General features: G+C 59.9%; 55 protein-coding genes, 2 tRNA genes, 1 pseudogene and 1 riboswitch (1 of these 59 only partly in view). Of the genes and pseudogenes, 34 read left to right on the top strand and 24 right to left on the bottom strand.

Annotated features, from left to right (window positions below; all coding sequences use genetic code 11):
* The 3 genes from AB4Z52_RS10285 to AB4Z52_RS10275 all read right to left on the bottom strand — a co-directional run.
* Positions 1-15: the 5' end (the start) of an acetyl-CoA C-acetyltransferase gene (locus tag AB4Z52_RS10285; RefSeq protein ID WP_442217801.1), read on the bottom strand. The gene continues 1,194 nt to the left of window position 1, outside the view; the window shows 15 of its 1,209 coding nt (coding positions 1-15); it begins with the start codon at positions 13-15; the stop codon falls past the left edge of the window.
* Between the two features lie 206 nt (positions 16-221).
* Positions 222-2,018 carry an acyl-CoA dehydrogenase C-terminal domain-containing protein gene (locus AB4Z52_RS10280; RefSeq protein WP_442217800.1) on the bottom strand — a complete coding sequence of 599 codons (1,797 nt, stop codon included), beginning with the start codon at positions 2,016-2,018 and terminating at the stop codon, positions 222-224.
* A gap of 169 nt (positions 2,019-2,187) precedes the next feature.
* Positions 2,188-3,600 (bottom strand): pyridoxal phosphate-dependent decarboxylase family protein, encoded by a 1,413-nt coding sequence (locus tag AB4Z52_RS10275; protein ID WP_442217799.1) that lies wholly within the window; start codon positions 3,598-3,600, stop codon positions 2,188-2,190.
* A 429-nt stretch (positions 3,601-4,029) separates the two neighbouring features.
* Between AB4Z52_RS10275 and AB4Z52_RS10270 the strand changes: the two genes are divergently transcribed.
* From AB4Z52_RS10270 to AB4Z52_RS10260, 3 genes are all read left to right on the top strand, one after another.
* Entirely contained in the window at positions 4,030-7,848 is a 3,819-nt protein-coding gene (locus tag AB4Z52_RS10270) for a peptidoglycan-binding protein (protein ID WP_442217798.1), read from the top strand.
* A gap of 294 nt (positions 7,849-8,142) precedes the next feature.
* Positions 8,143-9,066, top strand: a complete 924-nt coding sequence (locus AB4Z52_RS10265) for a sulfite exporter TauE/SafE family protein (RefSeq protein WP_442217797.1) — start codon at positions 8,143-8,145, stop codon at positions 9,064-9,066.
* A gap of 32 nt (positions 9,067-9,098) precedes the next feature.
* Positions 9,099-9,866, top strand: coding sequence for a TIGR02186 family protein (locus AB4Z52_RS10260; protein ID WP_442217867.1), 768 nt, complete (start codon positions 9,099-9,101; stop codon positions 9,864-9,866).
* A gap of 14 nt (positions 9,867-9,880) precedes the next feature.
* On the opposite strand, the gene AB4Z52_RS10255 is transcribed toward AB4Z52_RS10260, so the two are convergent.
* Entirely contained in the window at positions 9,881-10,384 is a 504-nt protein-coding gene (locus AB4Z52_RS10255; protein ID WP_442217796.1) for a winged helix-turn-helix transcriptional regulator, read from the bottom strand.
* Between the two features lie 114 nt (positions 10,385-10,498).
* On the opposite strand from AB4Z52_RS10255, the gene AB4Z52_RS10250 reads away from it, so the two are divergent.
* A complete protein-coding gene (locus tag AB4Z52_RS10250) occupies positions 10,499-11,059 on the top strand; it encodes a dihydrofolate reductase family protein (RefSeq protein ID WP_442217795.1) in 561 nt (186 codons plus the stop codon).
* Here AB4Z52_RS10250 and pdeM read toward each other — a convergent pair.
* Together pdeM and AB4Z52_RS10240 are read right to left on the bottom strand one after the other, a co-directional pair.
* On the bottom strand, positions 11,056-11,781 hold the full coding sequence (gene pdeM, locus AB4Z52_RS10245; RefSeq protein ID WP_442217866.1) for a ligase-associated DNA damage response endonuclease PdeM: 726 nt from the start codon (positions 11,779-11,781) through the stop codon (positions 11,056-11,058). The two genes, AB4Z52_RS10250 and pdeM, sit on opposite strands and share 4 nt — an antisense overlap.
* Positions 11,782-11,810: 29 nt before the next feature.
* On the bottom strand, positions 11,811-14,321 hold the full coding sequence (locus AB4Z52_RS10240) for a ligase-associated DNA damage response DEXH box helicase (RefSeq protein ID WP_442217794.1): 2,511 nt from the start codon (positions 14,319-14,321) through the stop codon (positions 11,811-11,813).
* A 96-nt stretch (positions 14,322-14,417) separates the two neighbouring features.
* On the opposite strand from AB4Z52_RS10240, the gene AB4Z52_RS10235 reads away from it, so the two are divergent.
* Complete coding sequence (locus AB4Z52_RS10235; protein ID WP_442217793.1) at positions 14,418-14,918, top strand: RrF2 family transcriptional regulator; 501 nt, start codon at positions 14,418-14,420, stop codon at positions 14,916-14,918.
* 25 nt (positions 14,919-14,943) lie between these two features.
* Positions 14,944-15,405: a carboxymuconolactone decarboxylase family protein gene (locus AB4Z52_RS10230; protein ID WP_442217792.1), complete on the top strand. Its 462-nt coding sequence runs from the start codon at positions 14,944-14,946 to the stop codon at positions 15,403-15,405.
* Positions 15,406-15,517: 112 nt separating this feature from the next.
* Here the strand turns inward: AB4Z52_RS10230 and AB4Z52_RS10225 are convergent, their stop codons facing one another.
* Together AB4Z52_RS10225 and AB4Z52_RS10220 are read right to left on the bottom strand one after the other, a co-directional pair.
* A complete protein-coding gene (locus AB4Z52_RS10225; RefSeq protein WP_442217791.1) occupies positions 15,518-15,706 on the bottom strand; it encodes a hypothetical protein in 189 nt (62 codons plus the stop codon).
* A 330-nt stretch (positions 15,707-16,036) separates the two neighbouring features.
* Positions 16,037-17,074, bottom strand: coding sequence for a glutamine synthetase beta-grasp domain-containing protein (locus AB4Z52_RS10220; RefSeq protein WP_442217790.1), 1,038 nt, complete (start codon positions 17,072-17,074; stop codon positions 16,037-16,039).
* A 471-nt stretch (positions 17,075-17,545) separates the two neighbouring features.
* On the opposite strand from AB4Z52_RS10220, the gene AB4Z52_RS10215 reads away from it, so the two are divergent.
* The gene (locus AB4Z52_RS10215; protein WP_442217789.1) at positions 17,546-17,728 is read left to right on the top strand and encodes a DUF2735 domain-containing protein; all 183 of its coding nucleotides are present in this window, start codon (positions 17,546-17,548) and stop codon (positions 17,726-17,728) included.
* Positions 17,729-17,737: 9 nt separating this feature from the next.
* Here the strand turns inward: AB4Z52_RS10215 and AB4Z52_RS10210 are convergent, their stop codons facing one another.
* Together AB4Z52_RS10210 and AB4Z52_RS10205 are read right to left on the bottom strand one after the other, a co-directional pair.
* On the bottom strand, positions 17,738-18,373 hold the full coding sequence (locus tag AB4Z52_RS10210; RefSeq protein WP_442217788.1) for a YitT family protein: 636 nt from the start codon (positions 18,371-18,373) through the stop codon (positions 17,738-17,740).
* 107 nt (positions 18,374-18,480) lie between these two features.
* Positions 18,481-19,425 carry a methyltransferase gene (locus AB4Z52_RS10205; RefSeq protein ID WP_442217787.1) on the bottom strand — a complete coding sequence of 315 codons (945 nt, stop codon included), beginning with the start codon at positions 19,423-19,425 and terminating at the stop codon, positions 18,481-18,483.
* A 144-nt stretch (positions 19,426-19,569) separates the two neighbouring features.
* Between AB4Z52_RS10205 and AB4Z52_RS10200 the strand changes: the two genes are divergently transcribed.
* From AB4Z52_RS10200 to AB4Z52_RS10190, 3 genes are read left to right on the top strand one after another with little or no spacing between them, the layout of a single operon-like run.
* Entirely contained in the window at positions 19,570-19,836 is a 267-nt protein-coding gene (locus AB4Z52_RS10200) for a DUF6460 domain-containing protein (RefSeq protein WP_442217786.1), read from the top strand.
* 2 nt (positions 19,837-19,838) lie between these two features.
* Positions 19,839-20,342 (top strand): CAP domain-containing protein, encoded by a 504-nt coding sequence (locus tag AB4Z52_RS10195; RefSeq protein ID WP_442217785.1) that lies wholly within the window; start codon positions 19,839-19,841, stop codon positions 20,340-20,342.
* 34 nt (positions 20,343-20,376) lie between these two features.
* Entirely contained in the window at positions 20,377-21,726 is a 1,350-nt protein-coding gene (locus tag AB4Z52_RS10190; protein ID WP_442217784.1) for an MATE family efflux transporter, read from the top strand.
* Here AB4Z52_RS10190 and AB4Z52_RS10185 read toward each other — a convergent pair.
* Positions 21,702-22,790: a quinone-dependent dihydroorotate dehydrogenase gene (locus tag AB4Z52_RS10185; RefSeq protein ID WP_442217783.1), complete on the bottom strand. Its 1,089-nt coding sequence runs from the start codon at positions 22,788-22,790 to the stop codon at positions 21,702-21,704. The two genes, AB4Z52_RS10190 and AB4Z52_RS10185, sit on opposite strands and share 25 nt — an antisense overlap.
* Positions 22,787-23,143 (bottom strand): DUF952 domain-containing protein, encoded by a 357-nt coding sequence (locus tag AB4Z52_RS10180; protein WP_442217865.1) that lies wholly within the window; start codon positions 23,141-23,143, stop codon positions 22,787-22,789. The genes AB4Z52_RS10185 and AB4Z52_RS10180 overlap by 4 nt, the downstream gene beginning before the upstream one ends.
* A gap of 107 nt (positions 23,144-23,250) precedes the next feature.
* Here AB4Z52_RS10180 and AB4Z52_RS10175 point away from each other — a divergent pair, with 107 nt between their 5' ends.
* From AB4Z52_RS10175 to AB4Z52_RS10155, 5 genes are all read left to right on the top strand, one after another.
* Positions 23,251-23,682 (top strand): hypothetical protein, encoded by a 432-nt coding sequence (locus AB4Z52_RS10175; protein ID WP_442217782.1) that lies wholly within the window; start codon positions 23,251-23,253, stop codon positions 23,680-23,682.
* Positions 23,683-23,730: 48 nt separating this feature from the next.
* Entirely contained in the window at positions 23,731-24,378 is a 648-nt protein-coding gene (locus AB4Z52_RS10170) for a response regulator (RefSeq protein ID WP_442217781.1), read from the top strand.
* A 125-nt stretch (positions 24,379-24,503) separates the two neighbouring features.
* On the top strand, positions 24,504-25,169 hold the full coding sequence (locus AB4Z52_RS10165; RefSeq protein WP_442217780.1) for a S24 family peptidase: 666 nt from the start codon (positions 24,504-24,506) through the stop codon (positions 25,167-25,169).
* A 14-nt stretch (positions 25,170-25,183) separates the two neighbouring features.
* Positions 25,184-25,924: a thermonuclease family protein gene (locus AB4Z52_RS10160; RefSeq protein WP_442217779.1), complete on the top strand. Its 741-nt coding sequence runs from the start codon at positions 25,184-25,186 to the stop codon at positions 25,922-25,924.
* Between the two features lie 91 nt (positions 25,925-26,015).
* Positions 26,016-26,429: a tellurite resistance TerB family protein gene (locus AB4Z52_RS10155; protein WP_442217778.1), complete on the top strand. Its 414-nt coding sequence runs from the start codon at positions 26,016-26,018 to the stop codon at positions 26,427-26,429.
* Positions 26,430-26,436: 7 nt separating this feature from the next.
* On the opposite strand, the gene AB4Z52_RS10150 is transcribed toward AB4Z52_RS10155, so the two are convergent.
* Positions 26,437-27,315: a transporter substrate-binding domain-containing protein gene (locus AB4Z52_RS10150; RefSeq protein ID WP_442217777.1), complete on the bottom strand. Its 879-nt coding sequence runs from the start codon at positions 27,313-27,315 to the stop codon at positions 26,437-26,439.
* Positions 27,316-27,491: 176 nt separating this feature from the next.
* Between AB4Z52_RS10150 and AB4Z52_RS10145 the strand changes: the two genes are divergently transcribed.
* From AB4Z52_RS10145 to AB4Z52_RS10125, 5 genes are all read left to right on the top strand, one after another.
* Positions 27,492-27,824: a hypothetical protein gene (locus AB4Z52_RS10145; RefSeq protein WP_442217776.1), complete on the top strand. Its 333-nt coding sequence runs from the start codon at positions 27,492-27,494 to the stop codon at positions 27,822-27,824.
* Between the two features lie 289 nt (positions 27,825-28,113).
* Positions 28,114-28,350, top strand: a complete 237-nt coding sequence (locus AB4Z52_RS10140) for a hypothetical protein (protein WP_442217775.1) — start codon at positions 28,114-28,116, stop codon at positions 28,348-28,350.
* Between the two features lie 83 nt (positions 28,351-28,433).
* Positions 28,434-28,856 carry a hypothetical protein gene (locus AB4Z52_RS10135; RefSeq protein ID WP_442217774.1) on the top strand — a complete coding sequence of 141 codons (423 nt, stop codon included), beginning with the start codon at positions 28,434-28,436 and terminating at the stop codon, positions 28,854-28,856.
* A 280-nt stretch (positions 28,857-29,136) separates the two neighbouring features.
* On the top strand, positions 29,137-30,069 hold the full coding sequence (locus tag AB4Z52_RS10130) for a ribose-phosphate pyrophosphokinase (protein ID WP_442217773.1): 933 nt from the start codon (positions 29,137-29,139) through the stop codon (positions 30,067-30,069).
* A 443-nt stretch (positions 30,070-30,512) separates the two neighbouring features.
* A complete protein-coding gene (locus tag AB4Z52_RS10125; protein WP_442217772.1) occupies positions 30,513-30,908 on the top strand; it encodes an Ohr family peroxiredoxin in 396 nt (131 codons plus the stop codon).
* A 144-nt stretch (positions 30,909-31,052) separates the two neighbouring features.
* On the opposite strand, the gene AB4Z52_RS10120 is transcribed toward AB4Z52_RS10125, so the two are convergent.
* Both AB4Z52_RS10120 and AB4Z52_RS10115 read right to left on the bottom strand, forming a co-directional pair.
* Positions 31,053-31,126, bottom strand: a tRNA-Gly gene (locus AB4Z52_RS10120).
* 57 nt (positions 31,127-31,183) lie between these two features.
* A complete protein-coding gene (locus AB4Z52_RS10115) occupies positions 31,184-32,275 on the bottom strand; it encodes a 2'-deoxycytidine 5'-triphosphate deaminase (protein WP_442217771.1) in 1,092 nt (363 codons plus the stop codon).
* 75 nt (positions 32,276-32,350) lie between these two features.
* Positions 32,351-32,429, top strand: a riboswitch (SAM riboswitch).
* A gap of 46 nt (positions 32,430-32,475) precedes the next feature.
* Between AB4Z52_RS10115 and AB4Z52_RS10110 the strand changes: the two genes are divergently transcribed.
* Together AB4Z52_RS10110 and apaG are read left to right on the top strand one after the other, a co-directional pair.
* Complete coding sequence (locus tag AB4Z52_RS10110) at positions 32,476-33,660, top strand: O-succinylhomoserine sulfhydrylase (RefSeq protein WP_442217770.1); 1,185 nt, start codon at positions 32,476-32,478, stop codon at positions 33,658-33,660.
* Positions 33,661-33,907: 247 nt separating this feature from the next.
* Positions 33,908-34,300, top strand: a complete 393-nt coding sequence (gene apaG, locus AB4Z52_RS10105; protein ID WP_442217769.1) for a Co2+/Mg2+ efflux protein ApaG — start codon at positions 33,908-33,910, stop codon at positions 34,298-34,300.
* Positions 34,301-34,315: 15 nt separating this feature from the next.
* On the opposite strand, the gene AB4Z52_RS10100 is transcribed toward apaG, so the two are convergent.
* The 3 genes from AB4Z52_RS10100 to AB4Z52_RS10090 all read right to left on the bottom strand — a co-directional run bounded on the left by AB4Z52_RS10100 (position 34,316) and on the right by AB4Z52_RS10090 (position 37,574).
* Positions 34,316-35,308 carry an Hsp33 family molecular chaperone gene (locus AB4Z52_RS10100; RefSeq protein ID WP_442217768.1) on the bottom strand — a complete coding sequence of 331 codons (993 nt, stop codon included), beginning with the start codon at positions 35,306-35,308 and terminating at the stop codon, positions 34,316-34,318.
* Positions 35,309-35,383: 75 nt separating this feature from the next.
* Positions 35,384-36,301 (bottom strand): ornithine carbamoyltransferase, encoded by a 918-nt coding sequence (gene argF, locus AB4Z52_RS10095; protein ID WP_442217767.1) that lies wholly within the window; start codon positions 36,299-36,301, stop codon positions 35,384-35,386.
* Positions 36,302-36,374: 73 nt separating this feature from the next.
* Positions 36,375-37,574 carry an aspartate aminotransferase family protein gene (locus AB4Z52_RS10090; protein ID WP_442217766.1) on the bottom strand — a complete coding sequence of 400 codons (1,200 nt, stop codon included), beginning with the start codon at positions 37,572-37,574 and terminating at the stop codon, positions 36,375-36,377.
* Between the two features lie 421 nt (positions 37,575-37,995).
* Between AB4Z52_RS10090 and AB4Z52_RS10085 the strand changes: the two genes are divergently transcribed.
* Positions 37,996-38,523, top strand: coding sequence for a GcrA family cell cycle regulator (locus tag AB4Z52_RS10085; RefSeq protein ID WP_442217765.1), 528 nt, complete (start codon positions 37,996-37,998; stop codon positions 38,521-38,523).
* Between the two features lie 71 nt (positions 38,524-38,594).
* On the opposite strand, the gene phoB is transcribed toward AB4Z52_RS10085, so the two are convergent.
* The 3 genes from phoB to phoR form a co-directional block, all read right to left on the bottom strand.
* Complete coding sequence (gene phoB / locus AB4Z52_RS10080; protein ID WP_442217764.1) at positions 38,595-39,278, bottom strand: phosphate regulon transcriptional regulator PhoB; 684 nt, start codon at positions 39,276-39,278, stop codon at positions 38,595-38,597.
* Between the two features lie 31 nt (positions 39,279-39,309).
* Complete coding sequence (gene phoU, locus AB4Z52_RS10075; protein WP_442217763.1) at positions 39,310-40,023, bottom strand: phosphate signaling complex protein PhoU; 714 nt, start codon at positions 40,021-40,023, stop codon at positions 39,310-39,312.
* Between the two features lie 261 nt (positions 40,024-40,284).
* Positions 40,285-41,598 carry a phosphate regulon sensor histidine kinase PhoR gene (gene phoR / locus AB4Z52_RS10070; protein ID WP_442217762.1) on the bottom strand — a complete coding sequence of 438 codons (1,314 nt, stop codon included), beginning with the start codon at positions 41,596-41,598 and terminating at the stop codon, positions 40,285-40,287.
* Between the two features lie 193 nt (positions 41,599-41,791).
* Here phoR and ppk2 point away from each other — a divergent pair, with 193 nt between their 5' ends.
* Complete coding sequence (gene ppk2, locus AB4Z52_RS10065; protein WP_442217761.1) at positions 41,792-42,673, top strand: polyphosphate kinase 2; 882 nt, start codon at positions 41,792-41,794, stop codon at positions 42,671-42,673.
* A gap of 45 nt (positions 42,674-42,718) precedes the next feature.
* Here ppk2 and AB4Z52_RS10060 read toward each other — a convergent pair whose 3' ends face one another.
* Positions 42,719-43,942 (bottom strand): hypothetical protein, encoded by a 1,224-nt coding sequence (locus tag AB4Z52_RS10060; RefSeq protein WP_442217760.1) that lies wholly within the window; start codon positions 43,940-43,942, stop codon positions 42,719-42,721.
* Positions 43,943-44,245: 303 nt separating this feature from the next.
* On the opposite strand from AB4Z52_RS10060, the gene AB4Z52_RS10055 reads away from it, so the two are divergent.
* The 5 genes from AB4Z52_RS10055 to AB4Z52_RS10035 all read left to right on the top strand — a co-directional run bounded on the left by AB4Z52_RS10055 (position 44,246) and on the right by AB4Z52_RS10035 (position 47,480).
* Positions 44,246-45,205, top strand: coding sequence for an NAD(P)H-dependent flavin oxidoreductase (locus tag AB4Z52_RS10055; RefSeq protein WP_442217759.1), 960 nt, complete (start codon positions 44,246-44,248; stop codon positions 45,203-45,205).
* Between the two features lie 129 nt (positions 45,206-45,334).
* Positions 45,335-45,410, top strand: a tRNA-Thr gene (locus AB4Z52_RS10050).
* Positions 45,411-46,023: 613 nt separating this feature from the next.
* On the top strand, positions 46,024-46,494 hold the full coding sequence (locus AB4Z52_RS10045) for a BA14K family protein (protein WP_442217758.1): 471 nt from the start codon (positions 46,024-46,026) through the stop codon (positions 46,492-46,494).
* Positions 46,495-46,937: 443 nt separating this feature from the next.
* On the top strand, positions 46,938-47,072 hold the full coding sequence (locus AB4Z52_RS10040; RefSeq protein ID WP_442217757.1) for a hypothetical protein: 135 nt from the start codon (positions 46,938-46,940) through the stop codon (positions 47,070-47,072).
* Complete coding sequence (locus tag AB4Z52_RS10035; protein ID WP_442217756.1) at positions 47,073-47,480, top strand: hypothetical protein; 408 nt, start codon at positions 47,073-47,075, stop codon at positions 47,478-47,480.
* Positions 47,481-47,957: 477 nt separating this feature from the next.
* Here AB4Z52_RS10035 and AB4Z52_RS10030 read toward each other — a convergent pair whose 3' ends face one another.
* Positions 47,958-48,215, bottom strand: a complete 258-nt coding sequence (locus AB4Z52_RS10030; RefSeq protein ID WP_442217755.1) for a BON domain-containing protein — start codon at positions 48,213-48,215, stop codon at positions 47,958-47,960.
* Positions 48,216-49,036: 821 nt separating this feature from the next.
* Entirely contained in the window at positions 49,037-50,230 is a 1,194-nt protein-coding gene (locus AB4Z52_RS10025) for a LysR family transcriptional regulator (protein ID WP_442217864.1), read from the bottom strand.
* A gap of 510 nt (positions 50,231-50,740) precedes the next feature.
* Between AB4Z52_RS10025 and osmF the strand changes: the two are divergent.
* From osmF to AB4Z52_RS10000, 5 genes and pseudogenes are all read left to right on the top strand, one after another.
* A pseudogene (gene osmF / locus AB4Z52_RS10020) lies at positions 50,741-51,586 on the top strand (glycine betaine ABC transporter substrate-binding protein OsmF); the annotation flags it as partial.
* Between the two features lie 75 nt (positions 51,587-51,661).
* Entirely contained in the window at positions 51,662-52,828 is a 1,167-nt protein-coding gene (locus AB4Z52_RS10015; protein ID WP_442217754.1) for an ABC transporter permease, read from the top strand.
* 17 nt (positions 52,829-52,845) lie between these two features.
* Positions 52,846-53,784, top strand: a complete 939-nt coding sequence (locus AB4Z52_RS10010; protein ID WP_442217863.1) for an ABC transporter ATP-binding protein — start codon at positions 52,846-52,848, stop codon at positions 53,782-53,784.
* Positions 53,781-54,533, top strand: coding sequence for an ABC transporter permease (locus AB4Z52_RS10005; protein WP_442217753.1), 753 nt, complete (start codon positions 53,781-53,783; stop codon positions 54,531-54,533). Before AB4Z52_RS10010 ends, AB4Z52_RS10005 begins: the two co-directional genes overlap by 4 nt.
* 145 nt (positions 54,534-54,678) lie before the next feature.
* A complete protein-coding gene (locus AB4Z52_RS10000) occupies positions 54,679-55,074 on the top strand; it encodes a VOC family protein (RefSeq protein ID WP_442217752.1) in 396 nt (131 codons plus the stop codon).
* Positions 55,075-55,080 lie beyond the last annotated feature (6 nt).

The raw sequence follows: 55,080 nt of genomic DNA, 5'->3' as shown, positions 1-55,080 counted from the left end.
GAAAACCTCGGTCATAGTCTGGTCTCCCTGTCGGCGGTGTCGCACCGCTCAATTCTCACCGCCCTGTAGGACGTTTCATTACTTTCAGCGCTGCTGTCACGCTGACGAGCGCGGCATTCGCGGAATACACCCTCCCTTGGGGAGGGTCGGCGCAGCGACGGGGTGGGGTTTTGGTCTGTCTTGAAGAAAGACCCCTCCCCACAAAGAGGAGGGAGCTCCAACTAAAACGCGTCCGCGGCCAGTTCCATCATCGCATCAGCGCCAACCTCGATCCTCGTCTTGCGCAGCGCCGTTTCCGGCATGATGCGCTCCATATAGAACTTTGCCGTGACAAGCTTATTCCTGAGGAAATCTTTGCGGGCCCCGTCTCCGGCCGCAAGTCCATCCTTTGCCGCTTTTGCCATCCTGGCCCACATATAGCCGAGGACGACGAGGCCCAACAGGTGCATGTAATCGGTCGAGCCGGCACCGGCATTGTCGGGTTTTGCCATGGCGTTCTGCATGAACCACATGGTCGAGGCCTGGGCATCGTTCAAGCCTTTTTTCAGGTGTTTGGTGAAAAAGCCCAAGGTCTCGTCGGCGCGGTTTTCCTCGCAGAAATCGCCGATCTCCTTGAAAAGTGCCATGACAGCGCGACCGCCGTTCAGCCCCAGCTTGCGTCCGACGAGATCGAGCGCCTGAATGCCGTTTGCGCCTTCGTAGATCATGGTGATGCGGGCATCGCGGACGTACTGGCTCATGCCATGCTCTTCGATGTAGCCGTGGCCGCCGAAGACCTGCTGGGCCATAACGGCGTGTTCAAAGCCCTTGTCGGACATGACGCCCTTCAGGATCGGCGTTACCAGGCCGAGGATGTCGTCGGCGGTTTGCCGCTCGCGCTCGTCTGCAGCCCGGTGCGCGATATCGGATTTCAGCGCGGTCCAGAGCATGAAGGCGCGACCGGCCTCGTTGAAAGAACGGATGGTCATCAGCGTACGGCGGATGTCGGGATGAACGATGATCGGATCGGCCTTCTTATCCGGGGCCTTGGCGCCGGTGAGCGAGCGACCCTGGAGGCGATCGCGGGCATAAGCGGCGGCGTTTTGATAGGAAATCTCGGCGACTGCTATGCCCTGAAGCCCGACACTGAGGCGGGCCTCGTTCATCATCACGAACATGGCATTGAGCCCACGGTTCTCCGCACCGATCAGAAAGCCCGTGGCGTCATCGTAGTTCAGCACACAGGTAGCATTGGCGTGGATGCCCATCTTGTGCTCGATCGCGCCACAGGTAACGCCATTGCGCGCGCCCAGCGACCCGTCTTCCTTGATGAGGAACTTCGGAACGATGAACAGCGAGAGGCCCTTGGTTCCTTCCGGCGCACCCTCAATCCGTGCAAGCACCAGATGGATGATATTATCGGTCAGATCATGCTCGCCAGCGGAGATGAAGATCTTCTGCCCGGAGAGCCTGTAGCTGCCATCCGCCTGCGCAATCGCCTTGGTGCGCAGCAGGCCGAGGTCGGTGCCGCAATGCGGCTCGGTCAGGTTCATCGTGCCAGACCACGTCCCTTCGACCATCCTGGGCAGGTAAGTCGCCTTCTGCTCCCCGGAGCCGTGGACGATGATCGCGGCAATCGCGCCCTGGGTCAGGCCCGAATACATCATCAGCGACATGTTGGCCGCCGATGTATATTCGCCGACGGCGACGTGCAGTGTATAGGGCAGTCCCTGCCCGCCAAATTGCTCGGGCACCGCAAGACCAATCCAGCCGCCATCGCGATAGGCTCTATAGCCGTCCTTGAATCCCTTCGGGGTCGTTACCGAGGCATCGGCGTGGCGCACGCAGCCTTCCTGATCTCCGGAATAATTGAGCGGCAGGAGGATCTCTTCGGCAAGCTTGGCCGCCTCGCCGAGGATCGCCTCGATCATATCGGGTGTCGCGTCCGCAAAACCGGGAAGATTGTTGTAACGCTCGAGGCCGAGCACATCGTTGAGGACGAAGAGCGTGTCATTCACCGGTGCCTTATAGACTGCCATCGTTCAAATTCCTCCAAAACGCGGGCGACCGGATAACTCGATCCGGCTCGGAGCGGAGTTATATAAAATATTGACGTGCGCGTAAACGTCAATATTGCATGATGTGGATAAAATTGGGTCTGCGTTGCGCGCGCGGCGGACTTGGCGACCGGCGCCGCGCGGCCCTCTTTTACATGGCGTGGCGTGAACAAACGGTCCGATAGGTCTCGATGATTGCCAGCGCCGCGCGTTCTGCCTGGCCTGGGTCGGTCTGGAAATTGCTGACCGAGAGCCGCATGATCTGGTCGCCACGCCAGATCGCGCCGCCAGCAAAGAGTGCGCCTTCCTCCTGCAAGGCGCGGATCGTCTGCTGCGTTAGCGCATCCGCCACCGATTTTTCAGTACCGGCGCCGAAACGGATAATGACCTGATTAAGCGCGACCTCGTTCAAGACTGCGATGCCCGGCTCGCGGACAAGTCTCTCCGCGATCAGGGTGGCAGCAGAGCAGGCCTGGTCGACAAGGGCGATTACGCCGTCTTGTCCCAGATGCTTAAGCATCGCCCAAGTCGCAAAACCTCTCGCGCGCCGCGAGAGCTCCGGAACATAGTGGGAAGGATCGCGCTCGCCCTGCGAAACTGGAGGTAAATAGCTGGCAACGATCGTCATCGCCCGGCGATGTGCCACTTCATCGCGGACGATCGCATAGCCGCTATCATAGGGGGTCTGGAGCCATTTATGGCCGTCGGTCGCCCAGCTGTCGGCAAGCTCAACCCCCGCCGTTTGCCGGCCCATGCGCGGCGAGGCCTGCGCCCACAGGCCGAAGGCCCCATCGACATGAACCCACGCCCCTGATCGTTTTGCCAAGGGGACGAGGGTCGCAAAGTCATCGCATGCGCCGGTGTTGATCTGACCTGCCTGCAATATGACGATCATCGGCGCTTCAGCGGATGCCAAAGCGCGCGCAAACCCATCACGTGAGATTCGTCCCGCTCGATCGGTCTCGACCCGTACGACACGATCATGTCCGAAGCCGAGGAACTGCAAGGCGGAAAACACCGTCGTATGGGCATCGTCTCCGATCAGGACCGAGATCGGAGGCGCGCCGAAGAGGCCCCGCGCGTCTGCGTCCCAGCCTTTCTCGCGCAGGACCGCCCCGCGTGCGGCCGCGAGGCAAGTAAAATTGGCGACCGTCGCGCCGGTGACGAAACCAACCGAACTTTCCGGCGGCAAATGCAGGAGTTCGAGCAACCATCGGGCGGCCACAGCTTCCACAGCCGCCGCCGAAGGTGCTGCGGCGTGATTGCCAGCATTCTGGCCCCAGGCCGACGTCAACATGTCTGCAGCAACGCCCATCGGATGCGAGCCGCCCATGACCCAGGCGAAGAAGCGAGGGCTTGTGGTCATATGCAATCCCGGTTCCGCCTTCGCCACCAGCTCATCGAGAACCTGCTCCATTCTCGCCCCGTGAAGGGGCAAGTCTTCCTCGAAAGCCGACAGCGATCCGGCGTAATCGCGAGAAGGTCGCTGCGGGCGTTCGTCTACCGTCTCGCGAAAACCAGCGGCATGGCCAGCAGCCCTGGAAAACAATGCTCTGATGTCCACCTTTCCTTCCCCCTCTCCAAACTATCGCCATCTTTGCGCCCAGGCAGCGCAAGTCCAGCTCCCCAAATCTACGATTTTTCGCCAGCCGAGCAAAATCGCGGCGTCCGGCTTTTGCTAGCCCATTGGCCGCCATTGATAATTTGGATTTCTCCGCCGCAATACAGAACAAAAGGTTAAAAAATATTTCCGGAAATTAACCGCTTGTTTACCACGTTTCGTGAATTGTGCGGGATGAGCGGTGGTGATCCGCGTTGCCAAGGCCAAGTGCCACGTTTAGGGCAACGCAACTATGGTCATGAAGCTCGATGGAAGTCTAATAAACTCAGGCTTTCGAGTTGTTCGCGACGGTTCCGGCCTTGGTGGCGGCAGAGCAGTCGGAGCGAGACTGGAAAAGGCCCGCACGGGTTCAAACGTCGAAGCGAGCAGAAGATGAGCGGATCGCGATCAATTCCTCCCACAAGCGACAGGAGCTCCCTGGATGCCTTGAGCCGGACGATCGAGGGCCTGGAGGCCCGGATCGAAGGGCTGATGGGATCATCGGCCAGCGCGCGGGACCCGCGCCAGCGGCCGATATCCTCCACACTGCCACCTCTACCGGAGCGAACCACGATACCGGAGCGCGCTCCAATCGACAGAAGCCGCCACGAGCAGCCGTTGGATCCCGCACGTTCGCAACCGGACGCCCGCCCCGATCCCCTTGCGGAAATCCGCCAGCGCCAGCGCGCCCTCGAGGCCAGCCGCGAGCGTGGCTATGCGCGTCGCGAGGAAGGCGCCACACAGGAAAGGTCGCCTCTTGCGAGGTCGAGCGACGCGTCGGCAGCTATGCCGGCTTATCGCGCCCCTGCTCCGACAAGCGATGCCATGACCGAGATTGCTCAAGCGCTGATCAGCCTTCGACATGACCTGAAGCAGGACATTGCCGAGGGCGTCGCCCACGAAATGAGCGCTGTGCGGGCAGAGATCCGCAACATCAAGACGAATGCCGAAGATCGCAACTTCGCGGAAGACGTTCGCGAGGATATGGCGCGCCTGGCCGACAGCATTAACCAGCTCGGCGCCCACACCGCGCGACCGGGGACGTCTGATCTCAAAGTGGAGTTCGAGGAACTGCGGTCGCTGATGGATGGGCTTGCCCGCGAGCAGACCGTGCGCGGCATGGAAAGTCGCTGGGATGGCCTCGAGGAACGGCTGCACGCGATCGATACCACGGACCTGCAGGAAGAACTCGTCTCGCTGGCCTACCGTCTCGACGACATGAAGCGCCAACTCGGCGGCATGGGCGAAAGCCCAGTCGTGCAAGCGCTCGAAGGAAAGCTGATCGCGATCGCCACCGCGATGGAGCAGTTCAGCGATCTGATCCAGCCGCATGACCGGGCTATGATCGAACAGTTTTCATCGCTCGACACGCGACTGGACGAGATCAGCCGCGCTATCGTTGCAAACGGCCGCACAGCAGCAGGCACTGCCGACCCCATGCTGGCACAACGTCTGGAAGGGCGGCTTAGCGGCCTTGCCGAGCAGATCGACCTCATGAGCAGCGAGGCACAGCGCCGCCAGCAGCCGACGGAAGATCTTGCAAGCCGGATCGAGGCGTTGACCCAGCGCATCGAGGAAATGTCACACGCCGAGGCCGCCGCCAAGCTGGAGGAGCGCCTCGAGCAGCTTTCTCTCCTTATGGAGCGGTCGCAGAAGGTTGCAACACCGCAACCCGAGCTGACCGGCTATCTCTCCGATATCTCCCGCAAGATCGACGCGCTCGACCAAGGCTCGGTCAACGATGTCCTGGCGGAGCGGCTGGAATATCTTGCCCGTCGGATCGACGAGATCGACTTCCATCCGCCGGCATCTGTCGCCGCGCCGACAATCGATGACGGTGCGATGAAGCGTATAGAGGGCCGGCTGGCCGACATTGCCGCCAGGCTTCAGGAAAGCACGGCGGCTCCGCCGACCGACACGCAGGCGATGCGCAATCTCGAAGACCAGATTTCCCATCTGTCATTGTTGATGAGCGAGCCTCGCGGCGGTATCGACACCTTTCCGGTCGAATTCGATCGCCGCATGAGCGCGATCGAGGACTATATGACGACCAATGACGAATATGTCATCGAGGCTGCCCGTCAGGCCGCCGAAGCCGTGGTGCAGGCCTATTCGCGCAACGGCGCGATGAGCGGTACCGCAGGCGAAGGCGAACTCTCGGCATTGACGGCGCTTGCAAGCGACCTGCGCCATCTGGAAGACATCAGCCGCAGCAGTGACGAGCGCACTCATCGGACTTTCGAAGCGCTGCACGATACGCTGGTACAGATCGCCAACAGGCTGGACCACATGGAGGTGCGCGGGCCCGCACCGCGCATGCCGGCAGCCGAATACAAGGTCGAACCGCTCGAATATGCCGATGCGCCGGCGCCACGTAGTGCGACGGCACAGGCCAAGCCCGCACCTGTGATCCGCACGTCCCCCCTCGTCGAGGCACCACGAGCTGACGAACCGGAGATCACCGGCGAGCCGCTTGACGCGGCGGCAAAGGCAGAGATCAAGGCAACCGTCAGCAAGGAAGTCGGCAAGACCAGCCTGTTTGCAAGCCTGGGCAAGCGCTTCCGCCAGACGCGCAAGGTCGAGGCCCCAGTGCCGGTCGGCCGGTCCGTCATCGATCCTGCGCCGTCGATCGATCCCGTCGACGTCATGCCGCACGAGGAAGACAACCAACCGCTGGAGCCAGGCTCCGGCGCACCCGATATCAAGAAGATCCTCGAACGTGTCCGGGCTAGCCAGACGGCAGCTCGCAGCGGCACTCCGAAGCCTCAGAGCGACAACGAACGCGCCGACTATATCGCCGCCGCCCGCCGCGCTGCCCAGGCTGCGGCGCTTGAGGTCGACCAGACCCAGCGGGTTCCGTCGGCTCCTCGAGATCACGGAAAAACGGGCGCCAGCACCTTTTCGCGCTTCCGCCGGCCGATCCTGCTTGCCGTCGGCGCAGCCCTTCTGGCGATTATGGCCTATCCGCTGGTCCACACCCTGACCCACGGCCAGAAGGCACCGCCACCGGCCGACGTGTCGATGAGCAGCCCGACTACCGACAATCAGCCCTCCGTCGTGCCTTCGACCGAGCAAAAATCGACGCCTGTCGTAGCCGCTGAAGCCAAGGAACCGGCGCCAGCAGATGCGGCAACCGAGCCGTTATCGGCGCCTGCAGCTACACCGACGACCGGCAGCGAGCTGTTGGCGGCGGCAGCGCCTTCCAGCGACGCTTCTACGGCCGGAAAACTGACGCCCGTCGCAACACCGGGCTCGTCTTCGGATGCCCCAGCCCTTGCCCAGACCGACGTTGCCGCCACAAGCGGCACGACGGTTGCGCCGGAAACGCCGGCGCCGCCTCAGGCACGGGGGATTGCGGTTCCCGATACGATTCAGCCGCCTTCGCTTGCCGACGCAGCGCGCAAGGGCGATGCGCTGGCGCTTTTCCAGATCGGCGCGATGTTCACCGATGGGCACGGCGTGCCGACCGACCTGAAGCAGGCGGCAAGCTGGTACCAGATGGCAGCCGACAAGGGGCTCGCACCGGCGCAATATCGTCTTGCGAGCATGTATGAGAAGGGCAACGGGGTCGACCGCGACCTTACAAAGGCCAAGCAGTACTACCAGCAGGCTTCCGACCAGGGCAATGCCAGCGCCATGCACAATCTGGCGGTCCTTTTTGCCTCCGGCGCCGTCGGTCCGCAGGATTATCCGACAGCAGCGAACTGGTTCATCAAGGCTGCCGACTTCGGGGTCTCGGACAGCCAGTTCAACCTGGCCATTCTTTATGCCCGCGGTAACGGCGTGAAGCAGGATCTCGGCGAATCCTACAAATGGTTCGCAATTGCGGCTAAGAGCGGCGACAAGGACGCGGCGCAGAAGCGCGACGACGTCGCAAAATCGATGAAGCCGGACCAGCTCGCCACCGCCCGCACCCAGGTCGACCTCTGGAAGCCGCAGCCGCTCGATCCAAAGGCCAACAGCGTTGACATTCCCGACGAATGGGGCGGCAAGAGCGTTCATACCGGCTCGATCGACATGAAGAAGGCGATCCGCAACATCCAGGCCATACTCAACAATAACGGCTTCGACGCAGGCCCACCCGACGGCAGCATGGGTGCAAAGACAGTGACTGCCCTCAAGAGTTTCCAGAAGTCGGTCGGTCTCGAGCCGGACGGCAAGGTTAGCGACCAGGTCGTCAAGCAGTTGCTGGCGCGCAACAAGCAGGGCTGAGGGCCGATACTCCAATTCCAGGCAAGGCCCGGCGCGGAGATATCCCGCCGGGCCTTTTTCTGATTGGTGAGCCCTATATCCGCCTTGCGAGTGGCCTATGCATCACAGGTCGGCAAAAACGGCGAATAATCCAACGACGCAATTGACTTGGCCGGCGGCAGGCCGAAGTCTCCTAAAGGCTCTGGCAATGATTTGGCTTTATGGTGCCGGGCGACAAGGGGAACTATTCAAAGCGCCAAGCCGGCCTGACAAGCAATCCGGCCGGATCGCAAACGCGCATAACTGGGGCCAGCTGTGACGATTTACCTGCCGATAGCCGAACTGTCGGTAAACATCCTGATTATTCTCGGCATGGGCGCGGCCGTCGGCTTCCTCTCGGGCATGTTCGGCGTGGGCGGCGGCTTCCTGATCACCCCGCTGCTGATCTTCTACAACATCCCTCCGATCGTCGCGGTCGCAACCGGCTCCAACCAGGTCGTTGCCTCCTCCGTATCAGGAGCCATCTCGCATTTCCGGCGCGGTTCGCTCGACCTGAAGCTCGGTTCGATATTGCTTGCCGGGGGCCTTGCCGGCGCCACGCTTGGTCTTTGGATATTCGTGCTTCTGCGCCGCGTCGGCCAGGTCGACCTCATCATCTCGCTGCTCTATGTCGTGCTGCTTGGCACAGTCGGAACGCTGATGCTGTGGGAGAGCGTGATTGCGCTGCGCCGTGTTGCGCGAAAGACCCCGCTTTCCGCCAACAGGCCAAGCCACCACAATTGGGTGCAAGGCCTGCCCTTGAAGATGCGCTTCAAGAAATCGAAGCTCTATCTCAGCGTCATCCCGGTGCTTGGGCTTGGCTTCCTCGTCGGCGTATTGACGCCGATGGGTATCGGTGGCGGTTTCATCCTGGTGCCGGCAATGATCTACCTGCTGAGGATCCCGACCAATGTCGTGGTCGGAACATCACTGTTCCAGGTCATTTTCGTCACGGCCTATACGACGATTGTGCAGGCCGCGACCAACTATTCCGTCGATATCGTACTTGCCTTCGTGCTGATGGTCGCAGGCGTGATCGGCGCGCAATATGGCGTGAGGGTCGGGCAAAAGCTGCGCGGCGAACAGCTGCGCGCACTGCTGGGCCTGCTGGTGCTGGCCGTCGGGCTGCGCCTTGCCGTGGCGCTTGTGGTCACGCCGACGGATGTGTATTCGATCGTCATGGAGGGTGTCGGCCGGTGAAGCTCCCAGCCCTCCTCCTTTTCGCCGGCCTCATGCTGACGCCCCTTGTGGCAGAGGCGCAGGTCCTGCTCGACCAGCCCGAGACCGCATCTCGCGAAACGATGGAAATCGGCACGTCGACGAGTGAAATCGCCATCGCCTCCGATTTTGCCGGAGCGGACCTGACAATCTTCGGCGCCCTGTCCAACACGGACGAGCTGCTGCTGGCGATCGGCCAATACGACATCGTCGTGGTGCTGGAGGGCCCACGCGAGAATGCGACCGTGCGTCGCAAGGAGCGTGTCTTCGGGATATGGGTGAACACCCGCTCGATGACCTTCGAGCGCGTGCCGGAAGCCTATTCGGTGTCAAGCACACGGGCGATCGATAACATCACCGCCCCGCTCGAGCTCAACGATCGCGGCATCGGCATGGACCATATCCCCCTGACCCCGATCGGTTCCGTCGGCAACGCGGCCAATCTAACCGAGTTTCGCCAGGCCTTTCGACGGCTACAGGAAGCGAACGGGCTCTACGAGCGCGATCCGAGCGGCGTGCGCTTCGTCAGCTCCAGCCTGTTCAAGGCATCGCTGCGACTGCCGGCCGACGTGCCGAACGGCGTTCACACCGTGCGCGCCTATCTGTTCAAGAGCGGCAAGTTCGTAACGGAGAAATCCCTGCCGCTGCGGGTCATCAAGACCGGCATCGAGCAGACGATCACCGATGCCGCGCACGAACGGCCGATCGAATACGGCATCTTCTCCGTGTTGCTCGCCGTCTTTACCGGCTGGACCGCAAGCTACGTCTTCCGCAAGAGCTGATCATCTCTTCTTCCTCACGCGCTCTTCTTGGGCTCGACGACCTGAAGATAGGCCTCCGTCAGCCGGCCCAGGACCGACGGCGTGCCAGGCGGCAGGATCTTGCCGAGATGCTTTTCGCGCAATTCGTCCATGAAATCGTCCCAGAGCGTCTGGCCGCCCTCCTCCAGCAGCTGCGCGCGGATGCTCAGATCTTGCGATGCCTCAAGATACTTGCGACCCCAGGCGCCCATATGGGCAAAGAGCGGAACAAGCTCGATCGCCATTTCTGTCAGGCTGTAGATCGCCTTCTGTTTGTGCGAAGCGTCGCTTGTACGCGTCAGCAGCCCGCGTTCGACCAGGCGCTTGAGACGGTCGGCCAGGATGTTGGAAGCAATGCCCTCCTTCGAATTTTGAAGAAGCTCGCGAAAATGCCGCTGATTTCCAAACATGATGTCGCGAATGACAATCAGGCTCCAGCGATCTCCCAGCACTTCCAGCGTCAGATTGATCGGGCAACCGGATCGGTGAATGTCGTTCATCATGGTCTCCAAAAACTGGTTGCATTTTGCCATCAGTCTGGCTGACTTTCAACTACTTGCATTTTACAACCAGTTTTATCGGTGTGAATATGGGATCAAATGGAGGGAGTGCAAATGAGAAAGCTTATTGTCTGGAACCTGATGACTCTCGATGGCTATTTCGAAGGGGCACAGCCGTGGGAGATCGATTTCCACATGCTCGCCTGGGGAGATGAGCTGGAACACTATGCGACAGAACTTGGAAAAGAGGGCGACATGCTCGTCTTCGGCCGCAAGACCTATGAAGGCATGGCGGCCTACTGGCCGACGGCAACCGAGACGCCCGAGATCGCCGCCTACATGAACGGCATTTCGAAGATCGTCGCTAGTAGGTCGATGAAGCAGGCCGACTGGAACAACACGCGCGTCGTCAGCGATGCCGTTTCGGAATTGAAGGCGCTCAAGGAGCAGCCGGGCAGGACGATCTTCATCTTCGGCAGCGCCGACCTCGCAGACATACTTGCCAAGGCAGGATTGATCGACGAGTACCGTCTTTGCATCGCGCCGGTCATTCTCGGCGGCGGCAACCCGCATTTCAAGCCGGCAGCAAAGCAGGTGCCGTTGAAGCTGCTCGAAGCCAAGACGTTGAAGACCGGCGCGGTGATCTTGCGCTATGAGCCGGTAGCGGCGGCTTAAGCGCTCAGACTGCCATACCGCACGGAATAGATGCGATCGCGACCGAGCAGGTGGGCGACGAGGGTGCTCCGGTCGAAGAGGCCGGCCATCGCCCTGTGCTTGAGGTCGAGGCCGCCACTCATGAGGCCGAAGGCGGGCATCAGCAGCCGGGTGCCATCGGTGGCAAAGCATGGGCGGCGGATGGATTTCTCTCGGCGGCGGACGGTCGCCGAGGGGTGAAGATGTCCGGCGATCTCGCCTGCCTGCGGCCCGCTGCGCGGCTCGTGGCGAAAGGTCAGCCCGTTATAGGTTATTTCGTCGGCCGAGCGGCCCGGAAGATCGACGATACCATCAGGATCATGGTTGCCGTTGATCCAGATCCATTCCCGGCCGCGCGCCATCGTGACGATGAGCGTGCGAAAGGCATCCGGCAGATGCGCAGAGCCGACGCGGTCGTGAAAATTGTCGCCGAGCGAGATAACCAGCTTCGGGTCGTAGCGCGCAACGACGGCCGCAAGCACTGTCAGCGTCGCCAGCGTGTCGTAGGGCGGCAGCATCATGCCGCGCCGGGCGAATGCCGCGCCTTTTTCCAAATGCAGATCGGAAACCACGAGAATACCGGTATCAGGCAGGTAGAGCGAGCCGAACGGATCGCAGACTGCGGCAATGCCGTGAACAAGAGTTTCGACCCCGGCGGCAGGGACGAGGCCATTCATCTCTCGCACAAGCGCCAGCCGGTTCATCAGGTCTGCCGTCCCTTCCTCGCTCGTCATCAGCTCAGTGCCTCGCGGATCAGATCGTCCGCGGCTTCCGCCAACAGTGTATCATGGGCCTCGCCAGGTACCGCTTCGCGGCCGATTTCCAGCATCACCGGCACAGCGAGCGGCGAAATATGCCCGAGCGGCCGGTGGGTAATGTGACCCTTGATTCGCCTTAACATATCGCCAAGCCGGCCGATGTCCAAAAGCCCTGACGCCGCGTCCTGGCGCGTCGCCTGCAACAGGATATGGTCTGGCTCGTGGCTGCGCAGCACGTCATAGATCAGATCGGCCGACACCGTCACCTGCCGGCCGGACTTTTCTTTGCCCGGATGGCGGCGCTCGATCAAGCCTGCAATGACGGCGCAATTGCGGAACGTGCGTTTCAACAGGAAGGATTCGCCGAGCCAGGCTTCGAGGTCGTCTCCGAGCATGTCCTCGTCGAAGAGGTCGGAGAGGCTGAGACGACCGTTCTCGATCATCAGGCCCATGTCCTCAAGGCCCCAGATCCCCAGCGAATAATCCGTCGCAACGAAGCCGAGCGGCTTTGCCCCTGCCCGCTCCAGCCGGCGGGTCAGCAACATGCCGAGCGTCTGATGCGCGAGCCGCCCTTCGAAGGGATATACAACCATGTAGGCCTTGCTGCCGCGCGGGAATGTCTCGATCAGGAGTTCGTCGCGCCTCGGCACCATCGACTTCTCCTTCTGCAGCTCCAGCCAGTCCCGCACCTGATTCGGCAGACGATGCCATCGGCCTGGATCGGCGAGCATGGAGCGCACCTGGTCGGCAAGATATGTGGACAGCGGAAACTTGCCGCCGGCATAGGAGGGGATTTTCGGGTCATTCGAATAGGCCTGGCTTGCCAGACATTCGTTTTCGCGGATCCCTTCGAAACGCAGAACCTTGCCCGAGAAGATGAACGTGTCGCCCGGCGAAAGTTGTTCGGTGAAATACTCCTCGACCTTGCCAAGCGCCGCGCCGCCCCGGCCGATCCTGCCGCCGGGGCCGCGCTTCACCATGCGAATATTCAGCATCGGGGCTTCGACGATGGTACCGAGGTTCAAGCGATACTGCTGCGCGACCGCGGGATTGGAGACACGCCAGCGGCCTTCCGCGGTCTTGCGGATGCGGGCATAGCGCTCATAGATGCGCAGCGCATAGCCGCCCGTGGCGACGAAATCGACGATGCGCTCGAACGTCTCCCAGGAAAGATCGGCGTAAGGGGACGCGCTGACAATCTCGTCATAGAGCTGCAGCGGATCGAACGGCTCGGCGCAGGCCATGCCGAGCACATGCTGGGCGAGCACATCCAGCGTGCCGACGCCGACGGGCGGCGTATCCTGCGCGCCGATATAGTTGGCATCGAGTGCCGCCTGGCATTCCATCACCTCGAAGCGATTGGCGGGGACAAGGATTGCCTTGGACGGTTCGTCCATCCGGTGATTGGCACGGCCGATCCGCTGGGCCAGCCGGGAGGCACCCTTCGGCGCGCCGACATGGACGACGAGATCGACATCGCCCCAGTCGATGCCGAGATCGAGGGTGGACGTTGCGACGACCGCACGCAGCCTGTTTGCCGCCATCGCCGCCTCGACCTTGCGGCGCTGGCCGACATCAAGAGACCCGTGGTGGAGCGCGATGGGCAGATTGTCGTCGTTGACGTTCCAGAGTTCCTGGAAAAGCATTTCCGCCTGGCTGCGTGTATTGACGAAAAGCAGCGTCGTGCGGTGAACGAGCAGCTGCTTGTAGATGTCGGGAATGGCGTATCTGGCGGAATGACCGGCCCATGGGATGTGGTTTTCGGTCTGAAGGATGGCAATCTCAGGCTTGGCGCCGCCCTCCACGGTGACGAGGCCGGCATGGGCGTCACTGTCCGCGGATTGGGCGACCAGCCATTTCTGCAGCTCCATCGGCTCGGCAACCGTCGCAGAAAGACCGATCGTCTGGAGACGCGGCGCAAGGCGGCGTAGCCGGGCCAAACCAAGCGACAACATGTGGCCGCGCTTTGAGCTGACCAGCGAATGCAGCTCGTCGAGCACGATATACCTGAGATTCTTGAAGAAGCGCTCCGCTTCCTTGTTGGCGAGCAGCAACGCCACCTGCTCCGGCGTTGTCAAAAGGATATCGGGTGGCGAGAGCTTCTGGCGTTGGCGTTTGGCGTTCGGCGTATCGCCCGTCCGGCTTTCGACCGTCACTGGTAGGCCCATTTCAGTGACCGGTTTGATGAGGTTTCGCTCGATATCGACGGCAAGCGCCTTCAGGGGCGAGACGTAGAGCGTGTGGATGCCGGTAAAGGCGGAGCCGGGCGGAACCTTTCCGCGACGAGTGAGATCCGTCAACGACGGCAGAAAGCCGGCGAGCGTCTTGCCGGCACCGGTGGGCGCAATCAGCAGCGTGCTCTCTCCCGCCTCGGCACGAGCCAGCAATTCGAGCTGATGGGCGCGGGGCTGCCAGCCCCTTTCCGCAAACCATCGGACAAAGGGTGCAGGCAAGGCGGCGAGGCTGTCGGCATCGGTCTGATCCACGCCCCAAGAGGTAACGGAAATCGAGCGAAAAAGAAGTGCGTTGACAGCAATAAGAATCGTGGATATATTTTATCCACGAATTGAGGAGACAGTCCATTGAAACTCGGAGATGGAGTTGAGCAGGCCATACACAGCGTCGCCATGCTCGCGGGGCTGTCCGACGGCGGCGTACTGTCGGCAGCTGCGATCGCCGAGTTCCACGGGGTCTCCGTGAGCTATCTCCTGAAGCATCTGCAGGCGCTGTCCGGCGCGGGCATACTTGAAACCCTGCCGGGACCGAAGGGTGGCTATCGGCTGGCGAAAGCACCGGCGGCAATATCGCTGCTCGACATCGTGCTTGCCGTCGAAGGTCCGGCGCCCGCCTTCAGGTGCAACGAAATCCGGCAGCGTGGCCCCAACCCCGTGCCGGACCGCTTCTTTGCCAAGCCTTGCAACATCTCGGCTGCCATGCTGCGCGCCGAGCGGGTCTACAGGGCGGAACTGGCGAAGACGAGCGTCGCCGATCTTATTACCGAGTTGACGGCGCTCGACGACGGGACGATCGCAGCAAGAGGCTGCGCCTTCCTCGACATTCATGAACGCAAGGCAGTTCGCTGAACGTTGCAAACAAGGAGAAAACACCATGCATCCTCGCCTCGATATCATGAAAGCCTCGCCGGCAGCGCTGAAGCCGGTCTACGCGCTTGAACAATTTGTGCAGACCTCCGGATTGGAGCGCCGGTTCATCCATCTGATCAAGCTTCGTGCCTCGCAGATCAATGGCTGCGCCTACTGTGTTGACATGCACGTCAAGGAAGCACGCCATGATGGGCTTAGCGAACAGTGGATCAACCTGATGTGCGTCTGGTGGGAATCGCCCGTCTATGACGCTCGCGAGCGTGCGCTGCTTGGGTGGGTCGATGCCGTGACCAACATCGCCCAGACCGGCATTCCGGATAGCGACTTCGAAACGCTGAAGGCGCATTTTTCGGAAGAGGAGATGATGAAGATCACAGTGACCATCGGCGCGATCAACATCTGGAATCGCCTCGCCGTCGGCTTCAGGTCGCAGCATCCCGTCGATAAGACTGCAAAGGCCGCTTGACGAAAGCGCGACCATACGTGCGCTTAGCCTGCTAGACAGCTTTGCGCGTTCCGACGGAATTCCTTGAATAAGGCCAGGCCCGGATATCAGATGAAGGGGCTTGGCCGCCCGGTCAGCAGTGCTTCAGCCGATAGCCGATGCACATCGTAGTGCCCCACGATCCTGCGGCCTCGACAATTCTTCCCTCGGCAACGAGCTTGCCGGCGGTTTGCTTGTCTGCAAGACGCAAGGGATAGACCGTTCCGTGAAATCCGGTCGCATTCTTGATATCTTTCAACAGGCGTTCTTCACTATTCGACATCGTTGCCCTCATTACCCGATTTTGCTGCAGGGTAACGTCGACCCTTTGGGCCCTACGTACCTTGGATCGGTTGCCCTTTTGTGACGACTTGGTCGTCGCAACAAAGGACGCCAGGACGTTGCCTGGCGGTGAGGTCAGTTGCGGTCGAAACCATCTAAATCGATGGCTTGGCCTGCCTGCCTACTCGTAAACCTTTCGTGAAAGTGCCGTGATGATGCAGTTGTTGTCAACAGGTCTCACGAATTTTTAAGGAAGCCTGAGAAGGAGCTCGCGAGCTCGCCAACAAAGAATCATGGCGTCAACCGGTTGGGTTGACGCCATGAAAAATGCTTAGGCTGCTGCCGAAATGCTGTCGATCGAGACTTCCGAGATCGTCTTCAGAACCTGCGAAGCGATCTGGTAGGGGTCGCCCTGAGAATTCGGGCGGCGGTCTTCGAGGTAGCCCTTGTAGTCGTTCTTGATGAACGAATGCGGCACCCGGATTGAAGCGCCGCGGTCGGCAACGCCGTAGCTGAACTTGTTCCACGGAGCCGTTTCGTGCTTGCCGGTCAGACGCTTGTCGTTGTCAGGGCCGTAAACAGCGATGTGATCCAGCAGGTTCTTGTCGAAGGCAGCCATGAGCGCTTCGAAATAGGCCTTGCCGCCAACTTCGCGCATGTACTTGGTTGAGAAGTTGCAATGCATGCCCGAGCCGTTCCAGTCGGTATCGCCGAGCGGCTTGCAATGATACTCGATGTCGATGCCGTACTTTTCCGTGAGGCGCTGCAGCAGGTAGCGGGCCATCCAGATTTCGTCGGCGGCTTTCTTGGAGCCCTTGCCGAAGATCTGGAATTCCCACTGGCCCTTTGCCACTTCGGCGTTGATGCCTTCGTGGTTGATGCCGGCTGCGAGGCAGAGGTCGAGGTGCTCTTCGACGATTTCGCGAGCGACGTCGCCAACGTTCGAATAGCCGACGCCGGTGTAGTACGGACCCTGCGGAGCCGGGTAGCCCTGTTCCGGGAAGCCGAGCGGACGGCCGTTCTGGTAGAAGAAGTATTCCTGTTCGAAGCCGAACCAGGTGCCTTCGTCATCGAGGATCGTGGCGCGTGCGTTCGTGGCGTGCGGCGTGACACCATCCGGCATCATGACTTCGCACATGACCAGAACGCCGTTCGTGCGCGCCGGGTCAGGATAAGCAGCAACGGGCTTCAGCACGCAATCGGAGCTGCGGCCTTCTGCCTGCATCGTGGAAGAACCATCGAAGCCCCAGAGCGGCAGTTCTTCGAGTGTCGGGAATTCGGAGAATTCCTTGACCTGCGTCTTGCCGCGAAGATTCGGAACCGGCGTGTATCCGTCGAGCCAGATGTACTCGAGCTTATATTTTGTCATTACGCACCTCGTAATAGGTTGATCATGCGAAGCAGGTAGAAAAATCTCAAGCGTATCCGCCAGAAATATTTCGGCCACCAACGGCTGCAGTGTGACATGCATTTGACATGCCAAACCGAGCCGCGGCGTTCTCGGCACAAGCGTAGTCGATGAATGGGATGGGGTTTCGCTGCCGCAATCGCGGTACCATGGCCGCCCGCCAGGCAATAGCCCTGACGCATTACACTCGAGCAAACCTCGATATTTGGAACGGGAAGACGTCGAATCTGCTGCGGTGCGACAAAATGTACGCGGAGCCGAATTGCATCCTTAAAAATCTCTTATCGACAGCCAGAAACGGTCGATATGCCTATATTTTCAACGTTTTGCATTTTTTTTGAGCAAATGGAGCAAATCCTGTGCGAACCATGTTATAGTCTGACCATTCCCTGCAGCGGCAATGCTTGGGGAGAAAAAGAGAGAGACGTCCAGATGGCGACGACCCACCGCGACAGCGCGAAGATCTATCAATTTCCTGTAGGAGGGCGCGCGAACTTCGCCCTCAAAGACCGCAAGTTCCCAGCCGAGCCCAAGCCGGTGAACGTCTGCGACACCGACAGCTGGTATCACCAGGCTGCGATGCTCGAATCCGAGAAAGAGCCGCGCAAGCCCTGATGCTATAGATCAGAGCGCGATATAGCGGTCCGAGCGATGGTTGATGGCCACGAACAGGTTGAGCACGACCGCGCCAAGGATGGAGCACAGGACGACATAGCGCGTGGTGACCGCGACGGCGATGACCAGAACGAACATGTCGACCACGAGCTGGACCAGCCCGGCCCTTATGCCGAAGCGCCCCTGCAGATAGATGCCCAATATGCCGACGCCGCCGAGGCTCGCACGGTGGCGATAAAGGGCCAGCAGGCCATAGCCCAGCAACGAGCCGCCAAGGATCGCCGACCAGACCGGTTCGATCCTGGCAATCTCGAGGAGCCTGGGCTGAAGGTTGGCCATGAGCGATGTCAGCGCAATCGCAATAAAGGTCTTGATGGTGAAAGCCCGGCCGAGCTGCTTCCACGACAGATAGAAGAACGGCACGTTGACCAGGAAGAACGCCAGGCCAAAATTCACGCCGATGGCGTAGTGCAGCAGAAACGCGATGCCAGCCGTACTGCCGGTTAGAAGCCCCGCCGCCGACAGAATGAACAGGCCAAGCGAGGAAATAATACTGCCAGACAATATTCCCTGGACATCCTCGACAAACGAATGCCGCGTTGCGCTGGTGTTCCAGACGCCCAGCGCACTTTTTAACCCCATCATGCCATTTCCCCTTGCCTGTTCGCCAATTCTGAGGAAAGCCAAAGGCATAATCAAGAGCTGATGGGTAAGGATTACTGACCTATTCGCAATTGGCAATAATCGGTCGTTCAGGCAGCAGTCCGTGCAAGGAACAGGATGCCGTGGACGGGTTTCCCAGCGTCCATGCGCATGATGGTCGGCTTAGATCTTTCGATGGTCATACCGTATTTGCGGCAGGTCGCAACGATATAGTCCTGCGAATGGGCATAGCGCAGCGACGGACCGAGCCGGGGGCCCACTGCTTCTTGGGCGTCCTCGACGGAAAAGGCGAAGAGGGCGCCGGGTGCTGCAAGCTCCCTGACATTGGCGAAGACCGCATCGAGATTTCCGAGATAGATGAACACGTCCGCAGCCGCGATAAGATCGGCGCGATGGCTGGCGAGATCGTCGCCAAAAAGCCTGGAAGTCGCTGGCGGCAACGACAGGTCAGCCGGTGCGAGATACTGGTAAATCCGCTTTTCGCCAGCCTTGGCAAGCATCTTCTGTGAGAGATCGAAGCCTTCGAGCCTGTCGACCCGGCCCGTCAACTCGGTGCCCAGCAGACCGGTGCCGCAACCAAGATCGACGGCGAGCCTGAAATTCCCGGCCTGCCCCTGTGTCTCGACGATCAATTCCGCCAATTTCCTGGGCACAGCGTAGCCGAGCTTTTCGATCAGCGATTTGTCGAAGCGCTCCGCATAGTCGTCAAACATCCTCTCGATGTAGCGGCTCGGCGGCTGGTCGGGAATATCGATGGCGCCACGAAGGGCTAGCTTCAGACCGGCGCCGAACATGTCGTCCGAATCGAGCGCCAGCAGATGGCGTAGCGCGGCGGTAGCGCCTTCTGCGTTTCCGGCCTTGTCGCGGTAGTCTGCAAGACCGAACCAGCCCGCGGCCCATTCGGGCACGACTTCCAGCGCCTGTTCCATCAGTTCGGCCGCACTTGCGGGCTCGCCGCTTTCAGCCAGCATTTTCGCATAGTCCGCACGGCGGTCGGCGGTGGCGTCGCCCGAAGATAGCTGGGTTGGCAGCATGATGGGGATCCTTAATGAGGCAATGGTTTGGACGCGGCCACAAAAAAACTCAAGTCCTATTTCAGGCAGAACCGCCTGCTGCCGGGAAAAGCGCTTGCGGCTATTGGCTGACGCCCTTATTTCAGGGCAAACAGGAGAGACTGCATGTCGGATCAGGTGAACAGGTTCCTTGGCGATTCGCCAGCGCGGACGCTCGTCAAGCTCGTCGTCGCATCGCTGATCGTTGGTTTCGTCATGAAGGTCTTCGGCTGGCAGCCGTGGGATCTAGTGGAGAACATCCGCCGTTTCATTCTCGATCTCTGGCATTCAGGCTTTGCAGCGCTCGGCAAGTTCGGCGATTACCTGCTGCTCGGCGCGTCGATCGTCATCCCTCTCTACATCATCCTTCGTGTCTTCAACTACCGCCGCTGATCATGATATTTGAAACCACCCTCGTCACCCGGCGCGACGCATTGCGCCTTGCCTCACTTTCGCTGGCGGCGGGCGTGGCCAGTTGCGCGACCAAACAACCCCTGGTCTTGAACGCAACAGGCTCAGACCAGACGGCGGCAGCCTTGCCGCTGGTCAATACGTTGCGCGCCAAGAAGGGGCTATCAGCGCTTTCAATCGATCCGGCGGCGAGCACCGCAGCCATCTATCAGGCAAGGCGGATGGCCAGCCTGCACAAGATGGCCCATCTCATCGGCTTCGGCGACGATTTCGGCCGCCGTGTAAAGGCCAACGGCGTCCGATTGCCGGCGGCAGAAAACATTGCCGAGGGGCAACACTCCACTGACGCCGTCGTGACCGCCTGGATCAATTCCCCGCATCACCTTGAAAACATGCTGGGCCCCTATTCCGGCCTTGGCGTGGCGCTGGCCTATGATGGCTCTTCCAACAATATGCCCTATTGGTCCATGGTGCTGTCTTCGAGCTAGAGGCGGATTTAACCTGCCTGATGGGAGGATCGACATGGATCACGCGGCGACGCGCGAAGGCAGACCGGCATTCGAGGTGACCCACCGACTGGTGCTGTCGATCGCCCTGCCGATGACGCTTGCCTTCATGACGACGCCGTTGCTTGGGCTGACCGGCACCGCTGTGGTCGGCCGGCTGGGACAGGCCGCACCTCTGGCCGGACTAGCGATCGGTGCGGTGCTTTTCGACCTGATCTTTGCAAGCTTCAATTTCCTGCGCTCTTCGACAACGGGATTGACGGCGCAAGCCTATGGCCGCAACGACCTGCACGAACAGCAAGCCGTATTCTGGCGCGCGATGATTTCGGCGCTGGCCTGCGGCGCGGCGCTCCTCGTTCTATCACCGGTCCTTTTATGGTTCGGCCTGAAACTGATGGGACCCGAAGGCGGTGTGGCGGAGGCGACCGGCACCTATTTCTCCATTCGCATGCTGGCGGGGCCGGCAGCACTTGCCAATTATGCCATCCTCGGATTTGTGCTCGGGCGCGGCCGGGGCAGCACCGGGCTGCTGCTGCAGACCTTGATAAATGGCCTCAATCTCGTGTTTGCAATCGCTCTGGGGCTTGGGCTCGGCTGGGGTGTTGCTGGCGTCGCCTGGGGCTCGATGATCGGCGAGACCGCTGGGGCGATCGTCGGGCTGATCATCGTGATCAGGGGGTTTGCAGGAACTGCGCTGCCCTCCCGATCCGAGTTGCTATCCCGGGGACGGCTGGCTGAACTTTTTGCGCTGAACCGCGATATTCTGATCCGCACGTTCGTGCTTCTCGCAGCCTTCACGCTGATGACGCGCATCGGCGCGTATTTCGGCGCGGTCACGCTTGCTGCCAACGCGGTCTTGATGAACTTTGTCTTGATTTCGGCCTTCTATCTTGACGGTCTGGCCAATGCCGCCGAGCAGATCACCGGACGGGCAATCGGTGCTGGCTACCGGCCGGCCTTTGACCGAGGCGTGAAGCTGACCATACTGTGGTCGTTCAGTCTCGCTACGATCGCAACCATATTCTTCCTTGGGCTTGGGCCGCGCATCATCGCCGTGCTGACGACGTCCGAAGATGTTCGCGCGGTTGCCGGAACCTACCTGCCTTTTGCAGCAGTCACCGGCCTTACCGGCGCGCTTGCCTATCTGATGGACGGCGTTTTCATCGGCGCTACCTGGTCGAGCGACATGCGAAACCGCATGCTGCTTGCCTTCGCCGGCTACCTATTGGCGCTCGCCGTCTTCGTGCCGCTGCTCGGCAATGCCGGCCTGTGGCTGGCGCTCAACGGCTTCCTGTTGTTTCGCGGCGTCTTCCTGATGCTGCTGGTCAAGCCGCGGGCCGATCAGACCTTTCGGTCTGCCCAGTGATCGAGCCTAGTATCGCGCAATTCGCGGATTGAGGCCACGCCTTCCCGGTCGAGAAGCGCCGACAGGCCGCGAAGAATGGCGGCCGGCAGCCCCGGACCCTCGTAGACCATGCTCGAATAGAGCTGTACGAGGTCGGCGCCGGCGCGGATCTTCTCGAGCGCCGTTTCCGCCGACGACACACCGCCAACACCGATGATCGGCATTGCGGCGCCGACGCGCTTGCGCATTCTTGCAAGCACGGCCGTCGACTTCTCGAACACCGGCTTGCCGGAAAGGCCGCCGGCCTCCTTCGCCTGCCGGTGGTCCTTCAGCCCCTCGCGTCCGAGCGTCGTGTTAGAGACGATCAGGCCGTCGAGATCATGCGCGAGCGCCTCTGCGGCAATATCGTCCATGCCTTCCTCAGTCAGATCGGGAGCGATCTTGAGGAAAACTGGTATCTTGCGATTGGCCTTGAGCGCTTCCTCGTTCCTTGCAGACAGTACGGCCGACAACAGTGCAGCGAGGCTCTCGCGCGCTTGCAGGTCGCGCAGGCCGGGCGTGTTCGGCGAGGAGATATTTGCAGTGAAATAGCCAGCGACGGAATAGAAGCAGCGAATACCCCTGACATAGTCGTCGACACGATCGGCGCTATCCTTGTTGGCTCCGATGTTGACCCCGATCAGGCCGCGGCTCCTTATCGCTGCAAGGCGATGATACGCCGCCTCGTGACCTTCGTTGTTGAAGCCGAGGCGATTGATGACGCCCTCGTCCTCGACCAGCCGGAAAATACGCGGGCGCGGATTGCCCGGTTGCGGCTTCGGCGTAACCGTGCCGATCTCGGTAAATCCGAAGCCGAGCCTCAGCAGCGCTTCCGGCACCTCGGCATTCTTGTCGTAGCCGGCCGCCATTCCAACCGGATTGGGGAAATCGAGGCCCGCGACCGTCTGGCGCAGCCTCAGGTCGCTTTTCAGACGGCAGGTCGGCACGAGGCCCGTCTTAAGCGCCGCGATCGACATGCCATGCGCGGTCTCCGGGTCGAACATGAATAGGCTGCGGCGGCCTATATCCTTGAAAGCGCCGATCATTCCGGCATCTCCGGAAAGACGTGCGCGCCATCTGGCCCGATCGGCAGCGGCTTCTCCCAGAGAACGGCTGATAGCTGCAGCGGCGTATAGAGATGCGGAAAGAGATCGCCGCCGCGCGAAGGTTCGAACACCAGCTTCTCGCCAAGCACCTCGGCGTCGACTGCCACAAGCAGCAGACCGTCCTTTCCGGCAAAATGCCGGGCGGCGGTCTCCCTTGCCTGACTGGCCGTCGAGAAATGGATGAAGCCGTCGGTCAAATCGATCGCAGCGCCATTAAAAACGCCGGATTGTCTGGCTTGCTGCCAGAGCGCCTCCGGCACGATCTTGTAAACCACAGACGTCACGGCCATCATTCCCATCGGCAAGGTCATCCTTGTTAGGGCTTTGCCGAAAAGTGGCGCGGATGTCCACGGCCTGATCTGATTATTTGCACCGAGACGCAGAAAATCTGGAGGATGACATGGTGAGGGAAACGGCAATCGGCCTTGCGGCCATTCTTCTCGGCACAACGGCTCTGCTACCCGCAACGAGCCTGGCAACGGAGCCGGATATGGAACGCTTTCAGCTGGAGCGCAGCGGCGACCACTTCATTCGCCTCGACCGCCAGACCGGCGCGATGTCGCTTTGCGAAGACAAAAACGGCAACCTCGTCTGCCGCATGGCCGCCGATGAGCGTGCCGCCTACGACGACGAACTCGATCAGCTGTCCCGCCGTATGACGGCACTGGAAAAGACCGTCGCAGAAAACGGTGGCGCGTCGAAACTGCCCACCGACGCCGAAGTCGACCGTTCCATCACCATCATGGAACGGATGATGCGCAGCTTCATGGGTGTGGTAAAGCAATTCCAGGACAATGCGCCCGACGACAAGGGTCTTCCACAGAAGACCTGAGCGTTATATGGATATCGCAAGCAGAAGGGCTCTTGGGAGGGGGCTTTTATGAGCGAACAGACAATCATCATTGCCGATGACCATCCGCTGTTTCGCGGTGCCCTTCGCCAAGCCGTTAGCGGCATGGACGGTGACCAGGCGATCGTCGAGGCGGGCGACTTCGAGGCGGCGCGCAGGCAAGCAAGATTGCACCCGGATGCCGACCTGATGTTGCTTGACCTTGCCATGCCCGGTGCAAGCGGTTTTTCCGGGCTGATGTCGCTTCGCGCGGAATTTGCCAGCCTTCCGATCGTCGTCATTTCCGCGACCGACGATAGCACGACCATCCGCCGCGCCCTCGAACTCGGTGCATCCGGCTTCATCTCCAAATCCTCCGGCATCGACGATATCCGCGCGGGTATCCAGACGGTGCTTGCCGGGGACATCTTCACGCCACGGTCCTATCAGGACGGACAGGAACAGGATGCCGATGTCGCCGATCTAATCTATCGGCTGCAGACATTGACACCACAGCAAAGCCGGGTGCTCGGCATGCTGAACGAAGGCCTGCTCAACAAGCAGATCGCCTATGAGCTCAATGTTTCGGAAGCCACGGTCAAGGCGCATGTCTCAGCAATCCTATTGAAGCTCAACGTAGACAGCCGTACGCAGGCGGTGATCCAACTCGGCAAAATCAACGTCGCGATGGTCGTTTAGGCGAACTAAACGTCGGTGGAGAGGATTTTATTCCTCTCTTACCCTTTACTCACGAATGGGCCTCCGCTAATCTTGCCGGGATGGACGGATACCGGAATTCCGGCTTTGCGGGTGTTTGAGCGACGATGCTGTCACACGGGCAAATATGGAACGCGATCGACGGACTTGCCGAGCGGCATGATCTGACCCCGTCCGGTCTTGCCCGGCGCGCGGGACTAGACCCGACATCCTTCAACAAATCGAAGCGGCTGAGTTCCGATGGCCGACTGCGCTGGCCCTCGACGGAATCGATCGCCAAAGTGCTGGAGGCGACCGGCGCAAGCATGGAGCAGTTCATGAGCTTCCTGCGGCCGGAAGGCGGCAATGGTGGGATGCCGGAAGGTGCCCTTCCTTCCCAGGCGGGCTCCATCCCGCTATTGGGCTTCGCGCAGGCGGGAGCCGGCGGCTTCTTCGACGATGGCGGCTTTCCGGCTGGACAGGGCTGGGATGTCGTGGAATTTCCTGCCGCCCCGGCACAGAAGGCCGGGGTCTATGCGCTTGAGGTGCAGGGCGAAAGCATGATGCCGCTCTATCGAGACGGCGACGTGTTGATCGTCGAGCCCGGAGCTCAGGTACGGCGCAACGACCGCGTTGTCGTCAAGACGCGCGAAGGCGAGGTGATGGCCAAGGTGCTTTTGCGCCATAGCCCGCGCTCGATCGAACTTTTGTCGCTCAATCCCGAACACCCCAACCGCAACCTTGAGCTTTCGGACGTCGAATGGATCGCCCGGATCATCTGGGCGAGCCAATAGGAAAGTTTTCTCTGATGCGTCCGGTGGCCTTGGCGACGGGAATAGCGGGAATTGCGGCAGTCGGCGTGCTCCTGGCCGTGGGCGCCGCTTCCGTCGAGAAACCGCCCGCTATCGGCTCCGCGGGCATTTTTGCAAAGGCCGAGACAAAAGATAAGGCAGCACCCGCAGCAATAGCCCCGATCGCCGTGGATGCGACGCTGTCAACGGCGACGACGCCCAATGGCTCGAAGCCCGAGACGCCGAGCGACAATCAGGCAGACAGTATGCCGACTGCGCGCGACCCGCCGGCCGCCGAGGCAAAGCCCGCCGAACTGAAGCCCGTGGATATCGCACGGCCCGTTGCCGATAGCGCCGGTGTGCTGATCATCGCCGGCAAGAAGCTGCAGCTCGCCGGCATTACGCCGACCGATCCGAACAGGACCTGCACTGGTCCCAATGGCAAGGAATGGCCTTGCGGCACGATAGCACGGACGGCGCTGCGAGCCTTCCTGCGGGCTCGGGCCATCACCTGTGATTTGCCTGACGGCGACTGGCAGGGCACCGTCACCGGCAATTGCCGTTTCGTTAAAACCGACCTCAGCGAGTGGCTGGCCCGAAACGGCTGGGCCGAGGTGGAAGCGGGCTCGCCGCTTGCCGCTGCAGCCGACGAAGCGCGCAAGAACAATCGTGGCATTTACGGCGACGATCCTCGCAAGGACCGCCCCTCTACCCTGGCGCCGGCACCTGCGCGTGAAGATCCGCTGAACCCGATCTGATGGTCTCTACTCCAGCGGGACATGTCCGCCCTTGTCATTGCCCATCCGACTTCCTACTCTGGAACGAACCACAGAGGACTTTGCCGCAGAGATGAACAGGCCGCTTTCCGCCCACGAGGCATTGATTTACGTGATGGTGATGGCATCGGCCGTCGACCGGACAATGAACGACCGCGAGCTTAGCCGGATCGGAGAACTGATCCAGGCGTTGCCGGTGTTCGACGGCTTCGACGAGGACCGGCTGATCTCGGTGTCGCGCGATTGCGCCACGCTTTTATCCGGCCCGGAAGGACTTGATATCGTGCTGGAAACCGTGCGCGATACCCTCCCCTCGCGCCTCTACGACACAGCCTATGCACTCGCCGTGGAAGTTGCTTCGGCCGACCTCTCGGTCAAGGCGGAGGAACTGCGGCTGCTGGCGCTACTGCGCGACCGCCTAGAACTCGGCAAGCTTACCTGCGCTGCCATCGAGCGCAGTGCCATCGCCCGATACCGCAAGGGTTAGAGCTGCCTCAGTATAATCCGTGCGGGAAATAGCGCAGGTAGATCTCCTGCAGTCGGCCGTTGCGCGACAATGTCGCCAGCGCATGGTTGATCGCCGCGGTAAGCTCGGCATCCTGTTGTCGCAGCATGATCGTCATCCCTTCGCCGAGGAACTGCTGCGAGAGATAGGGGCCGTCAAACAAAGCGCAACATTTTTCTGCAGCCGGCGACGAGACCCAGAAGGATAGCTGCAGGCCATCGGCGAAGACCGCATCGACCTTTCCCTCCTTGAGGGCGGCCAGAAGCGCGTCCTTGCTGTCGAAGGCAACCGGCTTGATCGCCGGAAAGAATGCGGCAAGCATCGCCTCATGCGCCGTTGACCTGACGACGCCGACGGACCGCCCGGCAAGGCTTGCGACAGTCGCGCCCTTGATCGGCGCCGTCTTCAGATTGCGGGCGAAACGGGCGGGCAGTTGCAGGAAGGGGCGCGAGAAGGCGAAGCGCTCGCGCAAACCGGGCGTCACCGCAATACCGGCGATGACCGCATCCCCCTGTGACGCAGCCAATGCATCCTGCAGATCGCCGAACGGCATGGCCTGTATCTGGCACTTCTCAGCGATAGCGAGTTCGTCGCAGATTTCACGCACCAGATCGACGTGGAAGCCGGCAAGCTTGCCCGACTGATCGGCAAAATTGAACGGCGGAAAATCAACCGAGGTCAGGAAGCGCAGCCGCACGAGAGAGGAAAGGTCGGGCTTTGGCAGGCGTTCGCGCGAATCGAAGAGGATCGGCAAATTCGAGGTCGAAGGCTCTTGCCCGAAAACGGGCGCTGCGCATAAAAATGCAGCCAGGATCGCGCTAAAATTGCAAAACCCCTTCAAATCAAGGGATGTAAGCGGCTTCCACATCACTGTCATCCACTCCCGAGTTTGATCTTGGGGACGCCTTCTGTCCGGGGTACCGATCTTGGGAACTGTGTAACAGAGTCATGCGCATCGGGGAACATCCGCCACAAACCGTCCCTGTAACCAACAGCGTCCCGGCTGCAGCTGCGCGGTTGCCTTTGACGAGCGTAGTGGAGCTCGTGCAACTTACCGAAGAGCTGCCTGCCGAAATGGCGATGCTCGCTGAACTTGGTTTCGGCAAACGCTATCTCGAGCGGGACGCTCAAAATGCCATGGCCAACGGAACAAGCATTGAGCAGGAGCTGATCGCCAATGGATGGGTTGAGGAGAGTGCCCATTGTGGCGCGATCGCGCGCGCATTGCGCCTGCCTTGCCTCGACAGGATCGAGGATGGCACGGTTGTCGACGACTTCAATCTCGATAGCCAACTGTTGAACCCCACAGCTCTGCGGCTAACGCGTTCGCGGCGCGCGTCTTTTGACAGCAATTGCGCCACAGGCACGACAGATTGACGAGATCGCAAATCGATCGCTCGCTTCCCGACCTGAGGCTCTCGCTCGTCATCGCAGCGCCCTCCCTCATTCGAGCGGCCGTTTGGCGGGCCGTCTTCGAGCTCAGGTCAGACCCCTTCTTCTGGCATAAGACGCCAGATGCACCGTCTTCGAAAGTTGCAAAGACGAAGACGCAATGAAGGCCGTCGAGCCCGCCACGCCGTGCCGCCGCAATTTCACGCCTGGTCGGTTGGCAGCTTGACATTCACCGGAAATGAGAACATTTGTAGAACAACGAGAGGTGATAGACATGGCAGCCGAGAAATTCATTATCCTTCCCTACAGGCGCAATCGCGGCAATCTCGTATCCGGCGAGATGCGACAGGCATCGAATGCTGCAAGTGCTGAGAAGATTGCCGCCGCAATGGCCGATCGCTTTGTCGGGGTCGCCGCCTATGCCGTCATGGTCGACGAAGAGACCGGCGACATGAGCGCCCCCCGGCTCCTGTCAAAACACGGTGAAGTTGCAGACCTGCTCGCTGCTTGAGCGCTGTTGATACATTGTCGGCTGCGCATGCATGCCCGAAGATGGAGGCAATGTGTCCCACAACAATTTCATTGCGGCGCGCTGTGTCTGTATTTGTCGCGCCTATCCTTGGGTTCGCACCCATTGTCGGGCTCGGCCATGTTGGCATCAACCCCGATCGGCTGCGCTTTGAATACCGTAAGTCTGATTTTCTGAAGGATGTTGCCGACTGTGCCGCCTCGAAAGATCACCCCCTATTGATGCACTGGCTGTGGGGGGACCAAGGTGGTGGATTTGGAGCGTCCAGCATTGAATCGACGTTGATTTACGATGAGACCGACCAGATCGCATCGCCATTGTCCACTTGGACCGATGAAGTTCGAAGCAGACTGTTCAATAATTCGGGATCCGGCTCTCAGAAGAACTACGTGGAGGGCTCCAGTTTGGTTCCGCTCAATGGTGACACGTCAGAGCCCAGTATTGAGAGCATGGGTAGTCACTTTTACCTCGCTACGCAGATCGAGTAGACGTCACAAGTTCTGCGGCCGGGATGACCGCAGTTGGCGCGATCCGACCGTGAGGAAATTCGCCTCTCGGCCGCGCAAAGCGGTCATTCGAGCTGCCGTCAAAGTCAGTCTCGAAGCGCCGTCTTCAGCGACAGATAAATCTTGATTTCTCCACAATTTTCTCGCCCATTCGCAAGTAATGCGAGGTGCTCCGTTGCAATTCCAGGGGAAGGCTCTAAAGGTGCACGCGAAACGGGAAGCTCTTTTCCTCTCGTAGGCTCCTTGAAACAGGATCGCGCTAATGAAGCTGGTGACCGGTAACTCCAACCGCGCCCTCGCCCAAGCCATTGCCAGCTACCTAGAGCTTCCCCTCACAGACTGTACAGTCAAGCGCTTCGCCGACCAGGAAATCTACGTTGAAATCCATGAGAATGTGCGCGGCGAGGACGTGTTCATTCTCCAGTCGACGAGTTCCCCCGCCGACGGCAATCTGATGGAGTTGCTGATCCTGACCGATGCGCTGCGCCGCTCATCGGCCCGCCGGATCACTGCCGTAATCCCTTATTTCGGCTATGCCCGCCAGGATCGCCGCGCCGTCGGCCGCACTCCGATCTCGGCCAAGTTGGTCGCCAATCTAATTGCCGGTGCCGGTGTTAACCGCGTCATCACGGTCGATCTTCATACCGACCAGATTCAGGGCTTTTTCGATATTCCGACCGATAATCTTTATGCAGCGCCGGTGATGACCCGCGACATTGAAAAGCACTACGACACCAAGAACTTGATGATCGTTTCGCCCGACGTGGGCGGCGTGGCGCGGGCTCGCGCCATCGCAAAGCGCATTGGTGCCGATCTTGCCATCGTCGATAAACGGCGACCCCGCGCCGGAGTGTCGGAAGTGATGAACATCATTGGCGATGTGTCCGGGCAAAGTTGTCTTTTGATCGACGACATCGTCGATAGCGGCGGCACGCTGATCAATGCGGCCGAAGCCCTGCTGGAAGCTGGTGCCAGGGAGGTTTCCGCCTATATCACCCATGGTGTGCTGTCCGCCGGTGCCTGCGGACGCATTGGTGCCAGCAACCTTAAGGAATTGGTGGTGACCGATTCCATTGAAGAAACCGAAGCTCATCGCCAAACCGCCAATATCCGACGCCTGACTATCGCGCCGCTGATCGGCGAAGCCCTCGTCCGCACCGCCAAGGAGCAAAGCGTTTCAAGCCTTTTCAACTGATCCGGCTCATGGCGCGATACCAACCGCAAGCCAAGCTCATACTCGTTCTCCTGATTTCTGTGACACCGCAGAATATTGAATTTATTGAAGATGTTATCAAAAGGTTCGGCGCTCTAGCATCAGGTGAAATCATCGCTGGAATAGCGTCAACACCAATCCGGAAAAAGTGAAATATAGGGGATACACGGAACACTATTCTTTGGACTCGAAAATAAGCGCGAGTATTACCCGAATAAGCGGGAGTCCGAATTAGATCGCGGTGGCCGAGGTTGGGACCACGGATAATTATCCGAGGCTTTCCGTGATGACCGCTAATTGCGCGAAGGAGAAGCTTGTCAGCGCCATCTGTTAGCCCTTTGTGGGACCATTCCCTTTCCCGTGCAGAGGTCAGGCGTCGGTGTTACAATCGGATGCGTCTTAACGGTATTCGAAAGGATTGCATTATGACTGAGAAAGTTCTCTTCACTGGCAAGACCCACAATACTAACGGTCGCGACGGCGGAGCACGCAGTAGCGACGGCCAGTTGGACATCAAGATGAAGGAGCCGCACCCGGCCGCTGAAAACCTATTCGGTGCCGCCTGGTCGGCCTGCTACATGGGAGCGATCGAGCTTGCCGCCTCCCAGAGACACGTCAAGCTTCCTGAGGGTATCGCGGTCGATGCCGAGATCGATCTGAACTTAGACGCCGGCTCCTTCTTCCTGCGGGCGCGCCTCAACGTCAGCGTACCGGGCGTTGACCGTGCGGTTGCGCGCGAACTGATCGATGCGGCACACGGCATCTGCCCGTACTCCAAGGCGACGCACGGCAACATCGACGTTGTGACCAACCTCGTCTGATCGGCACGCCGCGCGGTGACCGCAGTAGCCGGCGGCCAAAAGGCGACGGCTGGAACGACATGAGAACGATAATCTGCAAAACTGGCTGTAAAACTGGCAAAATAAAAGGGATCAAAGTATCCCTTAATCTATTGAAAAGATTGATGGAGCGGGTGAAGGGAATCGAACCCTCGTATTCAGCTTGGGAAGCTGCTGCTCTACCATTGAGCTACACCCGCCAATAGGGGAAGACTTTCAACAGAACCTAGCCGCTGTCAAGGCGGAAAGAGGTGGGTTCAGAGGCGGAAATGCTTTGAGAGCTTCAGGCCCTGGGCTTGGTAATTCGAGCCGAGGCCGGTGCCATAGAGGCTCGAGGGCGGTTCCAGCATGTGCTCGTAGACGAGGCGGCCGACGATCTGGCCGTCTTCGAGGATGAACGGCACCTCGTGGCTTCTGACTTCAAGCACGGCGCGGCTCCCACGACCGCCGGCCGGGGCGTGACCGAAACCGGGGTCAAAAAAGCCTGCGTAATGCACCCGGAATTCGCCGACCAGCGGATCGTAGGGTGTCATCTCGGCGGCGAAATGCGGCGGCACGTGCACCGCCTCACGCGAGACGAGAATATAGAATTCGTCCGGATCGAGTATCAGTTCTGTGCGGCCGCGGCTGTAGAGCGGTTCCCAGAAGTCGAAAATGTCGTGCTGGGCCTTCTTGTCGACGTCCACGACCGCCGTGTGGTGCTTGCCGCGATATCCGATCAGACCTTCTTCATCGCCTTTGAGATCAATCGAGAGCGCGATGCCGCCGCCCGTCACGTTCGGCCTGCTGCTGGCGACCAGGGTCTCGGCGACATGCAATTCCAGCAATTGTGGCTCCGACAATACCGAATGGCCGACACGGAAGCGTATCTGCGACAGGCGCGAACCCCGCCTGACGACAATGGGGAACGTGCGGGGGCTGATCTCGAGGTAAAGCGGACCTGAGTAACCGGCCGGGATCTTGTCGAACTCCTGCGCATAATCGGTAATGACGCGGGTGAAGATATCGAGCCTTCCGGTGGAGCTCTTCGGATTGGCGGAAGCCGACATGCCGGCCGGCAGATCGAGGTGCTCCATCAGCGGCACGATATAGACGCAGCCGGTTTCGAGCACTGCGCTCTCGGTAAGGTCGATCACGTGCAGGCTGAGGCGATCAAGCTTGTCGGAGACCAGGTGCGAGGGGCCGGGCATGAAGCTGGCGCGCACGCGGAAGGCCTTGGCGCCGAGCCTGAGATCGAGGCTTGCCGGTTGGATCTGGTCGCGGTCAAGCTCCTTGTCCGTCGTCAGCCTGCCGGTCTCAAACAGCGCCGCGATTGCTCGATCCGCCAAAATTCCTGTATCGCGAGCCATTTTGCCCATCCTCAATTTGCCGCAGACAAAACCAAACTCAGGGAATTGACGCAAGCGTTCAACAGCAGTATTGCAATCTTATCCCGTGGTGATTTGGCCGGTCGGCTTGCAGCCACGTTAAATAAATGGCTAAAAAGACCGGGTTGAAAACCGGTCTGCTTTTGCGACCGGTTTTTTTGTATCACGAAGGTGGTAACGATATGACCAAGACCTGGCGCCCCGCAACGCAGCTCGTTCACGGCGGCACGCTCCGCTCCCAATTCGGCGAGACATCGGAAGCGATCTATCTGACACAAGGGTTTGTCTACGACACGTCTGAGGCCGCCGAAGCGCGTTTCAAGGGCGAGACCGAAGGCTTCATCTATGCCCGCTACGGCAGCCCGACCAACGACATGTTCGAAAAGCGGATGTGCATGCTGGAAGGCGCCGACGATGCGCGCGCCACCGCATCGGGCATGGCCGCGGTTACCGCCGCGATCCTCTGCCAGTTGAAGGCTGGCGACCATATCGTCGCAGCCCGCGCGCTCTTCGGCTCCTGCCGCTGGGTCGTCGAGACACTTGCGCCGAAATACGGCATCGAGTGTACACTGGTCGATGGTCGGTTCCTTGAAAACTGGGAACGGGCGATCCAGCCGAATACCAAGGTTTTCTTCCTGGAAAGCCCGACCAACCCGACGCTCGAAGTGATCGATATCGCAGGCGTTGCAAAGCTCGCCGATCAGATCGGCGCCAAGCTTGTCGTTGACAACGTCTTTGCGACCCCGCTTTTCCAGAAGCCGCTTGAGCTTGGTGCGCATGTGGTCGTCTATTCCGCAACAAAGCACATCGACGGTCAGGGCCGCTGCCTCGGCGGTGTCGTTCTTTCCGACAAGGCCTGGATCGACGAGCATCTGCACGACTATTTCCGCCATACCGGCCCGGCAATGTCGCCGTTCAACGCCTGGACGCTGCTCAAAGGCATCGAGACGCTGCCCTTGCGCGTCAAGCAGCAGACGCAGAACGCCGCGGCAATCGCCGACTTCCTGGCCGAGCACGGCAAAGTCGGCAAAGTGATCTATCCCGGCCGTAAGGACCATCCGCAGGCTGACATCATCGCAAAGCAGATGACAGGCGGATCGACGCTGATCGCCTTCGAGATGAAGGGCGGCAAGGACGCCGCGTTCGCGCTGCAGAACGCGCTTGAGATCACCAGGATTTCCAACAATCTCGGCGACAGCAAGAGCCTGATCACGCATCCGGCAACGACAACGCACAAGAACCTGACCGACGAGGCGCGCGCCGAACTCGGAATTTCTGCAGGGACTGTCCGTTACTCCGCCGGCATTGAAGACACCGACGATCTCCTCGAGGATTTCGCGCGGGCGCTGAAACAGGTGACTGCCTAACTTTGACAGCGATTCTCGCTCGGCTCAGTCCGGGCGAGACTGCAACGTTCGGCGCTAGCACAATCGCGCGCACGAGACGTGGATTTTCGAACCGGAGCGACCATTGCCGCGTTAACCTTCGGAATTATCCTTAATATTCGATAAAGCGCATAAATCTGACCGTTAATGCCCGATTCACCAATCCGTTCCTTGACGGATATTGAAGCCTATAGGATATCGGTAACTCAATACGTCTAAGGTGTCAGGTATGTATCGCGCCCTAACACGAGATATCGAGGTTGTCGTCGAGCCGTTTTATCTGGAGGAGCAATCCGATCCGGATGACGATCGTTACGTCTGGGGCTATCGCATCGTCATCTCGAACCACTCCGATGTCGCCGTGCGCCTAATCACGCGTTATTGGCACATTACGGACCAGAACGGACAGGTGGACGAGGTCACGGGGCCTGGTGTCGTCGGTGAGCAACCGCATCTGAACCCGGGTGATACCTACGAATATTCATCGGGCTGCCCGCTCGATACGCCATCCGGCATGATGTTCGGCCACTATCATATGGAGGCGGAGGACGGGGAGCAGTTCGATGTCGAAATCCCCGCCTTCTCATTGGACTCGCCGGGCCTGTTGCGCACCCTGAACTGAGGATGCGCCGCACCTTCAGGCCTCAGTCTTGAGCTCCGAAGGATCGTAGCGGTAGGTGGTCGAACAGAACTCGCAGGTGACCGCGATCTCGCCATCCTCTTCGCTGGCTGCAATCTCTTCGGCGGAAAAACCCTTGAGCACGCCCTTGATCTTGTCGCGCGAGCAGCTGCACCGGTCGAAAACCCGCTGCGGCGGATAGGCTCGCACGCCGCGCTCGTGGAACAGCCGAAACAAGAGACGCTCTGTGCCGACGAGCGGATCGGTCAGTTCGTCCGCATCGATCGTTTCAACCAGCGAGCGCGCTTCCGCCCAGGCGTCATCGTCCGTGTGATTGCGCACGCCGGTATCGCCGTCGCCGCCATGCAGGTCCGGCTGGCGCATGCGTTCCGATGCCTGTGGCAGGAACTGTGCGATCAGGCCGCCGGCGCGCCAGCGATGACGCGGCTTGCCCGTCTCATCCCGGTCGAAAAGCTCCGCCGCGCCAAGGCGGACGCGGGTCGGTATCTGCTCCGACTGGCGGAAATAGACCCCGGCAATCTCCTCGAGCGATGTACCGTCCAGCTCGACGATGCCCTGATAGGGCTGCGAATACTGACCCTGGTCGATCGTGAAGGCGAGAACACCCTTGCCGAGCAATTGCTCCGGCTCGGTCTCGCCAAGGGCAATCGCCTTTTCAAGCGCCTCCTCGTTGAACCGGGCATAAGCGCGGACATTTTCCGGCGTCGAGAAATCGGCGACGAGCAGATCTACCGGGCCGTCGCCCTTGGTCTGCACCATGAACTTGCCGTCGAACTTCAACGAGGTGCCCAGCAACACAGTGAGCACGATAGCCTCGGCCAGAAGCCGGGCAACCGGAGCCGGATAGCGATGGCGCTCCAAAATCGCGTCGAGCATCGGGCCGAGCTGCACGGCACGGCCACGAACGTCGAGATTCTCGACCTGAAAAGGGACGACATGATCATCGCCTGCAAAGTCGAACTGACCCAGCGATGCTGCACTTTCCGCCATGCTTACTCTCCTAGCCTTCCGGAGCGGCGCTCCGCTCGCGCGGCCGCGATCCATTCGTCGCAGTTCTTGAAATCCTCAGATTGCGCCCAGGCACCAAGCAAGAATCGACTTTTGCGCATGAAGACGGTTTTCCGCCTCATCGAAAACAACGGATTGCGGACCATCGATCACTTCGTCAGTCACTTCCTCCCCGCGATGGGCGGGCAGGCAATGCATGAACAACGCGTCCTTGCCGGCCTGTGCCATCAAAGCCGCGTTGACCTGATAGGGCTGGAAGACGTTGTGACCGCGAGCCCGGTGTTCCTGATTCATGGAAACCCAGGTATCGGTAACCACACAATCGACGCCGGCAACCGCACGGTCTGCATCATGCGTGAGCATGATTTCGGCGCCCTCATTGCGGGCCCAGTTCAAATAGTGATCCTTAGGCTCCGAACCAAGGGGTACCGCCATATTCATGCGATAGCCGAAACGGGCAGCACCCTCGACAAGCGAATGGAGCACATTGTTCCCGTCGCCGGTCCAGGCCAGCGTCTTGCCCTTGATCGGCCCGCGATGCTCCTCGAAGGTCATCACATCGGCCATGATCTGGCAGGGGTGCGTGTCGTCGGTCAGCGCGTTGATGACAGGAACCGTGGCGTGTTCCGCCAGCTCCAACAGGCGCGAATGCTCGGTCGTGCGGATCATGATGGCGTCGACATAACGCGACAGGACCTTTGCCGTATCGCCGATGGTCTCGGCGCGGCCGAGCTGCATTTCCGTGCCGGAAAGGAAAAGCGTCTCGCCGCCGAGCTGGCGCATGCCGACATCGAAGGAAACACGCGTGCGGGTCGAGGGCTTCTCGAAGATCATCGCCAGCATCTTGCCGGCAAGCGGCCTGTCGGCGGTTCCGGCCTTGGTCGCCAACTTGCGAACGAGCGCGTCATCGATGATGGTGCGAAGATCGGAGGCCTTCACCGCCGATAGATCGAGAAAGTGTTTCGGTGAAGCCATAATCTTTATCCGTACTCTGGAAACAACAACGCCCGCTGCGGGGCAATAACGCCCCGAATTGCGGGCGATGAACTCATGCCGATTTTCTGACGCGGGAAGCGCGCAGGGTCTCGGCGGCGCGCTCGACGCGAGCAAGGCCCTCTCTGGCTTCCTCCGCGGTCGTGACGAGCGGCGGAAGCAGGCGGAGCACGTTGTCGCCAGCCGGGATGGCAAGCAGATGCTGGGCGCGGATGGCCTGCAGCAATTCCGCCGAGGGAACCGCCGCCTTGATGCCGAGCATCAGCCCCTCGCCACGGACATCCTCGATGATGTCGGGAAAGCGATCCTTCAGCGAGGCGAGGCCCTGGCGGAAGACCAGCGCCACATCGTTCACATGCTGCAGGAAGCCATCGGCCAGGATTATGTCCAGCACAGCATTGCCGACCGCCATGGCGAGCGGATTGCCGCCATAGGTCGAACCATGGGTACCGGCCTTCATGCCGGAGGCGGCATTTGCCGTTGCAAGGCAGGCGCCGAGCGGAAAGCCGCCGCCGATGCCCTTGGCGACTGCCATAATGTCGGGCGTGATGCCGGCCCATTCATGCGCGAAAAGCTTGCCCGTCCGCCCGACGCCCGATTGGACTTCGTCGAGGATGAGAAGAAGATCGTGTTCGTCACAGATTTCGCGCAGCGCCCGCATGAATTCGTTGGTGGCCGGGCGGATGCCGCCTTCGCCCTGCACCGGCTCGATCAGAATCGCCGCCGTTTCTTCTGAAATCGCCGCACGCACCGCCTCGATGTCACCGAAGGGCACCTGATCGAATCCGGGGGCCTTGGGGCCGAAGCCTTCGAGATACTTCTCCTGGCCGCCAGCGGCGATCGTCGCAATCGTCCGGCCGTGAAATGCACCTTCGAAGGTGATGACGTGGAAGCGTTCCGGATGGCCCTTGACGAACTGGTAACGCCGCGCCGTCTTGATCGCGCATTCCAGGGCCTCGGCGCCGGAGTTTGTGAAGAACACCTTGTCGGCGAACGTAGCTTCCGTCAGACGCTTGCCAAGCGTTTCCTGGCCCGGCACCTCGTAAAGGTTGGAAAGGTGCCAAACTTTGTCGGCCTGTTCTTTCAAAGCGCCGACCAGATGGGGATGTCCGTGGCCGAGCGAGCTGACGGCAACGCCGGCGCCGAAGTCGAGATATCGCTCGCCGCTTTCCGTGATCAGCCATACGCCCTCGCCTCGCTCGAAACGCAAGGGAGCCCGCATATAGGTGTCATAGAGCGGCGCTGTCTCGGCCATGGCGCAAATCCTTCGATCAAACCTTGCTTTGCTGCCGTTTTCGCTATGCAAAACGGCCCCGAAAAAATCAAAAATGCCGCCTTTCGGCGGCCTCGGCACTATTGACGTTTCGCACTGCAATGTCAACAAAACCCACGGCTGAAGGGGCGCTACACATTGTCCTGACACGGCCGCCATTGCCCAATATCTTGTATTGCAGAAATACCACACAAGGAAGCAAGTTGGGGAAAACCCCGAAATCGATTCCCTGAGATTCCTGCGACTCTTGTCACGGAGTCAGGCTCACACTAGGTTAAAGATCAATTACTAGACTGCATGCGGCGGAACTAGTCACCACAATTTAAAAGCGTTTTAGGTCCCGACTGCATCGGGGCAATGGCGAAGGATTCTGCCATCAGGAAGCGCTAGGCGGAGGCAGGGCATGAATTGGACAGACGAGCGTGTAGAACGGCTCACAAAGCTTTGGGCCGAAGGGCTTAGCGCCAGCCAGATTGCAGCGCAGCTCGGTGGCGTCAGCCGGAACGCGGTTATTGGCAAGGTGCATCGCCTTAACTTGCCAGGCCGAGCCAAGTCGGGCGGCTCTGCAACCTCTGCTCGAGCGCCGAAGCGAAATGTCACGCCCCCCCGGTCCTCGAACTTCGGTTCCCGCGGGGTTACGACCCGCACGGTCGCGCGCCAGCAGGGCTCGGCGATGCTCAAGGAAGAAGTCGACGTCGACGCAGCTCCGGAAGTCTCATATCGCCCGGCTTCCAATGTTGTCGTTCCGATCTCGATGCGTCTCGGTCTGACGGAATTGACGGAGCGTACCTGCAAATGGCCGGTCGGCGACCCGCTGAAGGACGATTTTCACTTCTGCGGCCATGAATCGCCCGATGCTTCGCCCTATTGCAGCTATCATCAGAAGATGGCTTACCAGCCCGTTCACGAGCGACGCAGGGCGGCTCGCTAACAGCTTTGCGCGCATCAATGAAAAACGGGCCGCGAGGCCCGTTTTCCGTTTCAACTTTCGTCACCTGAACATCAGGCTTCCATCGAATAGCCCGCACCACGAACGGTGCGGATGACGTCCTGCATGTTGGAGAAGTTGAGCGCCTTGCGCAGGCGGCCGACATGTACATCGACGGTGCGTTCGTCGACATAGATGTCATGTCCCCAGACGCCGTCGAGCAGCTGCGAGCGCGAGAAGACGCGGCCCGGCGAGGACATCAGGAATTCCAGCAGGCGGAACTCCGTCGGCCCGAGGCGAACCTCGCGGCTCTTGCGGTGCACGCGATGCGTTTCCCGATCGAGCTCGATGTCTCCGCATTTCAGCAAGGAAGACAGGACCTCTGGACGGGCGCGGCGCAGCATCGCCTTGACACGCGCCATCAGTTCCGGAGTCGAGAAAGGCTTTACGACATAGTCGTCGGCGCCCGTAGACAGGCCACGCACGCGTTCGCTCTCCTCGCCACGAGCGGTCAGCATGATGATCGGCAGGCGCTCCGTGTCCGGCCGCATGCGCAGCCGGCGGCAGAGCTCGATGCCGGACACGCCGGGCAGCATCCAGTCGAGGATCAGAAGATCGGGGGTGCGCTCCTGAAGACGAAGCTCGGCCTCATCTCCCCGCAGGATCGTATCGACCTCGAAGCCTTCGGCCTCGAGATTGTAGCGCAGCAGCACGCTGAGCGCTTCCTCATCTTCTACAACGGCAACTCTTGGAACCATGCTGTTCTGGTCTCCTTCAAAGGCGCAAGCGCTATTCCGTTACCGCGCCAACGGTGTTGGCGGTATCGTCCTTGGGGCGTTCGCCTTCCGGCTGTGCGCCGGTCGCCATGTAGTAGATCGTCTCGGCGATGTTGGTGGCGTGGTCGCCGATGCGCTCGATATTCTTGGCGCAGAAAAGGAGATGGGTGCAGGTGGTGATATTGCGTGGGTCTTCCATCATGTAGGTCAACATCTCGCGGAACAGCGAGGTGTACATCGCGTCGATTTCCTCGTCGCGCTCGCGGATGGCGACAGCCCGATCGGCCGAGCGCGTGGTATAGACGTCGAGCACTTCCTTGAGCTGGACGAGCGCCAGTTCGGAGAGATGCTCGATGCCGCGGCCGAGGCGGCGGGGAACGCCGGTGCCCTGGACTGCGATGACGCGCTTGGCAGTGTTCTTGCCAAGATCGCCGACACGCTCGAGGTCGGAAGCGATGCGGATGGAGCCCATGATTTCTCTAAGGTCCGCTGCCATCGGCTGGCGGCGTGCGATCGTCGTGATCGCCTTGTCGCCAACTTCGCGTTCGGCATGATCGAGAATGGTATCGTCGGAGATGACTTTCTGAGCCAGTGCGACATCGCCATTGACAAGGGCGCGGACGGAATCGCTGACCATCTGCTCGGCAAGGCCGCCCATTTCGGAGATGCGACGCGAAAGAAACTTCAGGTCGTCGTCATAGGCGGAAAAAATATGGGTCGAAGCCATGTTTCGGTCCTCAGTTGAAATGAGATGTCGGAGACAGTGTCAGCCCACGAGGGCCGTTATGCAATCCGGTGTGTGCGGCGAAGACATCCATGAAAATCTTCCAATCGGGCGTTCTGTAACGCGACGGCGACGACAGGCATCGCTTCATTCAGCGTCTTCTCTTAGCGGTCCAAGCATCGCCCTTTTATGTCAGGGGAGTGAAACAATTATGACAGTTCAACCTTTTGAAAATAATGGGAAAACTGCGGAGCTGAAACCGGATTAAAACCGAACTGTGAAGTCCGTGCCCTTGCCGACCTCGGATTTGACGATCAACCGAGCCCGATGGCGCGTCAGAATGTGCTTTACGATCGCAAGACCGAGCCCGGTACCCTTCTTGGATCGGCTATCCTCAACGCTGACGCGATAGAAGCGTTCGGTCAGGCGCGGCACATGTTCGGACGGAATTCCGGGACCATGATCAGAGACCGTGACTTCGACCGCCTGTGCCGTACCGTTGTGCAACGAGACATCGACGACCTTGCCCTCCTGGCCGTATTTGCACGCATTTTCGATCAGGTTCTCGAACACCTGAACCAGCTCGTCCCGGTCGCCCAGTACCTCAACCTTGCCTTGTGGCAAGTGCAGATTGATGGTGACATCGAGATCGCCGGCAAGCGGCTGCAGGGAATCTCGGACGTGGCCCAGCAGCGGCACCAGATCCACCTTCTGGTCGGGCGCGATATGCGATTTCAATTCCAGCCGCGACAGAGACAGGAGATCGTCGACGAGGCGGCTCATGCGCGTCGTCTGATCGAACATGATGCCGAGGAACCGCGCCTGTGCCTTGGCGTCGTTGCGCGCTGGCCCCTGAATCGTCTCTATGAAACCACGCAGCGATGCGAGAGGTGTCCGCAATTCATGGCTGGCATTGGCGACAAAATCGGACCGCATCCGGTCGATCAGTCGGAGTTCCGATATGTCGCGGAAAGACAGCATGAAGAAGGTCTGTGATGCCGGCTGCTGCAGATCGACGGGAGCGATCCGGACGATATAGACCCGTTCGGAGGGCAACCGCTCGGAATGTTCGATCTGGTTGGGCGTTCTGGTTGCGATCGTTTCGCGTATCATGTCGAGGATGACCGGAGAACGCAGCTTGGCGGAAATATGCGCGCCAAGCGGAAACGCACCAAGCGCCTTCTCGGCAGCAGGGTTTTGCAGCAACAGGGACGCATCGCTGCCGATCACCAGCACCGGCATATCGAGTGCGGCAAGACCAGCGGCCAGTGGCCGCAACAAGGCGTCGGTATCGACGGGCGCCGGCTCGGCAGCGACCGGCGCTTCTGCCTTGATCACGAATGGCGGGCGCAGCATTGCAACAAGAACAGCCATGAGCCAGATCCCGGCGACGATAAACTTGCCCACCCCCTCAGCCAGAGCAAGGGCGCCGATCAGCGTGGCGAGCAGCAGGATGGCGCCCTCGTGGCTCAATCGCCTGAAGAAACGCTTCGGAAATGACAGATCGTCGTTCAAATGGGCCTCGCCGCTTTGTTCACATGTGCGAACATATGAATCTGCGTGATAGCCTGAATTCATGACAGAAGTTTTCAGCTCTATCCACAGGCACGGCAAACGGCGCCTCGATGAGGGCGCCACAGCCCGGAGCCACTGGCAACAGGCTTGAAATCACAGCATAAATATGATCAGCCTTTCGCTGAAGATTTTTTGTCGAGACTGATCCATTATCGTATTTCCGGCCTCGTATGGGGTCAAATGTGAGGGAAAAGGCATGAGCCAGGATGTGGAAAGCCGCGCAGTCGAGCTCGAAATCCATGGCAAGCGGCGCGTCTTTGACGTCGACGACCCGGTCCTACCCGATTGGGTCACAGAGGATGCGCTCTCCTCAGGCGATTACCCCTACAAGAAGAAACTGAAAGAAGAGGAATATCTAAAGGACCTCGAGGCGCTGCAGATCGAGCTCGTCAAGGTGCAGTTCTGGCTGCAGGCGAGCGGCGGGCGCGTGATGGCCCTCTATGAAGGGCGGGACGCCGCGGGCAAAGGTGGCGCGATCGCGGCGACCTCCTCGCATATGAACCCTCGCCTGACGCGCGTCGTTGCCTTGACCAAGCCCACGGAGCGCGAGGCCGGGCAATGGTACTTCCAGCGTTACGTCGCCCAGTTTCCGACAGCCGGGGAATTCGTGCTGTTCGACCGCTCCTGGTATAACCGGGCGGGCGTCGAACCGGTCATGGGCTTCTGCACGCCGGAACAATACGAGCATTTTCTAAAACAGGTTCCGCAGATTGAGCGGACGATCGAACACGAACATATTTCCTTTTTCAAATTCTATCTCGATATCGGACGCGAGATGCAGCTCAAGCGCTTCCATGACCGGCGCCACGATCCGCGAGCGGTCTGGAAGCTGTCTTCGATGGATATCGCCGCGCTCACCAAGTGGAAAGACTATAGCGAGAAGCGGGACCGGATGCTGAAGGAGACGCACACCGAGCATGCTCCCTGGACCGTGGTGAAGGGCAACGACAAGCGACGCGCCCGCCTCAATCTGATCCGCCATATCCTAAAGACGCTCGACTACACCGGCAAGGACAAGGAGGCGATCGGCGAACTCGATGACAAGATCATCGGCTCGGGACCGCATTTCCTGAAATAAGGCTCCCTTAGCGCGCGAAATGGAGCCGCGCGAAGCTTTGTATCTTTACTGCTCAGGCAGGACGCGGATCGCGTAGATATTGACGCCCTTGCCCTTGCCATCAACATCGCTGTTGATGACGACATGCCCGGCACCGGCCTGGGATTTATCGAGACGGATCTGAAAAAGCGCATCCGCTTTCTGCCGCGTCACATCGAAACGATGACGACCGCAACCGCTGACCGCCTTGAAATCACATTCGACGGTGATCTGCGTTGGCGTGTCCGAGGTGGATTGTAGGGTCAAAGCCACTGTCAAGGTCTTGCCCGCAGCATTTGCCAGGACATCGGCCGGAACGGCGACGGCAGCGTTGCCGTCACTGCCCGTCGATTGCGAAGTTAAACGCGCCGTCTGACCTTCGTTCTCGGAAACGAGTTCCGCCTTTGCACGCACTCCGGTCACGACCTTTGCCGCGTCTGCCGGCGCCAATATCTGGATCCACTCCGGCGAAAAACTGTCCTGCGGATCGATTGTCCTCAGCGCGGGATTGTTACTGGTCGCCGCGCTGTCGCTGCCACTGTAGTCCTCGGAATCGACATGCGCCGGCGGGTTGCGAACGCTGGTGTCGCGCTGGGCGACCGTCAGCAACAAGCCAGATGATCTCACCCACCAGACGCCGGTACCGATGAACGCGACGATAATGCACAGGACGAGCAGCCTTGAGAATATCTTACGCGGCTTGCGGCGCACTGCAGCGCGCTCCGGCTTGAAGTTCATGCTGCGGGCCGTCGCCGGCATTGCAGCGGGCTCGGGCCGAAGCGCATCTCCGGCAAGATGATCGTCCGGTCTCGCGTGGACGTCGTCGAGGTTGCCCTTGGACGTGGTATCGACTGCCGGCGGCTGTCGATCGCGCATTTCGCCGCGCACATCCATGGACGGCTCCAGCCGCGACCGCTGAGTGGGGGGCTCGGGAGGCTGAACGGCGGCGGATGACGGATGGCGCGCCGGCTGCGGCGCACGCGCGGCGGTTTCCGGCGGTGCGCGCACTACCACCTCGGGCGCGGGGACGGCGGGATGGGGCCGAGCACGCTCCTCGCCCTCGATCGCGCGAATGGTTACCTCCAGACGCTGGCGCTGCGCGGTAATCGTTTCGACGTCGGTAACGTCCTGCTTTCGAAGTCCCGTTTCGAGCGCCTGGCGGGCGGACTGGTAGATTCGGGCCCGGACCTCCGGATTGGCACGCTCGGATCTCTCCAGCGCGTTTCTGATGGCCGTTTCTAATCCGCTCACGTCCGGTCCTTCACCCTAAATGACGGCACTACCGAAATCTTTACCGTCGACTAACCAAGTTCGGTAGCGCCCCGGCTGGCAATGCGCAAGTGTCGCCGGCTGTGCGCTGCCATTCGAACGGGGATAAATGTCAAAGGCGGCGTAATATGGAAGATGCAAGGTTTGCGCGACAGACGGCACCCCAAACCAATTCAGTTGTGGCCGATCCGGACGAGAGCTTCCGTTCAGATGGATGCTTTTCCCCATCGCGGGTCTCTGCTATCAAGCTGACGTTTTCGTAAACGTCAAACGCGGATGTGCTCCATGGCTCTTCCTTCCATCCTGACGAACAATCTCAGGCTGCCTGTCATCGCCTCGCCGCTGTTCATAGTCTCTCACCCCGCCCTGACGCTGGCGCAATGCAAGGCAGGCGTCGTCGGCGCCTTTCCCGCGCTCAATGCCCGTCCCGAAAGCCAGCTCGACGAATGGCTGGCGATGATCACCGAAGATCTCTCCGCTTACAACGTTGCCAATCCGCAACGACCAGCAGCGCCCTTTGCCGTCAACCAGATCGTCCATACTTCCAACAAGCGGCTGGAGCACGACCTCGGACTTTGCGTCAAGTACAAGGTTCCTATCGTGATTTCATCGCTTGGCGCCGTGCCGGAAGTCAATGCGGCGATTCACTCCTATGGCGGCATCGTGTTGCACGATGTCATCAACAATCGCCATGCCAACTCAGCAATCCGCAAGGGCGCGGACGGGCTGATTGCGGTCGCCGCCGGCGCCGGCGGACATGCAGGCACGCTATCGCCCTTTGCCCTCATTCAGGAAATTCGCGCGTGGTTCGACGGGCCGCTGCTTCTGGCAGGCGCTATCGCCACCGGCGGTGCAATCCTTGCGGCAGAGGCGATGGGCGCCGACATGGCCTATATCGGCTCGCCCTTCATCGCGACCGTCGAGGCCCGGGCGGCAGAAAACTACAAGCAGGCGATTGTCGAGGGAACGGCCGGCGACATCATCTATTCCAACTATTTCACCGGCGTCCACGGCAACTACCTGAAGTCCTCGATCATCGCCGCCGGCCTCGACCCCTTAGCACTGCCGCAAGCCGATCCGTCGAAAATGGACTTCGAGCAGGCAACGACGGGCACGAAGGCCTGGAAAGATATCTGGGGCTCCGGCCAGGGGATCGGCGCCGTCAAGGCGATCGAGCCGGTGATGGCGCTCGTCGACCGGCTGGAGCGGGAATATCGAGAGGCAAGGGCGCGTCTCTCCATTTGAAGAGAAGCCTGCGTCCGAAGTCCCGGTTGGAGCTTTTTTGACGATCCTGAAACAGAGTGCTTGAAATGTCGGCGCATAGACTGTATCAGCGCCATGCAAATCGCCGGGCTCTAACAACGCCCCCGAGATGCCGCTTTAGCTCAGGTGGTAGAGCACATCATTCGTAATGATGGGGTCGCAGGTTCGAGTCCTGCAAGCGGCACCACATCTTCTTGAAAACATAAGCAAATACAACGCTGCATCGTTCTCTCGCGGAAAGCGGGAGGTCGGAATGCTGCGTCTCTCAAGACAAGGTCAGCATGATACGGTCCCTTATGCAGAGTTGGGGCCGCGGCTATGGGTGAGGCCTATTGTGAGAGGCTGAATCCGGCAGAGCCAATGCCGGCAAACCATGACGGCATTTGTTGCGTGCTTCTAAGAGCGCTCGACTTGAAATTCCTGCAGCTAGTGTCATGTTTTTCTTATAGAATTTTTCTCCAGCGTTGACCACGGATGAACTGGCACCGCTGTTGATGTAGATCGAGAAAGGTCGGAGCGTTCGCGCCCGGCCTTTTTACCTTGCACAAGCTTACATTAAACACAGCTTTTCGATGAAAAGGGCCGACGACCCTTCGGCTCAGCCAAATTAGTCATACTTCGGCGTGAAGACAAAGTCGGCTTCATTACATTTTCGCGTCGGCGATGAACCAATCAGCGTGTAATCGGTTTTCCTCTCAATGCACAACCGAGCCAAGTTTCCGAGTGGTCTTTTGGATGCGGCGTGGATTGTCGCAAAATGTCGATAAATACGAACCGAAGCTACTCGAAGGACAAGGGTCATGAAGAGTCTCGTCAAGTCTATTCTCATCGCGGGCGCAGCCGTTGCTATTACGACTGCGACGCTTACCCCGGCCTCGGCAGACAACTGGCACCACGGCTACAACAACTGGCACCACGGTTGGGGTGGCGGCTGGCATCACGGCTACGGCGGCGGCTGGGGTGGCGGATATGGCGGCTGGGGCTATGGTGCGGCCGGCCTGGCAACGGGACTGATTATCGGATCAGCCATCGCCCAGCCTGGATATTACGGTTCCGGATATTACGGTTCCGGATATTACGGATATGGTTATGCGCCGCCGCCACGCTACTATTACGGGCCTCCACGGCGGTATTACGTCAATGATGCCGGACTGCGGCCATGGTCACCGGCGTGGTCGAGATACTGCTTCAGCCGATATCGGACTTTCGATGGTCGCACCGGGACTTTCGTCGGCAATGACGGTGCACGGCATTTCTGTGTGGCGAACTGACGCGTCGGTCTCCCGGGGTCGTTGTTCTGAGGATCGGCTTTTGGCCGCGCGACCTGATGACTTTCCTCTTGCTTGAAGCTTAAAGTATCTGTAGTTGGCCGCGTCCGCTGATCACGAGGCTGAGGGCTTCCGTCACCAGGCGCTGTGCGCCCAAAGCGCTGCGCCTGGGCACCTTTCACGGGATATGTGCGTAACCCGGAGATCTCGGCATTCCAGCTAAAAGTGCGGAATGTGCTCTTCGTTTGCAGCACGGATTAGGGCGCCCTGACGTCTTGCAAGCGGCACCATATCGCAATTTGCCAATTCCCCTTTACGTTCATCCAAGATCGCTCGATGCATATCCATCGAAAGCACAGTTCCACGGCGGAGACTGGCCCAAGGGACCAATTGACCATCGCTGCCGGTGAGGGAGACACTCCCCAAGCAGTGGGGGAGCGATGAAGATGACCGATCTTTCAGCTGCGAGAACGCGCGTCCAGCCTGTTTCCGAGATGAACGTATCCCAAATGGCTTCGGACATGGAGGGTTCAGGCTACTGCTGTATCCCCTCCTATGTGAGCGGCCAGGATCTGCTGTAAATGCAGGAGTTTGCGTCTTCCGTGATCGAACATTCCGGCCAGACTTCGATCTCATTGAGACGAAGCAAGCAATTTTCAGGCACCAAATTTGAAGAGCAGGCAAACTCGCAGAGCTTTCGGGATATTTTTTCCAAGCTCTATGAATTCGCGACCGGCAACCCCTCGCCCGAGGTCACTTTCTATCAGGTCCTTCGTTGCCTCACGGGCAAGCATATAGCGAAGGAATCCCTGGTCTTTCACTACGACTCCTTTCTCATAACGGCGCTGCTGCCAATCATGATACCGACGAAAGGCAAACGCTGCGACTTCTTGATGTTTCCGAATACGAGGAGGATTCGTTCGGCATACCTTACCAATCTCGTCGATAAGATGCTGGTGGACAAAAAGATATATCGCAGTCGGTACTGAAACGCGTGGCTCAGTCCGGCTACTTCGGGGTGAAGCGAATTAGCCTCGTGCCCGGAGATCTATATTTCTTCTGGGGCTACCGAAGCATTTATACCAACGAGCCTTGCGACCCGGATCAACTGAGATCAACGGCGTTGTTCTATTTTGCTGATCCACATGCAGATTGCCAACTCAAGGCACGCCTAAGACGTTGATTGATGCCGATCGATGAGGCGTCGGGAACGCTACAGGAAGAACTGGCATCCAAACGAGACCGCCGCGATTGCCAGCGGCAAGGCAATCACCATGAAGGCACACTGCCATTCTTCTTGAAGGACCGACCGTTGCGGTTCCGCGGATGAATTCATTGCATTGCCCCCCTGTTGCCCCCTCGTTCCCGGTCAACTTAGAGCAATTTGGCAGGTTGTCTCCTCAACGAAAATATCGAAATGAAACATTCCGATGAAAGGCCGGGATGGGTAAGACACCATAATTCCCTCACGGCCTTGCCAAGCGGCTCTTAACCTTGCCGCTGCCGGCGATCTCTTCCGCGATTTCGATGGCGCGATCTATGTCGCCGCGATAGCGGACGCGACCTTCGAGGATCACGTAGTTTCCAACAGTCGAAACCGTTATCTCCGAGGCATTGATATCGTAGGCGGAGGTCAATGCCTCTTTGACGACCGCCTGCAACGTTGTCGCACTGCGAGCGATGTCCCGGCCACCCTCATCGTCGCTGTCTGGAAATTGCTGCAATCTCGCGACCTTCCAATGTTTCCCAGGGGTTTGATAGCACTGGATTTATGCAATCCTATAACGCCCGATCGGTCATTTCGTTGCGTCGGTCCGGTGCGATGTGATCGAGCGGTTTAACGGTCTGCTCCGCGCAGTTGTCGATAAACGGTTCCGATCAGACGCGGCAACAAAGAGAAAGACGTTCCTGTCATGTTGTAAATTCGTCAATTGCACAGGACGATCGGCGATGACAGAGAATAATATACGACATTTTCAAGCATAGTTTGGTACTATGTTACTAATGCGCAAATCAATTATTCCGTTATACTTTATATTCGCTTCATTCTGTAAGATTATGCTAATTCTTACTATGTCGCATCGCAATCTTGGAAGATTTATCCGTGAGCAAGAACGCATCCTCCCGCTCGATCTATCCAAATTGGCGCGCAGTTGCAATCGGACCCGTTATTGGCGCGTTGATGGGCGGCATTCTCTACAGGACGGTGCTGAGCGCGACCTTTGCTGTTGCCGGCTTGGCGGAGTGGAGGGCCAAGGAACGTTGCAAGTCGTTGTCGACAAAATGCAGACCCCGAATTCGTAAAAAACGTTGCCGACACCGTTGGCGATCTCTCACCGGCTTAATCTCTCCCGGCCCGTCAATATGGCGGTTCGGGGAAACTGTCGGTGAGAATATTGACCGGCGGTACTCTTCTGGAAATTCGGGCTCTTGTCTAAGACCGGCAGAAGGCGCTTGAGGTGGCAGGCGAAGGCCGCGGTCGAAGGCCTTTTGAGCGCTCGCCCAGCATGAGCGTCATTGCTCGCTTGGATCGCGGGTTGCCGCCTCACTTCCCACCGACGACCTCAGTCATCGCCTCTCTGATCAACCGGCAGGCGTCGAGCGAGGTTTTACGGCCGTTATGGGCAAGGTGGTAGGATAGAGGTATCACGGCGTCGAGGTCGACGATGCGCACCTTGTGGCCGATCGGCTCTGCGCTCACCCTTCCCAGAAACGAGACATAGCCGTGGGTGGCAACGAGGTCGACAATAACCGGGAGACTGTCGGCCGCGGTAATGTCGCGGCCGCGATGGCGGTGGCGCACGCTGTCGCCATATGTGAAGGTAATCGCCGCATGACCGATGCCGGTGCGGGAACTGGCAAGGCATAGCGGGTGGTTTTCGACCAGCTCGGATACGGTCGTCTCGATGCTGTCGGGCGGTGCGATCGCCACCATGTCAGTCGATAGAAGCTCGATATGCTCGAAAGCTTCGAGCCCAAAGACGGAATCGAGAATGGCGACGTCGATGCGGCCGGATTTCAGCGCCTCGCGCAAATCGTCGGCCGTCATCAGCATCAGCGAGATCGTGTTCCGGTAACCGCTGGCGTTCCAGCGTGAGACGAGGAGGCCGAGGCAGCGGGCGACCCAACTTTCTGAGCCGGTCGGAATGATCGAGCCGATGCGCACGGCCCGGGCCACCCGTTGAAAACGTTCGTCCGCCGAGGATTTCATTTCGCTCCAGGCAAAGCTGATCGACGAGAGGATCGCATAGGCCCGCCTGCCCGCCTCCGTGAGCACCGAACCTTGGGCCTGCCGCTCGAACAGTCGGCAACCAAGCAGGCTTTCAAGATTGGCGATCTGAAGGGAGAGCTGCGGCTGGCCGAGCTTGAGGCGTCGAGCGGCGCGATTGATGCTGCCCTGATCGGCAACCTCAAGGAAGCGCTCGATCGTGGCGATCTTCAGCGGGAAGCGTGAGGCCCAACGGGAAAAGCTATCATCGACTGGAGGATCAGCTACCAGACCGGCAAGCTCATGCAATCCTGTCAGGATCGGCTGCAGGCCTTTCTGCACCTTCGAGCTGGCCAGAAGCGTTGCGAGTTCGCCGGAGTTGCGCTCGACGAGTTTCATCGCGAGCTCGGTTTCGAGACGCCGCAGAATGCCTGATATCGTCGATGCCGGAAGAGAAAAGCGGCGGCCCGTCTCGCGCACCGAACCAAGAGAAAAAACCGTATCCGCGATGAACAGTGCTCCGAGATGCACGCCTCTTCCTTTCTGTCCGACCAGGAACCATCCGACACCAGCAATCTCAATCGGAGCATATGGGGTGTTCGCCAAAAAAGATATCCCAAAGGCGCTTGGCTATGTCTATCGTTTCGTCAGGCGTCTAACCGATCCCCGCTCATTTGTCCGCCAGAGGCGACAGGAGGATTGGAACCGCACCAAAAGAACTGTGGGAACAAAAACAAACGCGCTAACCTCCTAAAATTGAAATGCATTTTCGCGCTTATCGCGGCGACGCTCGCCATAATCGCGCCGCGGCTGCAATTGACGGGTCCGCGCGCATCGATTTTTCCGCGATGGGCGCTACTTCTTCGGCGCAGGTGGGCCCGCCACGGGCTCGCGGCAGAAAGACTATGCGTCCGCAGACGAGCCCGGGCTCGGAGGGGCGCAAGGGACATCGGTTCAAACGGGGTAAAGGGAAATATCATGTTGAAGAAACTCGCAATTGCCGCGTCGCTCGCGGCATTCGTCGCAAGCGGCGCCTGTGCTGCCGACGTCATCGTCTCGTCCAAGATCGATACCGAAGGAACGCTGCTTGGAAACATCATCCTCCTGTCGCTCAATGCCAACGGCATCAAGGCGCAGGACCGTGTCGCCCTCGGCACCACACCGGTGCTTCGCAAGGCAATCACCTCGGGTGAAATCGACATTTATGCCGAATATACCGGCAATGCCGGCTTCTTTTTCAACAAGGCCGACGACGCCGCGTGGAAGAAGAACGACGCAGGCTATGAGCTTGCCAAGAAGCTCGACTATGACGCCAACAAGATCGTCTGGTTGACGCCGTCGCCAGCCAACAACACTTGGGCGCTTGCCGTGCGCAACGACGTTGCCGGGCCGAACAAGTTGAAGACCATGTCGGACTTCGCCAAATGGGTCTCGGGCGGCGGCAAGGTCGAGCTTGCGGCCTCCGCGGAATTCGTGAATTCGGCGGCCGCACTTCCGGCCTTCCAGACCACTTACGACTTCAAGATCAAGCCGGACCAGACGATCGTCCTTTCCGGCGGTGACACGGCGGCAACCATCAAGGCGGCGGCCGACCAGACCAACGGCGTCAACACTGCCATGGTCTACGGCACCGACGGTGCGATCGAAGCCGCGGAACTGACCGTGCTTGAAGACGACAAGAGCGTGCAGCCGGTCTACGCCCCGACCCCGATCATTCGCGAAGCCGTATTGAAGGCCAATCCAAAGATCGAAGAAGTGCTTGCCCCGATCTTCAAGGGACTGACGGCCGACGAGCTGCGCAAGCTCAATGGTCGCATTCAGGTCGACGGCGAGCCGGCCAAGTCGGTCGCCGAATCCTACCTGAAGGAAAAGGGTTTCCTGAAATAACCATTCGCCAATTGCCGCTGCGGCCCCATCGACAAGATCGGGGCCGCAGCCTTTGCGACCCATGGAGCCCGACTGATGGAAGAAGCACAAGCGGTCCGAAAACTGGACCGCCTCGGATTGGTTCTCGTCGTCGCAGGCTTGGCGGCCGCCGCCTGGATGCCGTTCATCATCGTCAAGGCGAACCGCATTGCCTCCGGCAAGCCGCTGCTGCTGACGCAACTCCTGAACCAGCCGATTGCCGTTGCGCTCGTCGTCCTGTTGCTTGCGACGGGTTTTGCAGCTCTTTTCGCCCGCAACCCGCTTCCCCGCCTCGGCGTCTCGACGCTATGCATCGGCGTGCTATTCCTCGCGATCGGGCTCGTATCGGCAGCAGCCACGCCTGTCGGCAGCGCCTCGGCGCGCATCACGCCCGGCGGCGCCTTCTGGGCTCTTCTCGCGGTGGTCGGCCTCGTAATTTCCGACGCGCTGGTAAAAATCCAGCTGACGCCCTGGATGCGGGTGGCATCGCTCGCCGCCTATTCTGCCCTGCTTGGGATATTCCTGTTTTCCGGCCTCCTTGACAGCTTGTCGATCATGAAGGAGTTCGCCATCCGCGCGGACCAGTTCTGGGGTGAGGCGCTTGGCCATCTGTTTCTGGCGTTCGGATCGGTTGCGATCGCAATCGTGCTGGCTCTTCCGCTCGGCGTCTTCTGTTTCTGGGTGCCCAAGCTGCGCGCCGCAGTGCTCCAACTTCTAAGCCTCGTGCAGACCATCCCGAGCCTGGCCCTCTTCGGTCTGCTGATGCTGCCGCTCGCCTATATCTCGTCGCATGTACCGGGCGCTGCCGAGCTTGGCATTCGCGGCATCGGCGCCGCACCCGCCCTTATTGCCCTGGTGCTCTATTCACTGCTGCCGATCGTCGCCAATACGGTCGTCGGGCTTGAGGGTGTGGATCCCTCCGTGCGCGATGCCGCCGCGGGGATGGGGCTGACACAACGGCAGGTGCTGACACGCATCGACCTGCCTCTGGCCTTTCCCGTCATCCTCACCGGCATCCGCATTGTGTTGGTGCAGGCGATCGGCCTTGTTACGGTCGCAGCCCTGATCGGCGGTGGGGGCTTCGGGCTGTTCATCTTCCAGGGCCTTGGCCAGACGGCGATGGACCTCGTGCTTCTCGGCGCAGTGCCGACCGTTTTTCTCGCCTTCTCATCGGCCGTCATCCTCGATGCGGTCATCGACAGCATCCGGGGAGAACGCCCATGAGCGGAACACCAGAAAACATGATCGAGCTTGCGAGCGTCACCAAGCGCTACGGGACGGCCACGGTTGTCGACGAGGTGACGATGTCGGTCCGGCGCGGCAGCATCACCGTGATCGTCGGCACCTCTGGCTCTGGCAAATCGACGCTGATGCGCATGATCAATCGGCTTGTGCCGATCACCAGCGGACATATCTCCGTCGGCGGACAAGATGTGATGGACGTTCCCGCGACCGAGCTGCGCCGCCGCATCGGCTATGCCATCCAGGGGCATGGGCTCTTCCCGCATCGAACGGTTGCGCAGAACATCGGCACGGTGCCACAGCTGCTCGGCTGGGACAAGGCGCGCATCGACCGGCGCATCGATGAACTCCTTTCGCTTTTCCGCCTTGATGCGGCTACCTTTGCCGGCAAATATCCGCACCAGCTTTCGGGCGGCCAGCAGCAGCGGGTCGGCGTCGCAAGGGCACTTGCCGCGGAACCGGAGGTGCTTTTGATGGACGAGCCCTTCGGTGCGCTCGATCCGGTCATTCGCGGCAAGGCGCAGGACGACCTCCTGGCGATCCAGAAGCAATTCGGCACGACGATCATCCTTGTCACCCACGACATGGACGAAGCCTTCCATCTCGGCGACCTCATCGCCGTCATGAGCGAGGGCAAGCTCCTGCAGTGCTCGACGCCCGAAAAAATCCTGACCGAGCCGGCCGACCCCTTCGTGCAGCAGCTGACGGGGACATCCGACCGGGCATTGAAGCTCATGTCCCTGCTACCCTTGAAGAACAGCATGCAGCCGGTCAAGGCGGGGTTGACCTACGGCCTGCCGGAGACGCTCAATCTGCGCGATACGCTTGCCGAAATGATCTGGCAGGGGGTCGACGAGGCAACAGTCGAGGACAAGGCCAAGGCGCCGGTTGGCTCGATCTCGATGGAGCGGCTGCTGCAGCTGGGCAAGCGGTCATGAGGCTGCTCATGGCAAACATCTTTCGCTTGGCAGCCTTGGCGCTGTTGCTCGTGCTGCTTTTCCGCACCGAGTGGCTGACGCCGATCCTCGCGCCGCTGACCAATTTCAACGCCGCGCCGATCTATACCCAGAACAGCCTCGCCTGGCTTGCGGCCTATCATCTCGAGCTCGTGGCGGTATCAATTCTCGGCAGCGCGGTGTTGGCGGTGCTCGGGGGTATCTTCGTCACGCGAAAGAGTGGCGCGGATTTCCTGCCATTGACCCGCGCGATCGCCAATGCCGGACAGACCTTTCCTCCGGTCGCCGTACTGGCGCTCGCAGTCCCGGCGACCGGCTTCGGCATGGCGCCGACCTTGATCGCACTCTTTCTCTACGGATTGCTGCCGATCTTCGAGAATACGGTTTCCGGGCTTCAGCAGGTGCCAGCCTCGATCATCGATGCTGCCGACGGCATGGGCATGAGCCCACGGCAGCGGCTGTTCTCGATCGAACTGCCGCTTGCCATGCCGCTTATCCTCGAAGGGCTGAAAGTGGCGACGGTCATCAACATCGGCACGGCGACAATCGGCTCGACCGTGGCTGCAAAGGGGCTGGGGGAAGTGATCATCGCCGGACTTATCTCCGACAATACAGCCTTCATCCTGCAAGGCGGCCTGATCGTCGGGCTGATGGCCGTGCTGATCTATGACGCGATGGGACAGGTCGAAGCCGTCATCAACCGGAGAATCGGCTTGCGGGCTGCCGCATAGGCAGGCCAGAGCCGTTCACGGTTTCCATGAAGCACTTCACAGCTCTATCTGTTTGTTTTGATGCAATTCCTGGGAAAACCACTTCACACTTTTCCGGGAATTGCTCTAAGGTATTGAAGCGGAGCTGGCGACGGGAGGCTGCCCCTTGGCAAAGATGATCCACTCGATGATCCGCGTGCTCAACGAGGCGCGCTCGGTTGAATTCTACGGCAAGGCCTTCGGCCTTACTGTCGCCGACCGGATAGAGTTCGAGACCTTTACGCTGATCTATCTCAGCAATCCCGAGACCGGCTTCGAGCTGGAACTCACGGTTAACCAGGGCAGGATCGAGCCCTATCCGCTTGGCAATGCCTATGGACACCTTGCTGTATCCGTCCTGGAAATCCGCGGCGAGCACGAACGCTTGTCCGCGCTCGGCCTCAACCCCGGCAATCTCGTCGAGCTGAACCGCGATGGAAGATTGTTTGCGCTGTTCTTTTTCGTCACCGATCCGGACGGCTACAAAATCGAAGTGCTGCAGCGCCACGGCCGCTTTCAATAGCAGCCG

Origin of the sequence: Rhizobium sp. 2YAF20 (genome assembly GCF_052114685.1) — a bacterium.
Classification (GTDB): Bacteria; Pseudomonadota; Alphaproteobacteria; order Rhizobiales; family Rhizobiaceae; genus Rhizobium.
Note: the sequence above shows the minus strand (reverse complement) of the source record. Positions and strands in the feature narration are given on the sequence as shown.

What these genes read in the sequence shown, in the direction of transcription:
- AB4Z52_RS10280 (WP_442217800.1), bottom strand. Translation starts at nt 2,018, where the DNA reads ATGGCAGTCTATAAGGCACCGGTGAATGACACGCTCTTCGTCCTCAAC.
- AB4Z52_RS10270 (WP_442217798.1), top strand. Translation starts at nt 4,030, where the DNA reads ATGAGCGGATCGCGATCAATTCCTCCCACAAGCGACAGGAGCTCCCTG.
- AB4Z52_RS10260 (WP_442217867.1), top strand. Translation starts at nt 9,099, where the DNA reads ATGCTGACGCCCCTTGTGGCAGAGGCGCAGGTCCTGCTCGACCAGCCC.
- AB4Z52_RS10255 (WP_442217796.1), bottom strand. Translation starts at nt 10,384, where the DNA reads ATGAACGACATTCACCGATCCGGTTGCCCGATCAATCTGACGCTGGAA.
- AB4Z52_RS10250 (WP_442217795.1), top strand. Translation starts at nt 10,499, where the DNA reads ATGAGAAAGCTTATTGTCTGGAACCTGATGACTCTCGATGGCTATTTC.
- pdeM (WP_442217866.1), bottom strand. Translation starts at nt 11,781, where the DNA reads ATGAACCGGCTGGCGCTTGTGCGAGAGATGAATGGCCTCGTCCCTGCC.
- AB4Z52_RS10230 (WP_442217792.1), top strand. Translation starts at nt 14,944, where the DNA reads ATGCATCCTCGCCTCGATATCATGAAAGCCTCGCCGGCAGCGCTGAAG.
- AB4Z52_RS10225 (WP_442217791.1), bottom strand. Translation starts at nt 15,706, where the DNA reads ATGTCGAATAGTGAAGAACGCCTGTTGAAAGATATCAAGAATGCGACC.
- AB4Z52_RS10220 (WP_442217790.1), bottom strand. Translation starts at nt 17,074, where the DNA reads ATGACAAAATATAAGCTCGAGTACATCTGGCTCGACGGATACACGCCG.
- AB4Z52_RS10215 (WP_442217789.1), top strand. Translation starts at nt 17,546, where the DNA reads ATGGCGACGACCCACCGCGACAGCGCGAAGATCTATCAATTTCCTGTA.
- AB4Z52_RS10210 (WP_442217788.1), bottom strand. Translation starts at nt 18,373, where the DNA reads ATGATGGGGTTAAAAAGTGCGCTGGGCGTCTGGAACACCAGCGCAACG.
- AB4Z52_RS10205 (WP_442217787.1), bottom strand. Translation starts at nt 19,425, where the DNA reads ATGCTGCCAACCCAGCTATCTTCGGGCGACGCCACCGCCGACCGCCGT.
- AB4Z52_RS10200 (WP_442217786.1), top strand. Translation starts at nt 19,570, where the DNA reads ATGTCGGATCAGGTGAACAGGTTCCTTGGCGATTCGCCAGCGCGGACG.
- AB4Z52_RS10195 (WP_442217785.1), top strand. Translation starts at nt 19,839, where the DNA reads ATGATATTTGAAACCACCCTCGTCACCCGGCGCGACGCATTGCGCCTT.
- AB4Z52_RS10190 (WP_442217784.1), top strand. Translation starts at nt 20,377, where the DNA reads ATGGATCACGCGGCGACGCGCGAAGGCAGACCGGCATTCGAGGTGACC.
- AB4Z52_RS10185 (WP_442217783.1), bottom strand. Translation starts at nt 22,790, where the DNA reads ATGATCGGCGCTTTCAAGGATATAGGCCGCCGCAGCCTATTCATGTTC.
- AB4Z52_RS10180 (WP_442217865.1), bottom strand. Translation starts at nt 23,143, where the DNA reads ATGATGGCCGTGACGTCTGTGGTTTACAAGATCGTGCCGGAGGCGCTC.
- AB4Z52_RS10175 (WP_442217782.1), top strand. Translation starts at nt 23,251, where the DNA reads ATGGTGAGGGAAACGGCAATCGGCCTTGCGGCCATTCTTCTCGGCACA.
- AB4Z52_RS10170 (WP_442217781.1), top strand. Translation starts at nt 23,731, where the DNA reads ATGAGCGAACAGACAATCATCATTGCCGATGACCATCCGCTGTTTCGC.
- AB4Z52_RS10165 (WP_442217780.1), top strand. Translation starts at nt 24,504, where the DNA reads ATGCTGTCACACGGGCAAATATGGAACGCGATCGACGGACTTGCCGAG.
- AB4Z52_RS10160 (WP_442217779.1), top strand. Translation starts at nt 25,184, where the DNA reads ATGCGTCCGGTGGCCTTGGCGACGGGAATAGCGGGAATTGCGGCAGTC.
- AB4Z52_RS10155 (WP_442217778.1), top strand. Translation starts at nt 26,016, where the DNA reads ATGAACAGGCCGCTTTCCGCCCACGAGGCATTGATTTACGTGATGGTG.
- AB4Z52_RS10150 (WP_442217777.1), bottom strand. Translation starts at nt 27,315, where the DNA reads ATGTGGAAGCCGCTTACATCCCTTGATTTGAAGGGGTTTTGCAATTTT.
- AB4Z52_RS10140 (WP_442217775.1), top strand. Translation starts at nt 28,114, where the DNA reads ATGGCAGCCGAGAAATTCATTATCCTTCCCTACAGGCGCAATCGCGGC.
- AB4Z52_RS10130 (WP_442217773.1), top strand. Translation starts at nt 29,137, where the DNA reads ATGAAGCTGGTGACCGGTAACTCCAACCGCGCCCTCGCCCAAGCCATT.
- AB4Z52_RS10125 (WP_442217772.1), top strand. Translation starts at nt 30,513, where the DNA reads ATGACTGAGAAAGTTCTCTTCACTGGCAAGACCCACAATACTAACGGT.
- AB4Z52_RS10115 (WP_442217771.1), bottom strand. Translation starts at nt 32,275, where the DNA reads ATGGCTCGCGATACAGGAATTTTGGCGGATCGAGCAATCGCGGCGCTG.
- AB4Z52_RS10110 (WP_442217770.1), top strand. Translation starts at nt 32,476, where the DNA reads ATGACCAAGACCTGGCGCCCCGCAACGCAGCTCGTTCACGGCGGCACG.
- apaG (WP_442217769.1), top strand. Translation starts at nt 33,908, where the DNA reads ATGTATCGCGCCCTAACACGAGATATCGAGGTTGTCGTCGAGCCGTTT.
- AB4Z52_RS10100 (WP_442217768.1), bottom strand. Translation starts at nt 35,308, where the DNA reads ATGGCGGAAAGTGCAGCATCGCTGGGTCAGTTCGACTTTGCAGGCGAT.
- argF (WP_442217767.1), bottom strand. Translation starts at nt 36,301, where the DNA reads ATGGCTTCACCGAAACACTTTCTCGATCTATCGGCGGTGAAGGCCTCC.
- AB4Z52_RS10090 (WP_442217766.1), bottom strand. Translation starts at nt 37,574, where the DNA reads ATGGCCGAGACAGCGCCGCTCTATGACACCTATATGCGGGCTCCCTTG.
- AB4Z52_RS10085 (WP_442217765.1), top strand. Translation starts at nt 37,996, where the DNA reads ATGAATTGGACAGACGAGCGTGTAGAACGGCTCACAAAGCTTTGGGCC.
- phoB (WP_442217764.1), bottom strand. Translation starts at nt 39,278, where the DNA reads ATGGTTCCAAGAGTTGCCGTTGTAGAAGATGAGGAAGCGCTCAGCGTG.
- phoU (WP_442217763.1), bottom strand. Translation starts at nt 40,023, where the DNA reads ATGGCTTCGACCCATATTTTTTCCGCCTATGACGACGACCTGAAGTTT.
- phoR (WP_442217762.1), bottom strand. Translation starts at nt 41,598, where the DNA reads ATGAATTCAGGCTATCACGCAGATTCATATGTTCGCACATGTGAACAA.
- ppk2 (WP_442217761.1), top strand. Translation starts at nt 41,792, where the DNA reads ATGAGCCAGGATGTGGAAAGCCGCGCAGTCGAGCTCGAAATCCATGGC.
- AB4Z52_RS10055 (WP_442217759.1), top strand. Translation starts at nt 44,246, where the DNA reads ATGGCTCTTCCTTCCATCCTGACGAACAATCTCAGGCTGCCTGTCATC.
- AB4Z52_RS10045 (WP_442217758.1), top strand. Translation starts at nt 46,024, where the DNA reads ATGAAGAGTCTCGTCAAGTCTATTCTCATCGCGGGCGCAGCCGTTGCT.
- AB4Z52_RS10040 (WP_442217757.1), top strand. Translation starts at nt 46,938, where the DNA reads ATGACCGATCTTTCAGCTGCGAGAACGCGCGTCCAGCCTGTTTCCGAG.
- AB4Z52_RS10035 (WP_442217756.1), top strand. Translation starts at nt 47,073, where the DNA reads ATGCAGGAGTTTGCGTCTTCCGTGATCGAACATTCCGGCCAGACTTCG.
- AB4Z52_RS10015 (WP_442217754.1), top strand. Translation starts at nt 51,662, where the DNA reads ATGGAAGAAGCACAAGCGGTCCGAAAACTGGACCGCCTCGGATTGGTT.
- AB4Z52_RS10010 (WP_442217863.1), top strand. Translation starts at nt 52,846, where the DNA reads ATGATCGAGCTTGCGAGCGTCACCAAGCGCTACGGGACGGCCACGGTT.
- AB4Z52_RS10005 (WP_442217753.1), top strand. Translation starts at nt 53,781, where the DNA reads ATGAGGCTGCTCATGGCAAACATCTTTCGCTTGGCAGCCTTGGCGCTG.